Origin of the sequence: Cutibacterium nasicola (assembly GCF_051303185.1) — a bacterium.
GTDB lineage: Bacteria > Actinomycetota > Actinomycetes > Propionibacteriales > Propionibacteriaceae > Cutibacterium.
In genome coordinates this window covers 115,344-172,675 of record NZ_JBPPGE010000005.1, presented here as the reverse complement: position 1 = coordinate 172,675, position 57,332 = coordinate 115,344, and the positions used below count along the sequence as shown (strand labels likewise).

At 63.9% G+C, this 57,332-nt stretch carries 52 protein-coding genes (2 of these 52 cut by a window edge); 32 read left to right on the top strand and 20 right to left on the bottom strand.

Annotated elements, in window-relative coordinates; translation table 11 throughout:
- Together ACSJJT_RS09755 and ACSJJT_RS09750 are read left to right on the top strand one after the other, a co-directional pair.
- Positions 1 to 1,435: the 3' portion of an ABC-F family ATP-binding cassette domain-containing protein gene (locus ACSJJT_RS09755; protein WP_435918109.1), read on the top strand. The gene continues 164 nt to the left of window position 1, outside the view; 1,435 of the gene's 1,599 nt are visible here — the last part of the coding sequence; its start codon lies beyond the left edge, outside the window; it ends in the stop codon at positions 1,433 to 1,435.
- 68 nt (positions 1,436 to 1,503) lie between these two features.
- On the top strand, positions 1,504 to 2,094 hold the full coding sequence (locus ACSJJT_RS09750) for a helix-turn-helix domain-containing protein (protein ID WP_435918108.1): 591 nt from the start codon (positions 1,504 to 1,506) through the stop codon (positions 2,092 to 2,094).
- A gap of 23 nt (positions 2,095 to 2,117) precedes the next feature.
- Here ACSJJT_RS09750 and ACSJJT_RS09745 read toward each other — a convergent pair whose 3' ends face one another.
- Together ACSJJT_RS09745 and ACSJJT_RS09740 are read right to left on the bottom strand one after the other, a co-directional pair.
- Positions 2,118 to 2,789: a methyltransferase domain-containing protein gene (locus ACSJJT_RS09745; protein WP_435918163.1), complete on the bottom strand. Its 672-nt coding sequence runs from the start codon at positions 2,787 to 2,789 to the stop codon at positions 2,118 to 2,120.
- Between the two features lie 146 nt (positions 2,790 to 2,935).
- Positions 2,936 to 3,127 carry a hypothetical protein gene (locus ACSJJT_RS09740; protein ID WP_435918107.1) on the bottom strand — a complete coding sequence of 64 codons (192 nt, stop codon included), beginning with the start codon at positions 3,125 to 3,127 and terminating at the stop codon, positions 2,936 to 2,938.
- A 79-nt stretch (positions 3,128 to 3,206) separates the two neighbouring features.
- Here ACSJJT_RS09740 and fabG point away from each other — a divergent pair, with 79 nt between their 5' ends.
- On the top strand, positions 3,207 to 3,926 hold the full coding sequence (fabG, locus tag ACSJJT_RS09735; RefSeq protein WP_435918106.1) for a 3-oxoacyl-ACP reductase FabG: 720 nt from the start codon (positions 3,207 to 3,209) through the stop codon (positions 3,924 to 3,926).
- Positions 3,927 to 3,970: 44 nt separating this feature from the next.
- Positions 3,971 to 4,744: an enoyl-ACP reductase FabI gene (gene fabI / locus ACSJJT_RS09730; protein ID WP_435918105.1), complete on the top strand. Its 774-nt coding sequence runs from the start codon at positions 3,971 to 3,973 to the stop codon at positions 4,742 to 4,744.
- Here fabI and ACSJJT_RS09725 read toward each other — a convergent pair whose 3' ends face one another.
- Positions 4,745 to 5,485, bottom strand: a complete 741-nt coding sequence (locus ACSJJT_RS09725; protein ID WP_435918104.1) for an Rv1486c family protein — start codon at positions 5,483 to 5,485, stop codon at positions 4,745 to 4,747.
- A 115-nt stretch (positions 5,486 to 5,600) separates the two neighbouring features.
- Here ACSJJT_RS09725 and ACSJJT_RS09720 point away from each other — a divergent pair, with 115 nt between their 5' ends.
- The 3 genes from ACSJJT_RS09720 (at position 5,601) to ACSJJT_RS09710 (ending at position 8,161) form a co-directional block, all read left to right on the top strand.
- Positions 5,601 to 6,386, top strand: coding sequence for an ABC transporter ATP-binding protein (locus ACSJJT_RS09720; RefSeq protein ID WP_435918103.1), 786 nt, complete (start codon positions 5,601 to 5,603; stop codon positions 6,384 to 6,386).
- A 34-nt stretch (positions 6,387 to 6,420) separates the two neighbouring features.
- On the top strand, positions 6,421 to 6,885 hold the full coding sequence (locus ACSJJT_RS09715; RefSeq protein ID WP_435918102.1) for an NfeD family protein: 465 nt from the start codon (positions 6,421 to 6,423) through the stop codon (positions 6,883 to 6,885).
- Between the two features lie 85 nt (positions 6,886 to 6,970).
- Positions 6,971 to 8,161 carry an SPFH domain-containing protein gene (locus tag ACSJJT_RS09710; RefSeq protein WP_435918101.1) on the top strand — a complete coding sequence of 397 codons (1,191 nt, stop codon included), beginning with the start codon at positions 6,971 to 6,973 and terminating at the stop codon, positions 8,159 to 8,161.
- 175 nt (positions 8,162 to 8,336) lie between these two features.
- Here ACSJJT_RS09710 and ACSJJT_RS09705 read toward each other — a convergent pair whose 3' ends face one another.
- Positions 8,337 to 9,329 (bottom strand): bile acid:sodium symporter family protein, encoded by a 993-nt coding sequence (locus tag ACSJJT_RS09705; RefSeq protein ID WP_435918100.1) that lies wholly within the window; start codon positions 9,327 to 9,329, stop codon positions 8,337 to 8,339.
- Positions 9,330 to 9,361: 32 nt separating this feature from the next.
- On the opposite strand from ACSJJT_RS09705, the gene ACSJJT_RS09700 reads away from it, so the two are divergent.
- Entirely contained in the window at positions 9,362 to 10,216 is an 855-nt protein-coding gene (locus ACSJJT_RS09700) for a TrmH family RNA methyltransferase (protein WP_435918099.1), read from the top strand.
- On the opposite strand, the gene def is transcribed toward ACSJJT_RS09700, so the two are convergent.
- A complete protein-coding gene (def, locus tag ACSJJT_RS09695) occupies positions 10,200 to 10,802 on the bottom strand; it encodes a peptide deformylase (RefSeq protein ID WP_435918098.1) in 603 nt (200 codons plus the stop codon). The two genes, ACSJJT_RS09700 and def, sit on opposite strands and share 17 nt — an antisense overlap.
- A gap of 65 nt (positions 10,803 to 10,867) precedes the next feature.
- Complete coding sequence (locus tag ACSJJT_RS09690; RefSeq protein ID WP_435918097.1) at positions 10,868 to 11,950, bottom strand: lactonase family protein; 1,083 nt, start codon at positions 11,948 to 11,950, stop codon at positions 10,868 to 10,870.
- Between the two features lie 411 nt (positions 11,951 to 12,361).
- Between ACSJJT_RS09690 and ACSJJT_RS09685 the strand changes: the two genes are divergently transcribed.
- On the top strand, positions 12,362 to 12,829 hold the full coding sequence (locus tag ACSJJT_RS09685) for a M23 family metallopeptidase (RefSeq protein WP_435918096.1): 468 nt from the start codon (positions 12,362 to 12,364) through the stop codon (positions 12,827 to 12,829).
- Here the strand turns inward: ACSJJT_RS09685 and ACSJJT_RS09680 are convergent.
- Positions 12,814 to 13,749, bottom strand: coding sequence for a tyrosine recombinase XerC (locus tag ACSJJT_RS09680; RefSeq protein WP_435918095.1), 936 nt, complete (start codon positions 13,747 to 13,749; stop codon positions 12,814 to 12,816). The two genes, ACSJJT_RS09685 and ACSJJT_RS09680, sit on opposite strands and share 16 nt — an antisense overlap.
- Positions 13,750 to 14,065: 316 nt before the next feature.
- On the opposite strand from ACSJJT_RS09680, the gene rpsB reads away from it, so the two are divergent.
- The 7 genes from rpsB to gdhA all read left to right on the top strand — a co-directional run bounded on the left by rpsB (position 14,066) and on the right by gdhA (position 20,910).
- On the top strand, positions 14,066 to 14,908 hold the full coding sequence (gene rpsB, locus ACSJJT_RS09675; RefSeq protein ID WP_435918162.1) for a 30S ribosomal protein S2: 843 nt from the start codon (positions 14,066 to 14,068) through the stop codon (positions 14,906 to 14,908).
- 35 nt (positions 14,909 to 14,943) lie between these two features.
- The gene (tsf, locus tag ACSJJT_RS09670) at positions 14,944 to 15,756 is read left to right on the top strand and encodes a translation elongation factor Ts (RefSeq protein WP_435918094.1); all 813 of its coding nucleotides are present in this window, start codon (positions 14,944 to 14,946) and stop codon (positions 15,754 to 15,756) included.
- Positions 15,757 to 15,992: 236 nt separating this feature from the next.
- A complete protein-coding gene (pyrH, locus tag ACSJJT_RS09665; RefSeq protein ID WP_435918093.1) occupies positions 15,993 to 16,709 on the top strand; it encodes a UMP kinase in 717 nt (238 codons plus the stop codon).
- Between the two features lie 33 nt (positions 16,710 to 16,742).
- Positions 16,743 to 17,297, top strand: coding sequence for a ribosome recycling factor (gene frr / locus ACSJJT_RS09660; protein ID WP_435918092.1), 555 nt, complete (start codon positions 16,743 to 16,745; stop codon positions 17,295 to 17,297).
- Between the two features lie 11 nt (positions 17,298 to 17,308).
- Positions 17,309 to 18,172 carry a phosphatidate cytidylyltransferase gene (locus tag ACSJJT_RS09655; protein ID WP_435918091.1) on the top strand — a complete coding sequence of 288 codons (864 nt, stop codon included), beginning with the start codon at positions 17,309 to 17,311 and terminating at the stop codon, positions 18,170 to 18,172.
- Positions 18,173 to 18,264: 92 nt separating this feature from the next.
- Complete coding sequence (rlmN, locus tag ACSJJT_RS09650; RefSeq protein ID WP_435918090.1) at positions 18,265 to 19,485, top strand: dual-specificity RNA methyltransferase RlmN; 1,221 nt, start codon at positions 18,265 to 18,267, stop codon at positions 19,483 to 19,485.
- A gap of 87 nt (positions 19,486 to 19,572) precedes the next feature.
- Positions 19,573 to 20,910, top strand: coding sequence for an NADP-specific glutamate dehydrogenase (gene gdhA / locus ACSJJT_RS09645; RefSeq protein ID WP_435918089.1), 1,338 nt, complete (start codon positions 19,573 to 19,575; stop codon positions 20,908 to 20,910).
- On the opposite strand, the gene ACSJJT_RS09640 is transcribed toward gdhA, so the two are convergent.
- Together ACSJJT_RS09640 and ACSJJT_RS09635 are read right to left on the bottom strand one after the other, a co-directional pair.
- Entirely contained in the window at positions 20,888 to 21,985 is a 1,098-nt protein-coding gene (locus ACSJJT_RS09640; RefSeq protein WP_435918088.1) for an LOG family protein, read from the bottom strand. The two genes, gdhA and ACSJJT_RS09640, sit on opposite strands and share 23 nt — an antisense overlap.
- A complete protein-coding gene (locus ACSJJT_RS09635) occupies positions 21,982 to 23,352 on the bottom strand; it encodes a serine hydrolase domain-containing protein (RefSeq protein ID WP_435918087.1) in 1,371 nt (456 codons plus the stop codon). The genes ACSJJT_RS09640 and ACSJJT_RS09635 overlap by 4 nt, the downstream gene beginning before the upstream one ends.
- 98 nt (positions 23,353 to 23,450) lie before the next feature.
- On the opposite strand from ACSJJT_RS09635, the gene dxr reads away from it, so the two are divergent.
- The 5 genes from dxr (at position 23,451) to ACSJJT_RS09610 (ending at position 30,760) form a co-directional block, all read left to right on the top strand.
- Positions 23,451 to 24,674: a 1-deoxy-D-xylulose-5-phosphate reductoisomerase gene (dxr, locus tag ACSJJT_RS09630; RefSeq protein ID WP_435918086.1), complete on the top strand. Its 1,224-nt coding sequence runs from the start codon at positions 23,451 to 23,453 to the stop codon at positions 24,672 to 24,674.
- On the top strand, positions 24,671 to 25,951 hold the full coding sequence (locus tag ACSJJT_RS09625) for a M50 family metallopeptidase (protein WP_435918085.1): 1,281 nt from the start codon (positions 24,671 to 24,673) through the stop codon (positions 25,949 to 25,951). Before dxr ends, ACSJJT_RS09625 begins: the two co-directional genes overlap by 4 nt.
- Before the next feature lie 165 nt (positions 25,952 to 26,116).
- Complete coding sequence (locus tag ACSJJT_RS09620) at positions 26,117 to 28,651, top strand: ExeM/NucH family extracellular endonuclease (protein WP_435918084.1); 2,535 nt, start codon at positions 26,117 to 26,119, stop codon at positions 28,649 to 28,651.
- 86 nt (positions 28,652 to 28,737) lie between these two features.
- The gene (gene ispG, locus ACSJJT_RS09615; RefSeq protein WP_435918083.1) at positions 28,738 to 29,919 is read left to right on the top strand and encodes a flavodoxin-dependent (E)-4-hydroxy-3-methylbut-2-enyl-diphosphate synthase; all 1,182 of its coding nucleotides are present in this window, start codon (positions 28,738 to 28,740) and stop codon (positions 29,917 to 29,919) included.
- Position 29,920: 1 nt separating this feature from the next.
- Entirely contained in the window at positions 29,921 to 30,760 is an 840-nt protein-coding gene (locus tag ACSJJT_RS09610) for a GNAT family N-acetyltransferase (protein ID WP_435918082.1), read from the top strand.
- A gap of 301 nt (positions 30,761 to 31,061) precedes the next feature.
- Here the strand turns inward: ACSJJT_RS09610 and ACSJJT_RS09605 are convergent, their stop codons facing one another.
- The 5 genes from ACSJJT_RS09605 to ACSJJT_RS09585 are packed head-to-tail and all read right to left on the bottom strand — an operon-like array spanning position 31,062 to position 39,280.
- Positions 31,062 to 31,919: an anchored repeat-type ABC transporter permease subunit gene (locus ACSJJT_RS09605; RefSeq protein ID WP_015582435.1), complete on the bottom strand. Its 858-nt coding sequence runs from the start codon at positions 31,917 to 31,919 to the stop codon at positions 31,062 to 31,064.
- 13 nt (positions 31,920 to 31,932) lie between these two features.
- On the bottom strand, positions 31,933 to 32,706 hold the full coding sequence (locus ACSJJT_RS09600; RefSeq protein WP_435918081.1) for an anchored repeat-type ABC transporter ATP-binding subunit: 774 nt from the start codon (positions 32,704 to 32,706) through the stop codon (positions 31,933 to 31,935).
- Entirely contained in the window at positions 32,699 to 33,778 is a 1,080-nt protein-coding gene (locus ACSJJT_RS09595) for a choice-of-anchor M domain-containing protein (RefSeq protein ID WP_435918080.1), read from the bottom strand. The genes ACSJJT_RS09600 and ACSJJT_RS09595 overlap by 8 nt, the downstream gene beginning before the upstream one ends.
- 19 nt (positions 33,779 to 33,797) lie before the next feature.
- Positions 33,798 to 35,324, bottom strand: a complete 1,527-nt coding sequence (locus ACSJJT_RS09590; protein ID WP_435918079.1) for an anchored repeat ABC transporter, substrate-binding protein — start codon at positions 35,322 to 35,324, stop codon at positions 33,798 to 33,800.
- Positions 35,321 to 39,280, bottom strand: a complete 3,960-nt coding sequence (locus tag ACSJJT_RS09585) for a TIGR03773 family transporter-associated surface protein (RefSeq protein WP_435918078.1) — start codon at positions 39,278 to 39,280, stop codon at positions 35,321 to 35,323. Before ACSJJT_RS09585 ends, ACSJJT_RS09590 begins: the two co-directional genes overlap by 4 nt.
- A gap of 386 nt (positions 39,281 to 39,666) precedes the next feature.
- On the opposite strand from ACSJJT_RS09585, the gene ACSJJT_RS09580 reads away from it, so the two are divergent.
- From ACSJJT_RS09580 to ACSJJT_RS09570, 3 genes are all read left to right on the top strand, one after another.
- Complete coding sequence (locus tag ACSJJT_RS09580) at positions 39,667 to 41,412, top strand: proline--tRNA ligase (protein WP_435918077.1); 1,746 nt, start codon at positions 39,667 to 39,669, stop codon at positions 41,410 to 41,412.
- A 161-nt stretch (positions 41,413 to 41,573) separates the two neighbouring features.
- On the top strand, positions 41,574 to 43,325 hold the full coding sequence (locus ACSJJT_RS09575) for a TIGR03767 family metallophosphoesterase (protein ID WP_435918076.1): 1,752 nt from the start codon (positions 41,574 to 41,576) through the stop codon (positions 43,323 to 43,325).
- A gap of 87 nt (positions 43,326 to 43,412) precedes the next feature.
- Positions 43,413 to 44,180, top strand: coding sequence for a sulfite exporter TauE/SafE family protein (locus ACSJJT_RS09570; protein WP_435918075.1), 768 nt, complete (start codon positions 43,413 to 43,415; stop codon positions 44,178 to 44,180).
- A gap of 31 nt (positions 44,181 to 44,211) precedes the next feature.
- Here ACSJJT_RS09570 and ACSJJT_RS09565 read toward each other — a convergent pair whose 3' ends face one another.
- A complete protein-coding gene (locus ACSJJT_RS09565) occupies positions 44,212 to 45,156 on the bottom strand; it encodes a DUF4439 domain-containing protein (RefSeq protein WP_435918074.1) in 945 nt (314 codons plus the stop codon).
- Between the two features lie 144 nt (positions 45,157 to 45,300).
- Between ACSJJT_RS09565 and rimP the strand changes: the two genes are divergently transcribed.
- The 8 genes from rimP (at position 45,301) to rbfA (ending at position 54,024) form a co-directional block, all read left to right on the top strand.
- Positions 45,301 to 45,837, top strand: coding sequence for a ribosome maturation factor RimP (rimP, locus tag ACSJJT_RS09560; RefSeq protein WP_435918073.1), 537 nt, complete (start codon positions 45,301 to 45,303; stop codon positions 45,835 to 45,837).
- 1 nt (position 45,838) lies between these two features.
- Complete coding sequence (gene nusA / locus ACSJJT_RS09555; RefSeq protein WP_435918072.1) at positions 45,839 to 46,810, top strand: transcription termination factor NusA; 972 nt, start codon at positions 45,839 to 45,841, stop codon at positions 46,808 to 46,810.
- Positions 46,811 to 46,899: 89 nt separating this feature from the next.
- Positions 46,900 to 47,148, top strand: coding sequence for a YlxR family protein (locus tag ACSJJT_RS09550; RefSeq protein ID WP_435918071.1), 249 nt, complete (start codon positions 46,900 to 46,902; stop codon positions 47,146 to 47,148).
- Between the two features lie 219 nt (positions 47,149 to 47,367).
- Positions 47,368 to 50,265, top strand: a complete 2,898-nt coding sequence (gene infB / locus ACSJJT_RS09545) for a translation initiation factor IF-2 (protein ID WP_435918070.1) — start codon at positions 47,368 to 47,370, stop codon at positions 50,263 to 50,265.
- 666 nt (positions 50,266 to 50,931) lie between these two features.
- Positions 50,932 to 51,735: an ABC transporter ATP-binding protein gene (locus tag ACSJJT_RS09540; RefSeq protein WP_435918069.1), complete on the top strand. Its 804-nt coding sequence runs from the start codon at positions 50,932 to 50,934 to the stop codon at positions 51,733 to 51,735.
- Positions 51,732 to 52,904 (top strand): conjugal transfer protein TraL, encoded by a 1,173-nt coding sequence (locus ACSJJT_RS09535; protein WP_435918068.1) that lies wholly within the window; start codon positions 51,732 to 51,734, stop codon positions 52,902 to 52,904. The genes ACSJJT_RS09540 and ACSJJT_RS09535 overlap by 4 nt, the downstream gene beginning before the upstream one ends.
- Entirely contained in the window at positions 52,901 to 53,512 is a 612-nt protein-coding gene (locus ACSJJT_RS09530) for a hypothetical protein (protein WP_435918067.1), read from the top strand. Before ACSJJT_RS09535 ends, ACSJJT_RS09530 begins: the two co-directional genes overlap by 4 nt.
- Positions 53,513 to 53,592: 80 nt before the next feature.
- Entirely contained in the window at positions 53,593 to 54,024 is a 432-nt protein-coding gene (rbfA, locus tag ACSJJT_RS09525; protein WP_435918066.1) for a 30S ribosome-binding factor RbfA, read from the top strand.
- A 63-nt stretch (positions 54,025 to 54,087) separates the two neighbouring features.
- On the opposite strand, the gene ACSJJT_RS09520 is transcribed toward rbfA, so the two are convergent.
- The 5 genes in view from ACSJJT_RS09520 to srlA are tightly spaced (at most 27 nt apart) and all read right to left on the bottom strand, a layout consistent with a single transcriptional unit that may run on beyond the window.
- Complete coding sequence (locus ACSJJT_RS09520; protein WP_435918065.1) at positions 54,088 to 55,461, bottom strand: sn-glycerol-1-phosphate dehydrogenase; 1,374 nt, start codon at positions 55,459 to 55,461, stop codon at positions 54,088 to 54,090.
- 2 nt (positions 55,462 to 55,463) lie between these two features.
- The gene (locus tag ACSJJT_RS09515) at positions 55,464 to 55,763 is read right to left on the bottom strand and encodes an HPr family phosphocarrier protein (RefSeq protein ID WP_202725537.1); all 300 of its coding nucleotides are present in this window, start codon (positions 55,761 to 55,763) and stop codon (positions 55,464 to 55,466) included.
- Positions 55,760 to 56,128, bottom strand: a complete 369-nt coding sequence (locus ACSJJT_RS09510; RefSeq protein ID WP_069102733.1) for a PTS glucitol/sorbitol transporter subunit IIA — start codon at positions 56,126 to 56,128, stop codon at positions 55,760 to 55,762. The genes ACSJJT_RS09515 and ACSJJT_RS09510 overlap by 4 nt, the downstream gene beginning before the upstream one ends.
- A 27-nt stretch (positions 56,129 to 56,155) precedes the next feature.
- Entirely contained in the window at positions 56,156 to 57,205 is a 1,050-nt protein-coding gene (gene srlE / locus ACSJJT_RS09505) for a PTS glucitol/sorbitol transporter subunit IIB (protein WP_202725536.1), read from the bottom strand.
- A 1-nt stretch (position 57,206) separates the two neighbouring features.
- Positions 57,207 to 57,332, bottom strand: partial view of a PTS glucitol/sorbitol transporter subunit IIC gene (gene srlA, locus ACSJJT_RS09500; RefSeq protein ID WP_069102735.1) — the 3' end only. The gene runs 453 nt beyond the window's last position; only the last 126 of its 579 coding nucleotides appear in the window; the start codon falls outside the window, past its right edge — the gene reads right to left on this strand; it ends in the stop codon at positions 57,207 to 57,209.

The following is a 57,332-nucleotide window of genomic DNA, read 5'->3' as shown; positions in this document are numbered from 1 at the left end:
AGGTTTGGTGAGGCGTGCTGGGGAACTCGGCTATCTTCCTCAGGATCCCCGCGATCCTGACATGGAGACCATCGCCCGAGCACGAATCCTCTCGGCTCGTGGTCTGGACCACATGATCGAGCGGATGCGCACCCTTGAGGACCAGATGGCCAACGGCTCCGACGAGGAGCGGGCCGTCGCGATGGACAAGTACTCCAAGGCCGAGGACCGTCTTGTCGCTGCCGGCGGTTACGGAGCCTCTGCCGAGGCCGCCCGAATCGCGTCGAACCTGGGCCTAGACGATCGCGTGCTGTCCCAGCCGCTCAAGAATCTCTCCGGCGGTCAGCGCCGCCGGGTCGAACTGGCGCGCATCCTCTTCTCCGGGGCGGACACCCTTCTCCTCGACGAGCCGACCAACCACCTGGACGCCGACTCCATCGTCTGGCTGCGCAGCTTCCTGCAGTCCTACTCAGGTGGGGTTCTCATGATCTCCCACGACACCGGGCTGGTGGAGGCAACCGTCAACAAGGTCTTCCACCTGGACGCCAACCGCGCCACCCTCGACATCTACTCCATGGGCTGGAAGCTCTACCTCGAGCAGCGGGCTGCTGACGAGAAGCGTCGTCACAAGGAGAGGATCAACGCCGAACGCAAGGCTGCTGCCCTGCAGGCCCAGGCTGACAAGCTTCATGCCAAGGCGACGAAGGCCGTTGCCGCCCAACAGATGGCCCGACGCGCCGAGAAACTGCTCGCCGAGGTCGAGGGGGAGAGGGCCGTCGACAAGGTGGCTGCCATCCGCTTCCCAAATCCGGCCCCCTGTGGCAAGACGCCGCTCATGGCCCGCAACCTCACGAAGACCTACGGGTCCCTGGAGGTCTTCACCGGAGTGGACCTGGCCATCGACCGGGGATCCCAGGTCGTCGTCCTGGGGCTCAATGGCGCTGGCAAGACGACACTGCTGCGGATCCTGGCAGGCAACGAGACCCCCGACACCGGTGAGGTCATTGCCGGGCATGGCCTCAAACTGGGGTACTTCGCCCAGGAGCACGACCTGCTGGACATGGATCGCACCGTGTTGGAGAACATGGCCAGCGCAGCAGCTGATCTCAACGAGACCGAGATACGCAAGGTCTTGGGGTCGTTCCTCTTCACCGGTGACGACGTGTACAAGCTGGCCGGGGTGCTCTCCGGTGGTGAGAAGACCCGTCTTGCTCTGGCCACCCTCGTCGTGTCCTCGGCCAATGTGTTGTTGCTCGATGAGCCGACCAACAACCTCGACCCAGCCAGTCGGGAGCAGGTTCTCGATGCCATCGGTCACTTCGGCGGAGCGATCGTTCTGGTCACCCACGATGAGGGAGCCGTTCATGCCCTCGACCCAGATCGGGTACTCGTGCTGCCCGACGGCACCGAGGACATGTGGAGCGCTGACTACGCCGAGCTCATCAGTCTGGCCTGATGTTGCACTTCTGGCGGCTGTGACATGCCGTAACATGAAGGCGCACAGGACGTCGTCAAGGAGAGCTGATGGTCACACGTGCGCCCAGACTGGTCGGTGAGGCCAGGCAGGCGATGGCCGAGGAATTGGCGGGTCGCTACAACGCAGGTGCGTCCATCCGGTCCTTGGCACGCGAGTCCGGACGATCGTACGGGCTGGTGCAGAAGCTTCTGCGGGAAGCCGGGGTGAAGTTCCGTCCACGCGGTGGTGCTGACCCGGCGTCTCCTGAGACCAAGGCCGCGCGCCAGACCGTGCAGCAGGAATCACCCGCTGACTCGGCACAGGAGCTGCCAGCCTCCGAACAGAAGCAGACGACGTCGCAGGACGAACCCGCCGCGTCGACGAAGGATCAGGTTGACGAGCAGCCCGACCTCAAGGCCCTCCGACTGGCCGTAGAGGCGGCCGTGGCCCGGGCCGAGAAGGCCGACCGCAAGGCACGCAAGGCCGAGAAGGCGCTGAAGAAGCTGCGTCGCAAGGGAGCCGGGAAGTCCCGCCGCAAGAAGGCCAGGGCGACCCTCAACAAGCACCGTGCCAAGGCTGAGAAGGCCGACCGCAAGTTGCGCAAGGCCCGTCGTCGACTTGACGAGGCCGAGCACGCCGCTGAGCCTCGCCAGTTCTGAGAGGTTGTTCGTGTCGACCGCGATCAGCGCGGGGCCAGGGTGGTGATCTCCACCGCTGAGGTGACCTCCACCGCATCCACATGAACGTCCTGGACGTGGTGGGCGCTGGGTCCCATTGCGATGACGTCCGAGGCTGTCGGCCCATCGAGGCCTACGGTGGTGCGGACCTCCTCGTGTCCGGCAACCGCGAACCGTGATTCCAGACCTGCCACGAGTTCGTCATGCTTGTGGGGTTGGATACCGATCATCCCGGTCGCCTCGCGTAGCTGATGCAGATGCTCGGGTAGCGGAGTGACGACGACGAGGAGGCCGTCGGGACGCAGGATGCGTGCGAATTCATCGCGGTTGCGCGGCGCGAACGCGCACAGCACAGCGTCCATGCACCCGGTGCGGATCGGTAGACCGACCCAGGTGTCGGCGACGACGGCTGCCATCCGAGGATGGGCCCTGGCCGCCTTGCGAATGGCGGCTGGCGAGACATCAGTGGCCAGACCGAGGGTACGTGTGTGAGCTTCGAGAACCTGTGCCAGGTGATGTCCCGTTCCGGCCCCGACCTCGACGATGTTCCCGCCATCGGCAAGGATCTCGGTGAGACGACCGTCGAGGTCGCGGAAGAGACCGGCATCGAGTACCCGCTGACGTGACGCGACCATCGCGGGGGTGTCAGCATTCGCCCCGGAAGGGGAGGTCGTCATCGTCACATGGCCTTGCCTGGCGATGTCGAGACAATGGCCTTCGCCGCAGCGCAGGGAATGCCCATCGAGGTTCAGGGATCTTTCATGGCCGCGGCGTTGGCAGGTCGGACACACCAACCACGGCAGGGCCAGGGACAAGGTCGGCATCACGTGGTGACCGTCCTCGTCTCGGTTGTCCCGGACTCTTCGGGGGTCGCGCCGTTGTCCTCTCCGTCGATGGTAGCGGAGGACCGGTTGACCTTGCCGATGGTGTCGGAGTAGATGAGCCGGACCATGGCCAGGCTCAGCACCGTGACCAGGAAGGTCAGAGCCACCCACCGAGCCCGCAGCGTCCTCACGCTCTCCAGCCTAGGTCCACGACGCCACTCAGGTCGAACCTTTCCAGTTCTCGGTGGTGACGTGCGATAGGTTCATTCCATGAGTCCAGACACCCCGGGCCGCGTGGCCCTCGTCACAGGTGGATCGCGCGGTATCGGGGCCGCGATCGCCGCAGATCTGCACGCACAGGGATACCGAGTGGCTGCCACAAGTCGCTCGGCCACCGCACCTGAGGGGGTGCTGCCGGTTGCCTGCGATGTCACCGACGCAGACTCCGTGGACGCAGCATTCAGCCAGGTGGAACAGGAGCTCGGCCCGGTCGAGGTGCTCGTCGCCAACGCTGGCATCACTCGGGACGGGCTCCTCGCCCGTATGAAGGAGGAGGACTTCACCGACGTCGTCGACACCAACCTCATTGGTGCCTACCGTGTCATTCGTCGCGCTGCCAGAGCGATGACCCGCGCCCGGTTCGGACGCATCGTCCTGACCTCCTCGGTGGTCGGCCTGCTCGGCTCGCCTGGCCAGGTCAACTACGCTGCGTCGAAGGCCGGCATGGTCGGTATCGCCCGGTCCCTCACCCGCGAGCTCGGTGCCCGTGGCATCACCTGCAACCTCGTCGCTCCCGGTTTCATCTCCACCGACATGACTGACGAACTGCCTGAGAAAGTCGTCGAGAGCTATCTGGAGCGCATCCCGGCCAAGCGACTGGGAACGGTTGACGACGTCGTCGCCGCCGTCCGCTTCCTCGTCAGCGACTCCGCCGGCTACATCTCCGGTGCCGTGATCCCCGTTGACGGCGGACTCGGCATGGGCCACTGAAACCACGTACATCCATCCTCCCCATCGACCGTAAGGACATCACCATGGGACTTCTCGAAGGACGCACCATTCTCGTCACCGGCGTGACGATGCACACCTCCATCGCTTTCAAGGTGGCTCAGATCGCCCAGGAGCAGGGGGCACGGGTCATCGTCGCCAACCTGCCGCGGGCCGTCGGGGTCACCCGTCGTGCGGTGCGCAAGCTCGACCCGGTGCCGGAGGTGCTGGAGCTCGACGTCACCGACGCCGACCAACTCGCTGCTCTGCCACAGCAGCTGCGTGACCTCGCGGTGGAGAAGCTGGACGGCGTCGTCCACGCCATCGCCTTCGCCAACCCGAAGACTGCCCTGGGCGGCAAGTTCCTCGAGACCGAGTGGGACGACGTCTCAGTGGCGGTCCACACCTCCACCTACTCCTACGTCTCCCTCATCACCGCGCTCGACGGGATGCTCGCCGAGCATGCTTCGGTCGTCGGTCTGACTTTCGATGCCACCGTCTCGTGGCCCTTCTATGACTGGATGGGAGTTGCCAAGGCCGGCCTGGAGTCGGCCAACCGTTACCTGGCCCGTTACATGGGTCCCAAGGGAGTGCGCTGCAACCTCGTCTCGGCTGGCCCGCTGGACACCATGGCCAAGACGGCCATTCCCGGCGCTGACGCCTTCAACGACTTGTGGGGTGAGCGTGCCCCGCTCGGCTGGGACACCAAGGACACCACTGCGGCCGCCAAGGGAATTGTTGCCCTGTTGTCTGATTGGTTCCCCGCCACCACCGGCGAGATGATCCACGTCGACGGAGGCATGGGTTCAACCGGAGCCTGATCATGTCTGCGGCCACGAGGTGGCTGCTGTGATCGCTTGGGAGGCGGCATTGCGCAACCGGCGCAGCGCCGCTTCTCTCGTGTGCGCGCCGTGGGCCGTGATCATCTGGGGGGTGGACGCCATCCCGGCGTCACAGGCGGTCAATACGGTCCAGGCCGAGTCGAACAGCCGTTGGTCAGCAGGACGGTGACCAGTCAGATGCGGGGCAATGGTGTCGGGGCGTTCCCCGGCGGCCATGCCCAGATCGTTGAGCTGGGATGCCGTGGCCGTCATCGCCGAGCGGAGCAGGGCCGTCGCCTCAGCCGGGGTTGGTGGGGACAGCGGAGACGCTCCTCGGACAATCGTCCACTGCATGGCGGGGCCGACAGGCTGAGGAATCCACGAGGTACCGGCGGGAATGGACGAGCAGCCCTGGTGGCAGATGATGACGGCCCCGGCATCGATGGCGGCGTGGTTGAACGGTGCCGGACCTCGCAGTCCGGTGAGATGGCCGGGGGCGGGCAGCAGGAGGCCCCAGAACACCGGGGAGTCGTGGGGGACGTGGGAGATCCGGGACAGAGCCATCCGAATCGGGACCGACACCAGGGGATCGTGCTCGGACAGGCCGAGGACCTCCTCGGGGTCATGAACATGGTGGGCTGCCGCCATTTCCAGGAGTTCGGCCTCAGCGTGCGCAGCTGTGGTGCGACCGGCACACAGGTCGTTGAGGAGGCAGGTGAGACGGCAGCAGATCTCGAGCACTTGCCCAGACTAGAACGCACTCACACGGCACCGACGGTCACAGCTGACAACGCCACCATGTCGATCTCGTCGCGCCAGACCGTCAATGTCGCCGGTACACGGTAGGTTCATTCCCATGAATGCAGTGGCGCAGTTGGCAGGCGTGGGAGTCCGACGCGGGGATCGATGGATCCTCGACAACGTCGACCTCGACGTCGAAGACGGCCAGCGCTGGGTGTTGATCGGTCCCAATGGAGCGGGAAAGACGACCCTTCTGCAGGTGCTGGGAGTTCAGCTTCACCCCACCGTGGGACTGGTCGAGATCCTTGACGAGATCCTCGGCGCCGTTGACGTCTTCGAGCTGCGTCCTCGCATCGGCATGGCCTCCTCGGCCCTGGCGCATCGTATCCCGGCCCAGGAGAAGGTCGGCAACATCGTGGTCTCGGCTGCCTGGGGTGTCGTCGGACGCTGGCGTGAGGCCTACGGCGAGCAGGACGTCGACCGCGCGGAAGAACTGCTGGAGCGCATGGGCCTGGTCGGAATGGCCGATCGCACCTGGGGCTCCCTCAGCGAGGGGGAGCGCAAACGGGTCGAGATTGCCCGTGCGCTCATGACCGATCCTGAGCTGCTGCTCATGGACGAGCCCGCCGCGGGCCTCGACCTCGCAGGTCGTGAGCAGTTGGTTGACGTGCTCTCGTCCATCTTCACCGATCCTGATGCCCCTGCCTCGATGCTCGTCACCCATCACCTGGAGGAGATCCCGGCTGGCGTCACCCATGCCTTGGTGATGGCCGACGGGCACATCGTGGCTGCCGGGCCGGTCGAGACGACCCTGACCTCCGAGGTTCTCTCGGGTGCTTTCGGGACACCGCTGACCGTCAGTCACGTTGATGGCCGATGGAATGCCCGCGCTGCCCACTGAATGTAGGACCACCTGACGACGGGAGAGTACCGTGATGGATCACGTGAAGGACTGGCCGTGGCTGGTCTGGCTGGTTGGCTCGGCAGTGCTGGCCTGTACCGAGATGCTCACCGGCGATTTCACCTTGCTGATGTTGGCCGGTGGGGCGGCTGCTGGTGCCATCACGGCTTTCTTCCTGCCGGGGATGGTCTTGGTCCAGGCGATCGTGGCCGTGACTGTCGCCGTCCTCATGCTGGCTGTGCTGCGTCCCACCCTGTTACGACGAGTCCGGGAAGCTCCCGGATACCGGTCCTCCCTCGACAAGCTGGTCGGCTCGAGCGGGGTCGCCACCACGCAGATCACGGATGGCCACGGGCAGGTCAAGGTCGAGGGCGAGGAGTGGTCGGCACGAGCCTTCGAGCCGGGCATGGCGATTGCTTCCGGTGAGAAGGTCGAGGTCTTCGAGGTGGACGGGACAACTCTCGTTGTATATCCAGTTTGCAGGAGCCTCGGTCCGTGATCTGAAAATTTTTCCCTGATCTGGGATGATGAACACGGTGCCATGGCGTGACCGGCACCGTCCACGACCCTTTGCAGGAGTTTCCATGCCCCAGTTCATCACGGTTCTGGTGATCCTTGCGCTGCTCGTCGCCGTCTTGGCCTCGAGCATCAAGATCGTCCACCAGCAGAAGATCGGCTTGGTCGAGCGACTCGGTAAGTTCAACCGACGTCTCACCCCTGGCCCCCACCTGGTCATCCCCATCATCGATCGCGTGCAGTACAACCTCGACATGCGTGAACAGGTCGTCCCCTTCCCGCCGCAGGGAGTCATCACCGAGGACAACCTGATGGTCAACATCGACTCGGTCATCTACTTCCAGATCGTTGACCCCGAGCGTGCCGCCTACGAGGCCCAGTCCTACAAGACGGCGATCGAGCAGCTCACCATGACGACGCTGCGAAACATCATCGGTGGCATGGACATGGAGGCCGCTCTCACCAGCCGTGAGGAGATCAACCAGAAGCTGCGCGCGGTTCTCGACGAGGCCACTGGCAAGTGGGGTATCAAGGTCAACCGAGTTGAGCTGCGTGCCATTGAACCGCCGCCCACCATCCGTGACGCGATGGAGAAGGGTGCCCGTGCCGAGCGCGACAAGCGAGCTGCGATTCTGCTGGCAGAGGGCCAGCGGCAGTCCCAGATCTTGTCGGCCGGTGGCGACCGGGAGTCGGCAATTCTGCGTGCCCAGGGCGATCGTGAGGCCGCAGTGCTGCATGCCCAGGCTGACCGTCAGGCTCAGATGCTGCGAGCCGAGGGCGAGGCCCAAGCCATCACGACGGTGTTCAACGCCATCCACGCCGGACAGCCTGACCAAGGCCTGCTGGCCTACCAGTACATGCAGATGCTGCCGACCCTGGCCCACGGCGACTCCAACAAGGTGTGGGTCGTGCCTTCCGAGCTCAACGACGCCCTCAAGGGCCTAGGGTCGATGGCCGGCGGTGCACCTCAAGGATCCGACAAGGACGGATTCTCGGTCGCCGATCCGAGCCGGTTCACCGCGCCTGAGAAGGTTGACGTCTTCGCCGAGATCGAGGCTCAGAAGGTTGAGGAGAAAGAAGCGTCCGAGGCCACCGTCCAGCAGGCCATTCAGGAAGCTGCCAAGCTCGAGAACCCGGGGCTGTCCGGCAAGCGTCACAAGGACCGCGGCCAGGTGACCGGCACCCAGATTCCGGCTCCAGCCCCGGTCGAGGCCCAGGCCGAGGATGAGTCGGCCGGAACAACCACCAGCCAGGAATAGTGGGAGGCCCCAGGCCGACGACCTCGTCGACCGACCCACCTGAATCAGCGGTATGGGGCCAGCAATTCGGTGGGTAGTGGCCTTCCCAGACCCAATGATCTGATGGGGGGCGGGATCACTGTGATCCCGCCCCGTGTTCGTGCGCGCAGAGGTTCCCGTCGTCAGAGGGTCTGCGTCATGACGGCTGGGCTTCCTCCCACTGGCGGGCATAGCGACCGGCCAGAACGCCGCAGGCGATGAGCTGGGTGAGGTGGAAGATCATGAGGGGCAGGACGATGAGGGCAACCGGCTGAGCAGCGAAGAGCACTGTCGCCATCGGCAGACCGGTGGCCAGGGACTTCTTGGTGCCGCAGAACTGAGTTGCAATGCGGTCTTCACGGTTGAATCCGAGCCATCCCGAGCCCACCCAGGTGAGCCAGAGCATGAAGATCAACAAGGCCAGGCAGATGATCGTCAGGACGGCCATGGAGGCTGGGGACACCAGGGACCACATGTGTTCACGCATGCCCTCGGAGAAGGCCGAGTAGACGACGAGGATGATCGAGCCCTGGTCGACGTACTTCAGCGGCTTGCGGTGCTTCTGCACGAAGTCGGCTGTCCAGCGTCGTGAAAGCTGGCCGAGCACGAAGGGGAGCAGCAACTGTAGGATGACGTCCAGGAAGCTGGACGGTTGGATCTTGAGACCACCGGTGGTCGACATCAACAGCAGTGCGAGTACCGGGGTGAGGAAGGTACCCAGCAGATTCGATATCGTGGCCGCCACGATCGCCCCCGCGACATTGCCATGGGCGATCGAGGTGAAGTTGATCGATGACTGCACCGTCGAGGGCACCAGGCAGATCCACAACATGCCGACGTACAGGGTCGCCGGCAGGGCCCACGGTACGAGGGCCTTCATTGCCAGCCCGATGAGCGGGAAGATGATGAAGGTGGAGGCCAGGATCGCGCCCTGCAATCTCCAGTTCTTCAGGCCGTCCAGCGTCTCTCGCGGCTCCAGACGGGCACCGTAGAGGAAGAACAAGATGAAGATGAGGACGGTCACCCCGTGTGTGACGATGGGGACAGCCGATCCTGAGGCGGGAAGGATCGACCCAATGATGGCTGTCACGACGATGGCGATGACGAATCCGTCAACGGGCAGCGTGCGGCGTGGCTTGGCAGAACTCACCTGTCCACGATAGCCACCGGTAGATTGGAGCGATGGCAACGTTCACAGACATCGATGATCCGGCTGATACCCGCCTGGCCGACTACGTCAGCTTGCGCGACGTCAACCTTCGCAAGTCCTTGGAGGCTGAGCAGGGGCTCTTCATCGCGGAGGGGGCGAAGGTCATCCGGCGCGCCTGTGAAGCGGGGTACCCGCCCAGGTCATTCCTGTTGGCTCCGCGCTGGATCGACGGTCTGCGCGATCTCTTCGACGACCTCGACGTCGAGGTCTACGTCGTCTCCGAGGCCCTGGCCGAGCAGGTGACCGGGTTCCACGTCCACCGTGGTGCTCTGGCGTCGATGTGTCGGCAGACGCGCTGGAGCACTGCCGATCTCATGAATGCTCGACGGCTGGTGGTGTGCGAGGACATCGTGGACCACACCAATGTCGGAGCGATCATCCGGTGCGCCGCAGGCATTGGGTGGGATGGTGTCCTGTTGGCCCCCCGCGCGGCTGACCCGCTCTACCGGCGAGCCATCAAGACGTCGATGGGAACCGTCTTCCAGTTGCCCTGGGCCAGGCTCGAGGACTGGTCGGGTGGTCTCGACGAGCTGCGTAACCACGGCTTCACGGTGGCGGCCATGGCCCTGAATGACGACTCAGTCACCCTGGACGAGTTCTCCGCGGACCTGCGAGCCAGTCCACGCAGGGTTGCCCTGCTCATGGGCACCGAGGGGGCGGGCCTGTCGGCCCACTGGATCAGTCAGGCTGACGTCGTGGTACGCATCCCGATGGTCGCAGGAGTTGATTCCCTCAACGTCGCCGCAGCCGCAGCAGTGGCCTGTTACGAATTGAGGGACGTCATGGCCTCGCCGATCAACTCTTCGCAGATCAGCCCTTCGGGGTGAGCGGCCAGTCGTCGGGGTACAGATGGGCCACCCTGTCGTGCCGCTCGTCGAGCTTGCGACGCGAACGTTTGGAGAGCCGGTCTCCGAAGACGACTCCGTTGCAGTGGTCGGTCTCGTGCTGCAGGCAGCGGGCGAAGAAACCGGTTCCGGTGACGGTGGTGTCGTTGCCCCACGGGTCTTGGCCGGTGCAAGTGGCCAGGTCGGGGCGGGCCAGGGACTGGAATCCGCCGGGCCACGAGAGGCAGCCCTCGTCAGCAGCCTCGAGGCGACGCTCGCGTCCCTCCGGCAAGGTGACGACCGGGTTGCAGAAGGCACCGTGGTGGATGATGTTGTCGGCGTCCGGGCAGATGTAGACGAACAACGACAGGTCAACACCGACCTGGGTGGCGGCAAGACCCACACCGTCGGCGGCGTCCATGGTGGTGAACATGTCACGAATGAGGGTCGTCAGATCCTCGTCGAACTCGGTGACCGGGCGGGTCTGAGCGTGGAGAACAGGCTCCCCCCACCGGGTGACCCGGCGCAGGGACCCACCTTTGAACAGATCCTCCCAACGGGGGTCGTCATTGGGGGTGTGCTTGCGCATGACTGATCTCCTGAGGTTGATGAGTGTCCAAGGTGATTGTCTCACGAGTGGGCAGGTGCCGGTGATCACCCGATGGTGGGGCCGACGAGCACCCGCATGACCCCGGGTTGGTCGATGGTCGTCTCGACCTGCCACGTGCCGGTGTGGTCGTCGCGCCGATGAACTGCGATGTGGCCCTCGTCCGGCAGCGCAGCCCAGACTCGGGTGCCGTTCTGGGTGGTGACGGTGATGTCGCGCGGATTGGCCCCGGTGGTGTCGAACTCGTCGACCAGCTCGAGTCGTCCGAACCGGCCTTCCAGCACCCCGATACTTCCCACCAGACGGTTGGCGACGAAGTGTTGGCCATTCGGGGAGGACACGATTGCAGATGGCTGGGCAGCGGCTTGGCAGGGATGACCTCTCCGGGAAGGGACCTTTGACCAGCGCGACGACGGTGTCTCGGTGACAAATCGCCACCCCCGGGCCCACATGTCGTGTCCGGTGGGCCGGGACCACGTGCTGACCGTCGCGGACAATTCTCCCGCGACGGTGAGGATCTGTTTTCGGCCGTCCTCGGTGAGGGTGAGGTGACGAGGGCCCACACCGGCAGGGGTCGTGAGAGAATCAATGACCTCAGGGGCAGCCTCGCTCCAACGCAGGACATGGATGCGGTCTGCTCCCAGGTCGGTGACGGCGAGGTGGGCACGATCCAACCAGGTCACCTGGTGGGGGTGAGGCCCTTCCTGACGGTCTGGCAGCGAGCCGGGGAAAGTGCAGTCCTTGCCCAGATCCAGTACGTGGCGCACCTTTGGCCGGGCCAGGTCCGACAGATCCACGAACTCAACCTGGCCAGAGGCGTAATCGGTGATCGCCATGAGCCGACCGGTGGGATCGACGGCTCCGTGGCAGGGCCATTGACCTTCCAACTCAATGGTTCCGACGACCTGGAAGTGGCGGCCGGGATGGACGATCCACAGGGTATTGTCACGTTCGCAGAGCACCGCGACCACGTTGTTCAGTGGTGTCACCCAGGACGCGTCTCCGAGGTGGCAGGTGCCGCCGACCTCGGTGTGGAGCCCATCGGACTCATCCGCCAACTGCCATGCGGTAATGCCTCCGGCTGAGGTATCGGTGGTGCGATGACAGGCAAGAACTGGGGTGACAGCCATGGCTGGAAGCCTACTCACGATGAGCGATCCACAAGGTCAGACAATGCAGGACGCGGGACTGTCCACAACCGGTGACGTCCAATGTCACGAGGTTGTCCACAGCGCGGAAAAAGATGGCGGATTTCGCGGCGTCGGACGACAACTGAAGATGTGAGGAGATCTGTTTGTGTCAGTGTGTTGATCATCGTCATCGGGACATGTCTGTTGGTTCTTCCTGCCCCTACCCACAGTGTTGCGGCCCCGCCCGCAGAAGCTCTGGCGTGGCGAGCACGGCCCACGAGCGATCTTGGTGTGCCGGTGCGGAGACGTCCGCCCGTGCCCGGTTCCGTGACCAAGGGGTTCGATCCTCCGGCCAAGCCGTGGTTGCCTGGTAGCCGTGGGGTCGAGTTCGCGGCATCACCTGGAGAACCCGTGAGGACAGTCACCGCCGGGGTCGTCGTCTTCGCCGGGCAGGTCGCCGGCGCCGGGGTGGTCAGCATCATGTTGCCCGACGGGCGGCGGACCACTCACATGCCGGTGGTTCCCGTCGTGGAGGTGGGGGAGGTCGTCATTCCTGGTCAGGTCATTGGGCTGGTGGGTGTGGGGCCGCCATGTGCCCGCACTTGTCTGCACTGGGGACTCAAGAAAGGAACCGAATATCAGAACCCGATGACCCTGTTGGACATTGAGGTACGTCTCCTGCCGACGCAGGGGCGAGCGCGGATGGCATCAGGTAGACAAGGCCTGCGACATCCCAGGGAGCTACCCGGTGTGAAGACTCCGACGGTGTCCACCGGCACGTTGATGCCGCCATGGCTGGGAGCCGGTCGTGACGGGGAGTCACTCATCGACGAGCATGTGACTCGGGCGGTGGCCCGAGGGGGTCACGCCCGGGGATGAGCTTGATGGAATGCCGTCCGCAGTCTCTCGGCGGACACGTGGGTGTAGATCTGAGTGGTGGACAGCGATTCATGCCCCAGCATCTCCTGGACGGTGCGTAGATCAGCTCCGCCTTCCAGAAGGTGCGTCGCCATGGCGTGACGCAGTCCGTGGGGTCCCAGGTCGGGGGAGTCCGGTTCGGCTCGCAGATGGGTGTGGACGATGCGTCTCACCACTCGTTGATCGATCCGTCCTCCGCGGGTGCCCAGGAAGAGCGCTGCCCCCGACGTGGGACAGACCCACTCCTGGCGACGCGTCAGCCATTCGTCGACTGCGCGTAGCGCGGGCTCTCCCATCGGCACGGTGCGTTGCTTGTTCCCCTTGCCGGTCACGCGCACCGTTCGACGAGACCGGTCGACGTCACCCAGGTCCAGGCCGCACAGCTCACCGACGCGAAGGCCGCCGCCATAGAGTACTTCCAGGATGGCGGCATCACGGGCTCCCTGGGGGGACTCATCGTTGCGAGCCTCGGCAATCGCATCGTCGAGGATGTGACGGGCCTGCTCGACGCCGAGGGTGGCCGGCAGACGTTTCGGAACCTTGGCCGAGGACAGGTCGGCTGTCGGGTTCCCGTCGATGAGTCCCTCGTTGGATGCCCACCGGAAGAAGACCCGGGCCGCTGACCAACGGCGTTGCATGGTGGCCGCTGTTGCGCCGGCCAGCCGGGTGTCGGCCAGCCAGGTGCGCACGCCAGTGGTGTCGATGCCTCCGATGGAGTCGACGCCGTGGTCGTGTACGTGCTCCATGAGGTCAGTGAGATCAGCCCGGTAACCACGAATGGTGTGGGGGGAGCGATGCAGAGTTGTCAGGTGATCGCAGAAGTCCTCGATGGGCACCGAGAGCGCACTCGGAAGGCGCGGGGAGTCAGGGCGAGAATTCACCACACCTACTGTGGTCTGTCAGCGTCGGGATGACGGGGTGGACACGCGGAGAGGATCGGTGATCCGGGAGACGAGCAGTGATCCGAGCAGGCCCATCACGATTGGCTTGATCGCCACTTCATGTCGTACGCTGGCCGGGCAGTCCGGAATGTTTCGGACTGACTTCGCATGCATCGACGTCATCAACGACCGGACGCCCACGGTCTTGCCACGGCAGGCGGGCGGACGGTGATGCATCAGGAGGTGACGCAATCCCGCGCCGCCGCACAACCGTTTGGCACACCCGTGGTGTGCCCTGATGAGGAAGGACACGGTCATGGCCGTCGTCACCACTCGCCAGCTCCTCGAGAGCGGCGTCCACTTCGGACACCAGACCCGTCGCTGGAACCCGAAGATGAAGCGTTTCATCTTCACCGAGCGCAACGGTATCTACATCATCGACCTGCACCAGTCGCTGACCTACATCGACAAGGCTTACGCCTTCGTCAAGGAGACCGTGGCCAAGGGGGGCCAGGTTCTCTTCGTCGGTACCAAGAAGCAGGCTCAGGAGTCCATCGCCGAGCAGGCGAGCCGTGTTGGCATGCCCTACGTCAACCAGCGTTGGCTCGGCGGAATGCTCACCAACTTCCAGACCATCTCGAAGCGCATCGCCCGACTCAAGGAGCTCGAGGCCATGGACTTCGACAAGGCCTCCGGCTCCGGTCTCACGAAGAAGGAGCTGCTCATGCTCTCCCGTGAGAAGGACAAGCTGGCCAAGGACCTCGGCGGTATCCGCGACATGCCGAAGGTTCCCCAGGCCGTCTGGGTTGTCGACACCAAGAAGGAGCACCTCGCCATCGACGAGGCTCGCAAGCTCAAGATTCCGGTTGTCGCCATCCTCGACACCAACTGTGACCCCGACGAGGTCGACTACCCGATCCCGGGCAATGACGACGCCATCCGTTCGGTGTCCCTGCTGACCCGTATCATCGCCGACGCCGTCGCCGAGGGCCTCATGGCTCGCTCCGCTGGTAAGTCCGGTGATCAGGCTGCTGAGGCTGAGCCCATGCCTGACTGGGAGCGCGAGCTCCTCCAGGGGGGCGACGCCAAGGCTGAGAACAAGGCTGAGGAGCCCAAGGCCGACGCCCCCGAGGCCGCCAAGGCTGAGAAGTCCAACTGAAGTTCGCCCACGTATAGACAGGACTGAGATTATCCATGGCTATCACTGCTGCTGAGGTCAAGAAGCTGCGCGACGCCACCGGCGCCGGCATGATGGACGCCAAGAAGGCCCTCACCGAGGCCGACGGCGACTTCGACAAAGCCGTTGACATCCTGCGCGTCTCCGGCGCTGCCAAGGCCGCCACGCGTTCCGACCGTGAGGCCAGCAACGGCCTGGTCGCCGCTGCTGGCACCTCCCTGGTACACATCGGCTCCGAGACCGACTTCGTCGCCAAGAATGAGGAGTTCATCGCCGCTGCCGAGGAAATCGCCAAGGCCGTCGAGAAGGCCGGGGCCGACTCCAAGGATGCCGCCAACGCCGCCGCCCTGGCCGACGGCACCACCGTTGGAGGCAAGCTCGGCGAGCTTGCCGCCAAGATCGGCGAGAAGATCGAGCTCGCCAGCGTCGCCCACTTCGACGGCAACGCCCATGTTTACCTGCACCGTCGTTCCCAGGACCTGCCCCCGCAGGTCGGCGTGATGGTTGAGTACGAGGGTGATGACAAGGAGGCCGTGCACGGGGCTTGCTTGCAGATCGCCGCCATGAGCCCGCGCTGGCTGTCCCGCGACGAGGTTCCCGCTGACGTCGTCGAGCACGAGCGCGGCGTCGCCGCTGACATCGCTCGCGAGGAGGGCAAGCCCGAGAAGATCATCGACCGCATCGTCGAGGGTCGCCTCAACGGCTTCTACAAGGAGAGCTGTCTGCTCGACCAGCCTGCCATCTCCGACGACAAGAAGTCCGTCGCCCAGACCCTTGAGGCCGCTGGCGTCACCATCAAGCGCTTCGTGCGTTTCTCCGCTGGAGAGTGACTCCTTCCCGGTGCGAACCGGGGGGATGACTGACCACGAACGGCCCCACCGCTTGGTGGGGCCGTTCGTCGTTCTCGGATACGGATGTTCGCTGGAAGCCAGAACTCCCGGGCCAACTCGTGGCGGGAGTTCCTGGTGGTGAATGCTGGTCGAGACGACGGTGAACTGCGGTGGTGGCCGTCCTCGGGCTAAGCTGGGGTGACGCATCCCGCGTCAATGTTCGCCGACCAGGAGAGATGATGCCAGAGCGCTACAACCGAGTTCTTCTCAAGTTGTCCGGAGAGGTTTTCGGAGGGGGAGGGATCGGTGTTGACGCCGATGTCGTTGCCGCCAAAGCCCGCGAGATCGCTGATATCGCCAACACCGGTGTTCAGGTGGCCGTCGTCGTCGGTGGAGGGAACTTCTTCCGTGGGGCTGAGCTTCAGCAACGCGGCATGCAGCGTGATCGCGCTGATTACATGGGCATGCTCGGAACCGTCATGAACTGCCTCGCCCTGCAGGACTTCTGCGAGAAGGCCGGAGTCGACACCCGCGTCCAGACCGCCATCACCATGGGCCAGGTTGCCGAGCCGTACATTCCCCGCAAGGCCGAGCGTCACATGGAGAAGGGACGAGTCGTCATCTTCGGCGCTGGGTCCGGCATGCCGTACTTCTCCACCGACACCGTCGCCGCGCAGCGTGCCCTCGAGATCGGCGCGGATGCCCTGCTCATGGGTAAGCAGGGGGTGGACGGCGTCTATGACAGCGACCCCAAGACCAACCCGAACGCCCACAAGTTCGACGAACTGACCTACGATGAGTTCCTGTCACGTGACCTCAAGGTCGCTGACGCCACTGCCGTCGCCATGGCCAGGGACAACGCCCTGACGATGATCTTCTTCAACCTTGAGACCCCTGGCAACATCGCTCGCGTCATCAATGGTGAGGGCATCGGCACCACCGTCCATCGCTGAACCATCGAAGACACACCAAGGAAGGACAACACAGTGAGCGACATCATCAAAGACGCCGGGAAGAAGATGGGGTCAGCGGTCGACCATGCCCGCGAGGAGTTCGCGGCCATTCGTACCGGGCGCGCCAACCCCGCCATGTTCAACAAGATCATGGTCGAGTACTACGGCACCCCCACCCCGCTGCAGCAGCTCGCCAGCTTCCAGGTTCCGGAGGCTCGCACCGTCCTCATCGCCCCGTTCGACAAGAGCTGTGTCAACGAGGTCGAGAAGGCTGTCCGTGACTCCGATCTGGGCGTCAACCCCTCCAACGACGGCAACGTCGTGCGCTGCGTCCTGCCGGCCCTCACCGAGGAGCGCCGTAAGGAGTACATCAAGATGGCCAAGGCCAAGGCGGAGGAAGGTCGCATCGCCGTGCGCAACGTCCGTCGTGCCAGCAACGACATGATCAAGAAGCAGGAGAAGGACAAGGAGATCTCCGAGGACGAGCTGACTCGCCTGGAGAAGGAACTCGACCAGGTCACCCGCACGTACGTCGAGCAGATCGACGAGCTCCTGAAGTCCAAGGAGAGCGAGCTCCTCGAGATCTGATCGGAATCGGGATGGACAACTCTCAGCAGAAGGCCACAGTCACACGTACCTCACGTGCTGGCCGTGACCTTCCTGCTGCCATCACCACAGGTGTGGTGTTGTGCGGGGCCGTCATCGGCACCGTCGGGTGGTGGCACTGGGGGTTCGTCCTGCTGATGGCCCTGGCCCTGGTGGCTGGAGCCATCGAACTCCATCGAGCGATGGTTCGACTGGGCATGGACTCTGCGATCGTGCCGATCTGCGTCGGTACCGTCGTGATGGTCATCGGGGCATACGCGGCCTCGACGATGGACCTCCGCATCCTGCCGAACACGTTCCTCGTTGCCGCTCTCGGCGCGACGACGGTCGCGGCGATGGCGTGGCGCCTGCCGCGTGGTTCTGACGGATTCGTCAAGGACGTCGCGGCAAGCCTGTTGACCATCGCCTACCTGCCGTTGCTGGGCTGCTTCGTCCCACTCATGATGGGAGACGACGGCGGCAGTCGGCGCATCGCCACCTGGATTCTCAGCGTCGTCGCCTCCGACACCGGCGGGTATGCCGTCGGTGTGCTTTTCGGCAAGCACAAGATGGCCCCGAGGATCAGCCCCAGGAAGAGCTGGGAGGGTTTCGCCGGATCCGTCAGCATGGCGGCCCTCGTCGGATGGGCCTGCCTGAGCGGACTGCTCGATGCCCCGGTGTGGGCCGGTTTGCTCCTGGGCGTGATTCTCGCGTTCACGGGAACTGCGGGAGATCTCGTCGAGTCAATGATCAAACGCGATGCCGGCATCAAGGACATGTCGAACTTCCTGCCCGGCCACGGCGGAGTGATGGATCGGCTGGACTCGGTGCTGTTCTCGGCACCCTTCGCCTGGCTCGTCATGTCCCTGGTGCTGTGACCGAGCTCGTGCCCGTCATCCATCGCACCTGAGAACCGTGCAGCCACCGTCGACGGATCCATGGTGGCTGACCTCAAGTTGAGAGGAGTCTCGTGACCGATACTGAATCCGACCGCCCGAGCCTGTCGCCGTCGGGACTCGTACTGCCCATCACACCGCTGACCGACAAGGAGATCCCGGTTGTGGTGCGCACCCCGAGGCGCACCAAGCCTCCTCGGCACTGGATTGACCTGAGCGTTGAGGAGAGAGTACAGGCCGTCAAGGACCTCAGCCTGCCGGCCTTCCGCGCTCGTCAGATCTCCGCCCACGTCTTCGACCGCTGGGAGGTTGACCCCATGGGGTGGACCGACCTACCCAAGTCAGCTCGTCAAGAGATCGCCGATGCCTGGTTCCCGACACTGTTGACAGAGGTTTCCCGGCAGTCCTGCGACCATGGCATGACCGTGAAGACCTTGTGGCGGCTGCACGGCGGGGCACTGGTGGAGTCGGTTCTCATGCACTACCCGGCCACCCGTCATTCCGCGGCTCGCACCACCTTGTGCATCTCCTCCCAGGCCGGCTGTGGCATGGCGTGTCCGTTCTGTGCGACTGGTCAGGGCGGTATCCAGCGCAACATGTCCACCGCTGAGATCGTCAGCCAGGTGTTGGCGGCCAACCGCCTCATCGAGGCTGATGAGGTTCCCGGAGCCAACGGCCGTGTTCACAACATCGTCTTCATGGGAATGGGTGAGCCGATGGCCAATTACCGCTCGGTGCTCACCGCCATGCGCACTCTGACCGCTGAAGGCCCCGACGGAGTGGGCATGAGTGCCCGTGCCCTGACGGTTTCCACCGTTGGTCTCGTCCCGCGTGTCAAGGCGCTGACCGAGGAGGGGATCCCCGTCACCCTGGCCATCTCCCTGCACGCCCCCGACGACGAGCTGCGTGACGAGCTCATCCCGGTCAACCGGCGGTGGAAGGTCGACGAACTCCTTGACGCCGCCTGGCAGTACGCCGAGAGGACCAAGCGTCGGGTCTCGATCGAGTACGCCCTCATGAAGGACATCAACGACCAGGCCGACCGCGCCGCCATGCTGGCTCGCCAGATTCGTCGTCGGGGAGACTGGACCTGGGCCCACGTCAACCTCATTCCTCTCAACCCGACGCCAGGTTCGCGCTGGACAGCGTCTCGTCGGGAGGATCAGGACGCCTTCGTCGAGACCCTGGAGCGCTGGAAGATCCCGGTCACGGTGCGCGAGACCAGAGGCTCTGAGATTGATGGCGCATGTGGTCAGTTGGCTGCCGCGGGACGCTCGGAGGGATTGGGCAACTGAGTCCACAGGGCGACCCAGTGGGGTGAGTTGGGCTGATGTGGTGCAAAAATCATCCGAGTAACGCCAACACATGAAGGAGGTCGCCTGATGGACAGTCAGCTCGAGGACGCCTACGAGGCGGTGCTGAAGCGCAATGCGGGGGAGGCCGAGTTTCATCAGGCCGTGCGGGAGATCTTTGAGTCCCTCGGCCCGGTGCTCGAGAAGAATCCGCAGTACGTTGAGGCAGCAGTTCTGTCGCGTATCTGCGAACCGGAGCGTCAGATCATCTTCCGAGTCCCGTGGATCGACGACAAGGGCAAGGTGCGCATCAACCGTGGCTTCCGTGTCGAGTACTCGTCGGTACTTGGGCCGTACAAGGGCGGACTGCGATTCCACCCCTCGGTGTACCTCGGAACCATCAAGTTCCTCGGTTTCGAGCAGATCTTCAAGAATGCGTTGACCGGTATGCCGATCGGCGGCGCCAAGGGCGGCTCGGACTTCGACCCGCACGAGGCCTCCGAAGGCGAGGTCATGAGGTTCTGTCAGTCGTTCATGACCGAGCTCTACCGTCATCTCGGTGAGCACACCGACGTCCCCGCCGGTGACATCGGCGTCGGCGGACGTGAGATCGGATTCCTCTTCGGCCAGTACAAGCGGATCACCAACCGTCACGAGTCCGGGGTCCTCACCGGGAAGGGGCTCACCTGGGGTGGTTCCCTGGTGCGCACCGAGGCCACCGGTTACGGTACGGTCTTCTTCGTCCAGCGCATGTTGGCGACCAACGGAAAGTCGCTGGACGGCCTGCGAGTCACCGTCTCCGGGTCGGGCAATGTCGCCGTTTACGCCATCGAGAAGGCCCAGGACCTCGGTGCGACCGTTGTCGCGTGCTCGGACTCCAGCGGATACGTCGTGGACGAGAAGGGGATCGACGTCGCCCTGCTCAAGCAGGTCAAGGAGGTCGAGCGAGCCCGCATCAGCGAGTACGCCGCCCGCCGCGACTCGGCCACCTTCCACACCGACGAGTCCATCTGGGACACTCCGGTTGACGTTGCCCTGCCCTGCGCGACCCAGAACGAGCTCAACGGTGACGAGGCGAAGACCCTCATCCGCAATGGTGTCGTCGCAGTGGCCGAAGGTGCCAACATGCCGTGTACCCCCGAGGCTGTGCACTCCTTCCACGACGCTGGTGTTCTCTTCGCTCCCGGCAAGGCCTCCAACGCCGGCGGCGTGGCGACCTCGGCCCTGGAGATGCAGCAGAACGCCGCCCGCGACTCCTGGGACTTCGACGCCACCGAGGCCCGACTGCAGCAGATCATGGCCGACATCCACGACCGCTGCATCGAGACTGCTGACGCCTACGGTCACCCAGGCGACTACGTCATGGGCGCCAACATCGCCGGCTTCACCAAGGTGGCCGACGCCGTCATCGCGATGGGTGTCGTCTGAGCGCTTCCACCGCCTCCTCGATGGTGTCGACGAGGCGAATGTGACCAGCGACGAGGTGATCCCGCGACATCGTGTGGAGCAGCGGCCAGGCTGGCAAGGTCTGGCTCCAGTAATGGCTGCCGAGCATGATGAGCGGGGTCACCTCGTTCTCATTGGTGGCGTAGTAGTTGCCCGTCATCGCCTGGAAGAGTTCCTGGACGGTTCCCGCCTGACCGGGTAGGTAGATGATCCCGCCACGACATCGATTGAGCAGGATGTCCTCGCGCAGCGCGTTCGAGAAGTATTTGATGATGCTGGTGGCAAAGACGTTTGGCGGTTCGTGTCCGTAGAACCAGGTCGGGATGCCGATGGTGCGGTGAGCCGGACCATCGGGCCATGAGGCGACGACGTCCAGACCCGCCTGCACCCAGGCGGTGACGTCGGCGGTCCCGACGATCTCGCGCAGCCGGTCGATTGAGTGGTCAAGCAGATCGGGTGGGCAGGCTGCTCCCAGGTTGGTGGCCTCCATCGCGCCCGGTCCGCCACCGGTGACGACGAGGTGGCCGGCATCAGCAAGGGTGGCTCCCAGGTCGGCTGCCATGCGGTACCCATCAGAATCCCTGGTGACGGTGTGGCCACCCATGACGCCGACCGTCATGGTCGGATCGGTGCCAGTGAGCAGATCATCCATGGCGTCCGTCATGGAGTCGTCATGGAGGGCGGTGGCGAGGGTGTCGTGCAATCCCGGAGGTGTGGACAGCCCGCGACGCCAGCGATCCACCGCCGCGTCAAGGGTGGCGGGGTATCCTTGGTCGATGTCGTCGTACAACTCCTGGGCGGTGTAGGCCCCCGGGTGATAGGGGTCGAACGGAACTCCCGGGATGCTCGGGAAGATGAGGGCACCCCGGGCCCTCAGCCACTCCGTCACAAGGACGGGGCCGGTGCATCCCAGGAAGATGGTCGTGGAGACATCGCAGGTGCGCAGCACAGTGGCGCAGTCGGCCAGATTGACCCCTTGCACCACGCGTCCGGACAGATCCGGTGCCGCTTCCGCCAGCTGCTCGACCGTCTCGATCTCGATGGGGGAAGGACTCATCGATGCGACTCCGGGTGGGCCAGGCCGAACAGACCCCGGGGATCGAGGGGATCACAATCCCACTGGATTGTCGTGGAGCCCGGGGACATCCGCACGGTGAGGCCGTGGGGGCTGGAAATGACGTCAAGTTTCGCGACGAAATCCTCTGCCTGCCAGCCACCGCTCGCCGCGATGTCGATGGTGCCCTCGCCGACACAGCAGTGAGAGATCAGCCATTCGTCATGACCGACGGTGACGTCAAGGGCTGCGTTGACGATGCCGACCTGGGGTCGGGTGCAGTGCCAGGACATCGCCCAGCTGTCTCCGTCACCGCGAGGGGAGACGACGATGTGAGAACCATCGACGACGCCCTGCACCGATCGCGTCGGGTCGAACTCGCCGAGGGCCGTCGGCTGGCTGCGCACGCCCTCGTCGGGTTCGGGATCCATGCCCTTCCTCAGTGCGGGTAGGAGGTGGTCCCAGACGATCTGCAGAATCGCCTGCGTGTTTCCGGGGCCCTCGCCTGCCTCATTGGTCATGACGATGACGGCGTCGACCTCGGGGAGGACGAGTGCGAACTGGCCGAAGGCACCGTCGAGACGGTAACCATGGCTGGAGATCCAGGTCTGCCAGCCGTAACCCAGCCCCCACTCAGGGCCGGTGAGGCCATCGGACTCGACATGTTTGACGCGGTGCTGCTCGATCCATTCCTGGGGGAGTAGACGTGTGCCGTCATGGATGCCGTCGTCGAGGAGGAGCTGGGCGAACCGACCCATGTCCTCGGCGTCGATGTGCAGGCCACTGAACCCCAACGGGATGCCGTCCATGTCGACGGCCCAGCTGTGCGGCCCGCATCCCAGCGGTTCCAGGACCTCTCGGGTGATGATGGCGTCGACGTCCACCCCGGTATGTCGACGCACGATTCGAGAGAGCATCCAGGTGCCAAGGTTGTTGTAGGCGAAGTCGATCCCGGGACGTCCGGCTGGTTCGGTCGCCAACCACGCCTTGGCGGTCTCGACGCTGGGAATTTGCGGCACGCCTAAGGCAGGCTCGATGAGTTGTTCGGGGTAATGACCACTCGCCATCGCCAGCACGTCACGGACCCTGATGGATCTGGCCACCGGTCCGGTCTCATCGGTGCAGAAAGCGGGCAACAGGTCTGCCAGGGTGTCGTCGTACCCGAAAGCGCCACGGTCCACCGCAATGCCGACCGCAGCAGAGGTGAAGGTCTTCGAGCAGGAATAGACGAGGCTGGGAACGTCGGGGCTCCAGGGTGCCCAGCGGCGTCGCCCGACGACCTGTCCGTGCTGACGGACGATGAGTCGATGCGGGTGGACTCCGGCCTCTTCGAGGGCATCGGCGGTGATGTCGAGGACACTGTCGGTCATGAATCCACTGTAGGGCCGCTGGCCAGGACCTCGGGGAGATGAATGAACGGGTTGTCCCTCGAATCGGTCCCCTGAAACGGTCGTGACACACTGGCAGGGTGAAGAAGGTCATCATTCTCGGCTCCACTGGATCGATCGGAACACAGACCTTGGAGGTCATCGCGTCGCGCCGTGACCAATTTGAGGTCGCCGGCATATCGGCAGGTGGCTCAGATGTTGGCCTGCTGGCCCAGCAGGTGCTCGACTTCTCCGTCCCCGTCGTTGCGATCGCACGGGAGAACGCTGCAGAGGAACTCATGAGGGCACTCGCTGCCCAGGCAGGGTCCCGCGATGTTCCGGTGCCCAGTCCTCAGATCTTGGCCGGGCCGGAGGCCTCGACCCAACTGGCCGGGATGCCCGCTGACGTCGTGTGCAATGCCATTACCGGAGCTGCCGGTCTGCGTCCGACCTTGGCAACCCTTGCCGCCGGGACGACACTGGCCCTGGCCAACAAGGAATCCCTGGTCATCGGGGGCAGGCTCGTCACCCAGGCGGCTGCCCCCGGACAGATCGTTGCTGTGGATTCTGAGCATTCCGCCTTCGCCCAGTGTCTGCGAGGAGGCGGGCGTCATGAGGTGCGACGCCTCGTCCTGACGGCATCTGGGGGGCCGTTCCGTGGCCGCGACCGCGCCTCACTGGTGGACGTCAGTGCTGCCGACGCCATGAAGCATCCCACGTGGGACATGGGTCGGGTCATTACCATCAATTCGTCAACGATGGTCAACAAGGGACTGGAATTACTCGAGGCAGCCCTGCTCTATGACGTTGACCTCAACGACATCACCGTTGTCGTGCATCCGCAATCTGTCGTGCACTCGATGGTGGAGTTCTGGGATGGTGCCACGATTGCGCAGGCGTCGCCTCCTGACATGAAATTGCCGATCGCCCTGGGATTGTCCTGGCCCGACCGCATCCCTGATGCGGCTGCTGGTTGCGACTGGTCGACGGCCACCCAGTGGACCTTCGAACCTCTGGACAACGAGACCTTTGGTGCGGTCGAACTGGCACGACGAGCTGGACTCGCCGCAGGTACTGCACCAGCCATATTCAATGCCGCCAACGAGTCCTGTGTCGACGCCTTTTGTGATGGACGTATTGGTTTCCTCGAGATAACTGAAACCATTGCCGCGGTCCTTGACGAACACTTGTCTGATGATGCCAACGATGACCCCGGCTCTCGACATGTTGGTGACGACGCTCTCACCCTTGACGCCGTGTTGGCCGCCGACGCCTGGGGCCGTCGACGCGCTGCAGAGATGTGTGCCCAGGGGATTCGCCGGTGACAACCGTCATCGAGGTGCTGGCCGGGATCGTCTTCTTCGGCCTCATCATCCTTTCGGTGCTGCTCCACGAGTGCGGTCACTTCATCCCGGCCAAGATTTTTGGGGTCAAGGTCACCGAGTTCTTCGCCGGATTCGGGCCCAAGATCTGGTCCTTCACCCGTGGTGAGACCGAGTACGGGTTCAAGTGGCTCCCACTGGGCGGATACGTGCGCCTGGTCGGCATGTATCCCACCGAGGTGCATCACCGTCATGCCAACAAGCTGACGAAGCTGGCCGACCAGGCGAGGGCGGCCGAGGCGGAGGAGATCACCGATGCGGACCGCGGACGTCTCTTCAGCGACAAACCGGTGTGGCAGCGGCTCATCATCATGAGCGGCGGGATCCTTACCAACCTGGTATTGGCTTTCCTGCTGTTTTGGGCAGTATTCGGCATTCATGGGCGCCCCGCCGAGACGACGACGGTGGCCGCGGTCACTCCGTGCGTCCAATCCACCCAGACCACTGGTCCGTGCCCCAAGGGAGACCGTCCAGCACCGGCTGCTGGGGCCGGCTTGCATGCGGGGGATCGCATCGTCTCTTTCAACGGTCGACGGGTGGGATCCTGGTCGCAATTGCAGGAGTTCATCCGTGCCAACGGTGATGGGGAGGTTCGCCTTGTCGTGGAGCGCGATGGCGACTCCGTGAATCTTTCGCCAACGCACACTCTCGTCACTCAGGTCCCAGACCTCAACAATCCAGGTCGCACCATCGAAGCAGGGTATCTGGGCGTCAGCCCGACGATGGTCGTCGTTCACTCGGGGCCGGGCGACACCATGTCTCAGATGTGGACGATGTCAAAGCAGTCACTGAGCGCATTGGCCAGACTCCCACAACTGACCTGGAGTGTCGCCTCCGACATGATCACCGGGAGGACCAGGGACGTCAACAGTCCGATGAGTGTTGTGGGGGCATCCCGAATTGCCGGCGACGTCGCGGGCAACAGCCAACTGACTTTCGGGGACAAGGTCGCCACCGGTGCAAGTCTGCTCGGCGGACTCAACCTCTTCCTCTTCTGGTTCAACGTGGTGCCCCTGCCACCCATGGATGGCGGGCACATCGCCGGAGCAGTCTACGAGGCGTGCAAGAGGGGGATTTTCCGGGTGCTGGGCAAGCCTGATCCGGGCTCGGCCGACACCGCGATGATGCTGCCGGTGGCGTGGGTCATCGGCGTCCTCATGCTTGTCATGGGGCTGATCCTCGTCGTCGCTGACGTCGTCTCCCCAGTCAAGATCTTCTGAGCTCCCTGGCACTCCTGTGAATCAGCCGTGAGACGTCGTGTTGTTACGCAATGATGGAAAAAGCTCGGTGAATTGTCGGTGACAACCGTTTCTGTCGTCGTATCTACCGTGGCAAGGTGACGCGCGAACGTTGCCTACCACGAGATGGGAATTCTCATGACCACAATGTCCAGACGTGTCCTGGCAGGCCTCTGTGCTCTGTCGTGCGGCGTCGCCATGATCGTCGCGGTCCAGCCAGCCCATGCTGATCCGGTGGCAGCCGGCCACGTCGTCGTCAATGAGGTTTATGGAGGTGGCGGTAACTCCGGTGCCACCTGGACCCATGACTTCGTCGAATTGCTCAACCCCACCTCTGCGGACGTCTCCGTCGAGGGGTGGAAGCTGGAATACCTCACTGCCAAGGGCAAGGTGGCCAACACCTGTAGCCTGGTCGGTACCGTCAAGGCCGGTGGTCACTTCCTGGTCCAGGAGGCCAGGGGAGACGGCGGTAGCAAGCCCCTCCCGACTCCCGACGCCGAGTGCTCGGCATTCATGAGTGCCATCACGGGGTCGGTACGTATCACTGACGCATCTGGTGCTGTCGTTGACCTGGTTGGCTACGGTGCTGCATCGGTGGCCGAGACGAAGGCGGCCCCCGCCCCGTCGAACACCACCTCGATCGAGCGTCGCAACGGCGTCGACACCGACGACAACTCGGCGGACTTCGAGGTCGTAGATCCCACCCCGACGAATTCCGGTTCGGTCCCAGCAGCCACCCCGACTCCGATCCCCACCCCGGACCCGACTGAGACCCCGATTTCCAAGATCCAGGGCAATGGTCCGGTCAGCCCACTGGTCGACAAGGCCGTCACCACGGTGGGCGTCGTCACCGCTGCCTATCCGACCGGCGGATTCAATGGCATCTACATCCAGACCCCAGGATCTGGTGGCACTCCGAAGAGGGCGACGGATGCCTCTGACGGCGTCTTCGTGTACTCGAAGTGGGCTGCCGTCAACATCAAGGTCGGCGACTGCGTGACCGTCAGGGGCACCGTCACGGAGGCCCATGACCTCACCGAGATCGGCGGTAGCACCCGAGTCGATCGCAGGTTCGGTTGCGCCCCGGTCAAGGCCACCGAGCTGACCTCGCTGCCGGCCACCGACGCCGAGCGGGAGGCCTACGAGGGCATGCTCGTCAAGCCCACCAGCGGCTACACCATCACCAACAATTACGGCCTCAACCAGTACGGTCAGATCGGCCTGGCCGACGGCGACAAGCCCCTTTACCAGGGCACCGAGGTTGCCCTTCCGGGAAAGGACGCCGAGGCTGTCGAGGTGGCGAACAAGGCCAGGTACATCACCCTTGATGACGGGGCTTCGTGGAACTTCATGACCAACGCCGACGCCAAGAACTCGCCGCTGCCGTACCTGTCCCAGGACACCCCGATGCGCACCGGCACTCACGTCGACTTCACCTCGCCGGTCATCATGGACCAGCGGTTCGGCTGGAACTTCCAGCCCACCGGTCAGGTCGTCGGTGCGGCCTCCACACTGTCGCCGATCAAGGTCGGTAACAACCGCCCGGCCAGCCCACCGGCCGTGGCTGGCAGCGTCAAGCTGGCCAGCTTCAACGTGCTGAGCTACTTCACCGATCTGGGCCAGGACGAGCCGAACTGCAAGGCCTATCTCGACCGTGACGGCAACCCGGTCTCGGCCAACTACTGCCTGGTCCGTGGCGCCTACACGCCGAAGGCCCTTGCCGACCAGCAGGCCAAGATCGTCACAGCGATCAACGGTCTGGGTGCCGACGTCGTCTCTCTCGAGGAGGTCGAGAACTCCGCCCAGATCACCTGGCATTCGAGCCAGCCCCGTGACGCTTCCTTGGCCACTCTTGTTGACGCCCTCAACAAGGCCACCGGCAAGAAGGTGTGGGCCTACGTTCCCAGCCCGAGTGTCGTTCCCCCGAACGAGGACGTCATTCGCTCGGCCTTCATCTACAAGGTCGGCAAGGTCGCCCCGGTGGGTGCCTCGCAGATCTTGGCCGACCCGGCCTTCGCCAATGCCCGCCAGCCGCTTGCCCAGCGCTTCCAGCCGGAGGGTTCCAAGCGCACCTTCGTGGCGGTCGTCAATCACTTCAAGTCCAAGGGTTCTGGTGAGGATGACCGCACCGGGCAGGGCAAGTCGAACCCCAGCCGCGTCTCCCAGGCCAAGGCCCTGACGGGTTGGGTGAACACGACTTTCAGGGACGACCCGGTCTTCATGCTCGGTGATTTCAATGCCTACGCCATGGAGGACCCGATCCGCGCCATCAAGGACGCCGGATTCAGTGAGGTTGTCGAGGAGCGCGACCCCGGTGCCGCCAGTTATCAGTACTCGGGTCGCGTGGGCTCCCTGGACCACATCTTCGCCAATGCCAAGGCCCACGAGTTGGTCTCTGGAGCCGGAATCTGGGACATCAATGGATCTGAGTCGGTGGCCATGCAGTACTCGCGTCGCAACTACAACGTGACCGACTTCTACACCACCAGCCAGTTCGGTGCCTCGGACCACTCCCCGGCACTCGTCGGCTTCTCGATGCAGGTTCCGGCCCCGGCGCCGACCGTGGCGCCGACTCCGTCGGCCAGCACCCCGACCCCGGCCACTGCTTCTAGCACGACGGTCGCTCCTGCCCCCGGACACGTGCCGGGAACCCGTCCCGGTCTGCCTCGCACCGGAGTCTGACGAATCCTCGCGGCACCCGCCCCGTCACCACGACAGGGCGGGTGCTCGCTGTCAGCGTCACCACACTGAGGAAAGTAGGTGACACAATGGGAATGACAATCCGCGATTTCAGGAGTGACACGTCAATGACCGTGAACCTGGGCATGCCCACCCCTCCCGTCCCGACCCTGGCGCCGCGCCGTAAGACGCGCCAGATCACGGTGGGAGATGTGCTTGTCGGTGGTGACGCACCCATTTCGGTGCAGTCCATGACCACGACAAAGACTCATGACGTCGGTGCCACCTTGCAGCAGATCGCGGCGCTGACCGCTGCTGGCTGTGACATCGTGCGGGTCGCATGTCCCACTGACAAGGACGCGGACGCTCTGCCGATCATCGCTCAACAGTCACACGTCCCGGTGATCGCTGATATTCACTTCCAGCCGAAGTACGTCTTTCAGGCAATCGAGGCCGGCTGTGGTGCAGTGCGAGTCAATCCCGGCAATATCCGCAAGTTTGACGACCAGATTGAGTCGATCTGCAAGGCTGCCACCGAGCACGGTACGAGTATCCGCATCGGTGTCAACGCCGGCTCTCTCGACAAGCGTCTGCTCGAGAAGTACGGTGCACCGACTGCTGAGGCTATGGTGGAATCAGCGCTGTGGGAGGCGAGTCTCTTTGAGCAGTACGGATTCCGGGATTTCAAGATTTCGGTGAAGCACCACGACCCGGTTGTCATGATCCAGGCCTATGAACAGCTCGCGGCGCAGTGCGACTACCCGCTCCATCTCGGTGTGACTGAGGCCGGCCCGGCTTTCCAAGGCACCATCAAGTCGTCGGTGGCCTTCGGACACCTCCTCGCTGAGGGCATCGGCGACACCATTCGCGTCTCCCTGTCGGCTGATCCGGTCGAGGAGGTCAAGGTCGGCATCAAGATCTTGGAGTCGCTGAATCTGCGTCCCCGCGGTCTGGAAATCGTCTCCTGCCCCTCATGTGGGCGGTGCCAGGTGGATGTTCTCTCACTGGCCAACGATGTGACCGATGCTCTGGAGGGGATTGACGCCCCGCTACGTGTGGCAGTCATGGGCTGCGTGGTCAACGGCCTTGGGGAAGGCCGTGAAGCTGACCTGGGTGTGGCTGCCGGTAATGGCAAGGGAAAGATCTTCAAGCACGGCGAGGTCGTTCGTACTGTTGCCGAGAATGAGGTCGTTGCCACCCTCGTTGACGAGGCGAATCGGATGGCTGACAACATGAATGAGACCGGGGAACCGGAAGTCGCGGTTTCCTGACGTGTTCACCAGGGTCAGGGTCCTTGACGACACCGACGTGGCCCAGGTCACCGAATTTCTCCAACAGGACCCAGTGGGAAATCTGTTTCTGCTGTCACGAATCCAGGCCAATGGCCTGGACCGCGGCAGGCTCGGATGCCCCGTCGTCGGTGTCGTCCGGTCCCGTGAATTGCACGGGGTGCTTCATCTTGGTGCCAACGTCGTACCGGTGGCATCAGACGACGTAACGATCGAGGCATTGGCCTCCAAGGTCGGGCCGTGGCGCGCGTCGTCGTCAATGATGGGACGGGCAGAACCAGTCCTGGCGTTGCACCACATTCTGTCTGAGCGGTATCCGCGGGCATGGGGAAGTCCTCGTGAGTTACGAGCGCACCAGCCGTTGTTGGAGTTGCAGGAACCGTCACGTGTCGCTCCGGATCCCCGTGTCACGGCTGCGACGATGGAGCATTTCCAGGCCTATTTTCAAGCCGCGGTGGCGATGTACACCGAGGAAGTTGGTGTCAGTCCCATCGAGCCGTCTGGTGGTTATATGCGCCACATGCGCATCCTCGTGCAGCGGAGCCATTGCTTCGCCATCATTGACGAGGACGGAACAGTGCGATGGAAATCCGACATTGGCGTCGTGTGGGATCGCTACTGCCAAGTTCAGGGGGTCTGGATGGATCCAGCATGGCGCGGTCAAGGATTGGCCGATGCTGCGATGACGGCCGTGGCAGATCTGTGCCAGCGACGCTACGAGTCGGTGTCCCTCTACGTCAATGACTTCAACACCCGAGCTCTGGCGATGTACGACACCGTTGGGTTCCGTCAGGTGGGAGAAATGGCCACCGTGCTCTACTGACGGCCCGCTGCGACCAGGGCGTAAAGGCGGATGAACAGGGTCAGCGCTCATGTCGGTGACCTTGCCCCGCGTCGCAGACACCAAGTGAACGCTCTCAACAGCGGGGCCTTCGACCCAGTGATGCCCCAGATCTTGAATTGTCGACAGTGATGTGTTTTCCGAAGACCGTCGGCTCTGATTCCGTGGAACTCCACGGTGCTCCAACAGACCAATCGGAGGTGCCCCTGCCCGCGGAGTGATCGGCATCCACATGGTGAGCGGTGTACGGCAGGGAATGGGATGGGGTGGGAGCAGGGGCGCCTCAGGCGACCCGGCGCCGCATCCCCCCAAGCAGCCCGCGCGGCGCGAGGACCCAGCACAGGAGGAACACCGCCGTCGCAACAAGGACGATCGTCCCGCCGGCCGGAAGGTCAATCGACCACGACAGGTACAGGCCTACCAGAGCGCTGAGGCCGCCGATCACCGGCGCCAGGACCATCATTCGCCCCAGCCGATCGGTGAACAGGCGGGCGGTGGCGGCCGGGGTCACCAGCAGGGCCAGGACGAGGACGTTACCGATGACCTGCACCGAAATGACGACGGTCATCGTCACCAGCACGTAGAGCAGCAGGTCGAGGGCGAAGACCGGAAGGTTGGAGGCCCGCGCAGTCTCCCGATCCAGACCGACGGTCACCAGCTCCTTGTGGACGGCGCGTTCCAGGAGCAGCACAATGGCCCCGGCCACGCACACGACGACGATGTCGTCGTTGGTGATACCCGTGATGGATCCGAAGAGGAACTGTTGCAGGGAACCCGAGTACCCAGGAGCTCTGGAGATGATGACGATTCCCAACGCGAAGGCCCCCGCAAAGAGGATTCCGATGACGGAGTCCTCCTTGAGGCGTCGGTTCTGGGAGACGATGGCCACCAGGACGGCAGTGACGAGACCGGCCACAGCACCACCGACGAGCAGCGACCCCTGGAGCAGGAAGGCCACCGCCAAACCGGGGAAGACCGAGTGGGCCACTGCGTCGCCGATGAATGCCATGCCTCTCAGCACGACATGGGAACCGATGACGCCGGCAACCATCGAGCAGACCACGGCAACGAGCAAGGCCTTCGGCAGGAAGACCAGCAGGGGATTGGTGAGATCAGTGAAGAACTCCCATGGAGTGAGCATTGATGGTTCCTTGTCAGACGGGGGTGTGGACGGGTTCAGCAGCCCCGACCATGGTCAGCAGCGGGGAGTTCGCGGTGACCCCGAAGGCCTTCATCCACATCGCCGGATCACGCAGTTCCTCCGGGGTGGAGTCGGCGATGACGGTGCGGTTGATGAGGCACACCCGGTCAGCGGTGGCCATGGCCTGGGCGAGGTCGTGGGTCGTCATGACCAGTGTGGTGCCGTCGGCCGCCAAGCGGCAGAACAGCTCGGTGAGCATCTCCTGAGTCGGCATGTCGACCCCGGTGAACGGCTCGTCCAGAAGCAGCACGGAGGGACGCGTGGCCAGGGCTCGGGCAATGAGAACACGCTGACGCTGACCGCCGGAGAGTTCTCCCACGGTGCGATCTGCCAAGTCCGCCATGTCGGCGATCCGCAGGGCGTCGCGCACCGCGATGTGGTCATCCTTGCCAGGACGACGTAGCCACCCGATGTGGCGGGTTCGTCCGCTCATGACGACGTCGGCGACGCTGATGGGGAAGTCCCAGGCGAATTCGTGACGCTGGGGGACGTAACCGATGTGACGCCATCCCTTGCCGGGAGCGGACCCAGCGACCTCAACACTGCCCTTGGCTGGTTTCACCAAGCCGAGCATGCTGCGCAGAATGGTCGTCTTGCCGGCGCCGTTGGGGCCCAGGAGTGCCAGCAGGTCACCCCTGCTGGCTGACAGGTTGACGTCGTGGAGCACGCGGAGGCCGCCCAGGTTGACGGCCATGTCAGTGATCTTGATGGATCCGAGGTCACTCATGCGAACTCGTTCCACTGTCGGAGGTCTTGGCCGATGTTGCGTCGGTGCCCTCGTCCTTCCACACCTCGTCATGCATCTTCCTGGACTTCGAGCGTCCCACCAGAGCAGCGATGATGGGGGCGATGATGACGACTCCGGCGATGATCGCGATGATCATTCCCCACGGGGTGTCATGGTCGGAATCATCAGTGGAGTTGGTGGCAGCTGTTGGCGGGGAGGCCTTCGCAGGGGCCGAGGCAGCGGCGGAGCTGCTCGTCGAGGCCATGCCGGACGCCGAGGAATCCGATGCCGCGGAAGCCGGGGAGGACGCCGAGGCAGAGGCACCCATGGTTCGAGCCTCGTCGGCCGAACCCTTGTCACCGACGACGAACCTCAGCTTGGTCGAGTAGGAGTGCTTGGCGCCCTTGGCGTCGGTGCCGCGGACATCGACGGAGATGGTCTGCGCTCCCGGATCGGAGAACACCCAGTTGGCGTGCACATGGGTGTTGGTCTCCATGTGCACCAACTGCTCTCCGGACTTGGTGGAGTCATACAGCGGTGTCGGGGCGTCGAAACCGTTCTCGATGAACATGTGGGCCTGACCTGGGCCCTCGTGCCCGGTGAAGACGAGTTCGGCGCCACGAGGGAAGTTCTTGACGATCTCCGGGGCCTGGGTGTTCCAACCGAGCCACACGATCTTCTGGTCCTGGGTCTGCGGAATGACATATGCCTTCTTGCCACGCATGTCGCCGAGGAAGGAGTAGGCCTCGTCGTTCGGCACGTCGATACGGGACGCATCGACCACGCGTAGCACGGCGTCATCGGTGTTGCGCCACACCGGCGGGTTGGCGGTGTCGTCGCGGGCCATGAGGGTGAACTTGCCGTCAACGATGCGAGGGCCGACATCGACGTGTCCTCGCCTGATCTCGGCGGGTTCCTTGGCCACCTTCTCGTTGTCTGTCACCGTCTGCTTGAGGGCAGGATCTGGTGGCGGGGTAGGGGAGGCATGGGCTGGCTGCGAGAGTGCGAAACCAGTACTGAGCGCGATGAACATGGCAGACAGGGATGCCAACCGACGGTGTTTCGTAATCATGGATTCCTCCGCAGGAGCCTCATCCCAGGCACTTGGCCAGGGAGTCGGCGTCGAATTTCATGAGGTCGATGTAGTTCGTGACTCGGTCGTCGAAGGTGTCGCCGTAAATGGGGCACACCTGGACACCGTTCTCGGCGGCAATGGCCGCGAGCACTGAGGAGCCACGCAGCACATTGGGTTCCAGGAACACGGCCGGCACCTTGAGGTCGGCGATGGTCTGGTTGAGTTTGCGGCGTTGTGCCATGGACGGCTCGACACCGGGATTGGCGGTCACGAATCCGGCCACGTGCATGCCGTGGGCTTGGGCGAGGTAGCCGTAGGCATCGTGGCTCGTGATGAGCTGACGCCGTCCCTTGGGAATGTTGGCGATCTTGCGATCGACGTAGTGCGAGGTCTCTTCCAGCCTCGCCAGGTATGTCTTGGCGTTCTCTCGGTAGGGCTGGGCGCCGTCGGGGTCGGCCTTGATGAGAGCGTCACGGATGACCTGCACGTAGGCCTTGGTGTTCTTGATGCTCATCCACAGATGGGGGTCGATCTCACCATGAACGTGCGCGCCGAGAACGGCCTGGGGCAGCTGGTGGATCGAGTCGCCAGGGTGGCCCAGGAATCGGAACGCCGGAGTCGGTGGGATTTCGGTGAGTGCCTTCGGGGGCACCCACACCACAGACTTGTCGGGGCTGAGACGCTTCTGGGTGCGGACGCCACCGCCAGTTGGATCGGACAGGATGATCATCTTGCCCTCGTCGATGTCAGCGGAGAGGTCCGCGTGGCCCTTGTCGACGACCGTCCGATTGGCGAGTTCGGGGATCGTGCGTGGATCAGCTCCGACGGCAATCGTCAGGGTCTGGGTGCCGATGGGGGTGTCTCCCTTGGCCGTGGACAGGGTGGCCGCGAAGGTCGCCTTGTAGATGCCAGGCTTGCTGAACGCCCACGACATGTGGGTGTGGGCGTCAGCGGGAAGCTCGACGTCATCACGCTCGTCGACGCCGTCAGTCGTCGAGTAGTAGATCTGCGGACGACCAAAGGTGCCGGTGATGTAGGCGGTGAGATCGCCAGGACCGTCGACGGATTTCAATTGGAGATGGACCGAGGACGAACGGTCGGCCCCTCGAGCAGTGCCCTTGCCGATGACCCGCAGGCCCAGCCAGACGGTGTCCAGGTTGGCATTCTCGACGAGCGGGATGACCTCAGCGCCATACTTCTGTGCCTCCTCAGCCAGAGAGACATTGATCGATCCGGCAGGCAGGGAGGCGTCGATGGTCTTGATGACCGAATGGGGCTCGAGCATGAGGTAGTTCGACAGCGCGACCTTCGAGTACACGACGGTCCGGACATCACGCAGCGACGGCTCGTAGGTGTGGGGGTCGGCGCCGGAGGGCACCATCGAGGTGACGGTGGCACGATCGCCGGCGACGTTGCGCGTCAGGTCAGCGAGGATGGGCGTGGTCGTCACCACGGAAAGCTTGTCGTTCTGGGAAGCGGGCGCGTGGCCGCACCCAGCCAGAAGGCTGAGTGCAGCCACGACGCACACCAGGCGTTTTCTCACCCGCGTCGTCTCCTCGCCACGAGGAGAGCGCCGGTCAGACCGATAACCGCGAGGGCTCCGGCCACCAGACCCTGGTTGGTCTGGGAGGCGATACCGGAATCGCCGAAGGTGCCGTTCTCACCGGAGCGTGGCAGCCCGTTGAGATCGCAGGGCTTGCCATCGGGGGTGCGGCCCACGATGGTGTAAGCCGGCTCGGTGTTCTGGTCGGCGCCGGTGGAGGCCGACACCTTGCCGATGGAGGCGGCGACCGACTTGGCATCGATACCCACTGCGAAGTGGAGGGTGCCGGTGGCGCTGACCTTCTTGCCGGCCTTGGTGGTGGCCGTCTGAGTGACGGTCACGGCGTAGTGGCCGGGGGCGGTGAACACCCAGTTCGGGTGAGCATGGGTGTTGGCCGGGACGGTGTAGCTGGTGGGTCCGCCGACGTTGTCGAAGACCCGCTGGCCCACTCCACCACCGAAGGTGCCGGACATGAACACGGCCATCTTGCCGGGGCCGCTGACCTTGTCCAGGTGCATCTGGACCGGGCCGGTGGTGCCGCTGACGATTGACTCGTGCATGGTGTTGACGCCGAGCCACGGCACGCCGGGAACCTGGGTCGCACCGATGAGCCACACCTTGCTGCCGCCCTTGGCGATGAACTCCATGCCGGCCGGAGCCGTGGTGTTGGCCTTGTCACCGACAGCCATCACGATGCTCGACGGCACAACCCACTTCGCCGGGGCGGAGCGGTCGTCCTTGAGAGCGGAGATGAACTTGCCGGACTGCAGCTGGACGCCCCAGTCGAAGTGACCCTCGGTGGCGATGGACGCAGGATGGGTGGCAGACTGAGCCGTCTTCTTCACGGCAGCGGCAGCCTTGGTGGGGATCTTCACCGGACGGCAGATCTCCTTCCGGGCGGAGGGGCCGCTGGTGGTAGTTCCCTCGGTCGATCCGTTCGGGTCGGAGTTTCCGCCAACCTCGTTGGTCGGCGTGTTGCCGACAACACCGAGATCATCGAAGGGCTTGTCGGAACCGCCCTTGGTGCTGTTCTTGCCGGGAACCGGGGTGCCGCCCTTGCCGCCGTCACTGGTGGGGCAGGTGCTGGCGGCGGCGATGGCCTTGGAACCGACCACCCAGGTGTAGGTGTGGGTTCCGGTGCTGACGGTCTTGCCATTGCGAACAGCGGTGGCGTCGACCGTCATCTCGTAGCGGCCTGGCTTGGTGAACACCCAGTTGGCGTGCACATGCGAGGGCTCCTTGACGGTGATGGTGCCCGGCAGGGTGGTGGAGCCGCCGTCGAGCAGGGTCTTGGTGCCCGCGAACGAGTTTTGCGTGAACAGATGCACCTTGCCCGGGCCCTTGACGTCACGGACGTTGATCTTCACCTCGCTGAAGCCATTGCGCTTGACGTCGAAGGTCTCCCATCCCGGCCACAGCAGATCCTGGTTCTGTGTGATGGGCAACAGGTAGCCCTTGGGGGCGCCTGGGTATCCGCTCGGGATGGTGGTCAGGGCAGAGTCCTTGACGGCCAACAGGACATTCTTCGGGGTGTGAAGCACACCTTCGCCGGTCACGTCCTCCTTGACCTGCAGGTCGAGACCGTTCTTGGCAGCCGAGCCGACGCGGAAGACGTCGGAGTGACCGTGGTCAAGAACGAGCTTCTGGTGGCAGGGCTTCTTGCCATTGCTCGGCTTGGAAGCTGGCTTGCGGGCCGGCTTCCGAGTCGGGGTGGCCGGGGAGTTCGGAGTCACCGACGGCTTCGGGGCGACCGAGGGCTTGGAGGCCGGGGGTGGCGTCACTGACGGCGTGGGAGTCGGTTTGCCCCACGGGGCGGGCAGCTCGGTCTTGTCGCCGACGACCCAGGTGTAGGTGTGCGGCTTGCTCCGGAACGCCTTGCCATCCTTCTCGGCGCTGGCCTGGACGGTCATGGTGTACACGCCCGGCCTGCTGAACACCCAGTTGGCGTGCTCGTGGGTCGGCTGCTTGACGGTGATGGTGCCCGGCAGGGTGGTGGAGTCACCGTCGAGCAGGGAACGCACGTCACCGAGGGTGCCCTGGGAGAACAGATTGACAGTTCCGGGGCCCTTGACGTCGTTGACGTTGATCTTCACAGTGGTGAAGCCGTTGCGTTTGACGTCGAAGGTTTCCCAGCCCGGCCACAGCAGCCCGGACTTCTGGGTCAGCGGCAGCACGTAGCCCTTGGGGGCACCGGGCAGCCCGGAGGGGATGTCGGTCAGCGCGGAGTCCCGCACCTTGAGCAGCACGTTCTCCGGTTCGCGGAGCACACCCTCACCGGTGACGTCCTCCTTGAGCTTGAGGTCGATACCGCCGTCAGCTGAGGATCCGACTCGGAAGGCATCCAGGTGTCCGCGATCGAGCACGACGTTGTTGCTATCGGTGTGGGAGTTGTCGGGAACTGGATCAGGTTTCGGGGCGGGGTCGGCCGGCCTTCCCCGGTCGGGGGCCGACGTGCCGTTCAGCACCTCTCCCTTGCCCTGGCAGGCGTTGGCCACCGCGGCGTCACCGACGGCGTACTGCATCGTGAACGGGACGTAGCGATGCTGTTTCCGGCCGTTGGCGTCGGCCTTGCCGTGCACGGTGTAGTAGCCGCTGATCCGGTAGAACCCCGGCTTGGAGAACCACATCTCCATGGGGGTCTTCTCGGCCTTGTTGACGCGCATCACGGTGCGCAGGCTCGACTCGCTGGACGACAGGACGGTCCGGGTCTGGCCATCGGTGGTGTCGACGACGGACACCTGGCCACCCTGCGGCCCTTCGATCGGGTCCCACGTGATGTCGGCCTCGTAGAGGTTCACAAAATCGGTGCCGGTGGTGTCGAGCACCTGGTTCGGCTGGCCGTTCTGCGCGGAGGTGGGGATGCGATGGAACTGCGATCCAGCGGCGAAGGAGCTGTTGAACTCGTCGGTCCCGGCCTGCGGGGCAGCTGCCTTCAGGGAGTCGGGCACGTTGATGACGCCAGCCTCCCCTCCGATCTGCTTGCCGGAGTCGCCCGAGATGACGCTCATCTTCGGGCGAGCGGGCTTCTGCGGGTCATCGGACTTCCAACTGGCCTGCCAGTCTGCCTTCAGGGTGACGGGGCCACTGGCATGGTGCAGGCACCCTGCCGTGTTCGCGGTGGGGTTGAAGGCCAGCGGATCGTCGGATCGGGTGTCCTGGCCCTTGGCGATGGGGAACTGCTCGGCCGGGGTGGTGATCTCGTGGGCAGGCTGCGTGGAGCCCTTGTCGAGGCCCACCTGCTCGTCGGAACCGACCAACCACGAGACGACGGTGGGGTCGGACTCGATGGTCTTCCCGTCGCGAGTCTCCACGGCTGCCTGCCACGTGAGGTTGTAGCGGCCAGGTTGGGAGAAGGTCCAACTGGTGTGGGTGTGGCTGCCGGGGTGCACGACCTGCCGACGGTGATCGGTGCCAGTCGAGGAGAACAGGTGTGAGACGCCGAGGGGATTGACGGTGAAGGCGTTGAACTCGCCGGGGCCGTCGACGTCGACCAGGTTCAGGTGTAGCGTCTCAGGTTTGATGCGATCCATGAGTTCGTCGGGGAAGCTGTGACCGGCGCCAAATGCGGCTGCCACCGGGGCCCACTTGTCGCTCTCCCTCTGCGGGGCGGTCCACACGATGTCGCCGGGCTCACCGAGGAAACTGAATCGGGGGTCGTCGGGAATCTTGAGGCGAGACGTCTCCTGGCCGTTCGCGTCGGCGTCCGGCCCGAGGCGGATGTAGACGTCCTTGGCCTCCTTGAGCTCACTCTCGTTCCACAGGATCTTGATGGTTGGTCTGCCGCTCGCCTGGTCCCACTCCACGTGGGCGACGTCGGCGTGGCCATTGTGCAGGAGCTCGCGATCCGGTGCTGACGCGTTCGCCAGTGACGGGTTGACCGTCAGGAACGTCAGCAGGATGGCGAGGAGCGATGCTAACCGTTTCACGGTGGCCTCCATTGTCTTCTTGTGATTCACGGCTGACTATATAATGGGAACAGTTCTCAGTTCAATGGGGGGGTAGGTGCCCCGCTGTGGTGATGGGTCATGGTTCGGCGGTGCGCGGCGTGAGGAGTGCGGGCCACCCCCGTGAATGGCCACGCCCCGCTGTTGTGGTGGGTCGGGGTCTGACGATGCGAATCGGCCCCACGGGGTGCGCCGGATGGCGCTTGCAGCGGATTGGTCAGAGTCGATCCACACGTCGGGTGCGACCTCCTGAGAGTCCGGCTACAGGTAGACAGTGCGTTGGCGAAATCGGCCACCGTCCTTCTTGCCACTAGGATTCAACGTGGTCGTGGCCGGTCACGTCGAAGGGCGGCGGAGGGTCGAGCGCGGCCGGGAAGGTACACGTCGTGTTGACGCGCATGTCACAGCTCTTCGTCCGAACCCTGCGAGAGGATCCGGCCGACGCCGAGGTCCCCAGCCATCGTTGGCTGGTGCGGGCCGGGTACATCCGTCGGGTTGCTCCCGGCATCTACTCATGGCTGCCACTGGGTCTCCGGGTGATGCGCAAGATCGAGGCCATCTGCCACGAGGAGATGGCTGGAATTGGAGCTCAGGAGGTGTGCTTCCCCGCACTCCTCGCCTCCGATCCTTACAAGGAGACTGGTCGCTGGGTTGAGTACGGCGACAACCTCTTCCGTCTCAAGGATCGCAAGGGGGTGGAGATGTTGCTGGGCCCGACCCACGAGGAGATGTTCACCCTCATGGTCAAGGACCTGTACTCCTCGTACAAGGATCTGCCACTGTGTCTCTACCAGATCCAGAACAAGTACCGAGACGAGGCTCGTCCGCGCGCTGGCATCCTGCGTGGCCGCGAGTTCGTCATGATGGACGCTTACTCCTTCGACGTCGCCCCGGCGGGTCTCGACGAGGCCTACCAGGCCCAGCGCGACGCCTACATCCGCATCTTCAACCGTCTCGGCCTCGACTATGCCATCGTCAAAGCGATGTCCGGTCCGATGGGTGGTTCTCGCTCCGAGGAGTTCCTGGCCATAGCTGACAATGGTGAGGACACCTTCGTGCGTTCTCCCGGTGGCTATGCAGCCAATGTCGAGGCGGTTCGGATGACTGCCCCGGACCCGCTGCCGATCGAGGGGCTGCCGGATGCGGAGGTCGTCGACACCCCCGAGGTTCCCACCATCGAGTCCCTGGTTCGGATGGCCAACGAGGTGCGTCCTCGCGAGGATCGTCCTTGGACCGGGGCTGACACCCTCAAGAACGTCGTCTTCATGGTGACCCATCCTGACGGCAAGCGTGAGCCGCTGGCCATCGGTCTGCCAGGAAATCGCGAGGTCGACGAGAAGCGGCTCGAGGCCGCACTCGAGCCGGCCGTGGCTGAGCCCTTCACGGAAGAGGACTTCGCTGCCAACCCACAGTTGGTCAAGGGGTACATCGGCCCGGGATCCCTGGGCGAGGAGAACTCCTCGAAGGTGCGCTATCTCGTCGATCCCCGTGTCGTCACCGGCACGTCCTGGATCACCGGCGCCGACCAGACGGATCGTCACGTCTTCAACATGGTGGCAGGACGAGACTTCACCCCCGATGGAGTCATCGACGTCGCCGAGATCCGCGAGGGCGATCCCGCTCCCGACGGCAGTGGTGAGCTGCACCTGTCCCGCGGTATCGAGATTGGCCATATTTTCCAGCTCGGCAAGAAGTACGCCGACGCCCTGGGTCTCAAGGTGCTCGACCAGAATGGCAAGCTCGTGACCGTCACCATGGGTTCCTATGGTCTGGGTGTTTCGCGCGCGGTGGCCGCCATCGCCGAGAGCACCTGTGACGACAAGGGGCTGGCCTGGCCTCGCGAGGTCGCTCCCTTTGACGTCCAGGTGCTCGCCACCGGCAAGGGCTCGGAGATCCTCGAGGAGGCGACCAGGATTGCCAGTGAGTTGGCCGAGGCCGGACTCGAGGTGCTCCTGGACGACCGCAAGGCGTCCCCAGGCGTGAAGTTTGCCGACAGTGAGATCCTCGGTATGCCGACCTCGGTCGTCGTTGGCCGGGGGCTTAAAGATGGCCTGGTCGAAGTGCGCGACCGTGCCACGGGTGAGAACCGTCAGGTTGGAGTAGCCGAGGCTGTGCGCGCCGTCCTCAAGAAGGTGCACGGGTGAAAGCCGAAGTGGTGGCTCACGTTTGATCGACCAACATCTGTACGTTACTGAATGGTCGCCAACTGTTCTCGAAATCTGGCGCGGAAATGACCCAACAAAAGCCTGACAATGGTGTTCGTAAGTCAGGCTGAAAGACCCCTCGACCTTGCGAAAGGTGAACGATGCCGGAGAACGAAGACGAGTTGACCAGAAATGACGACAAGGCGGCCAGAAATACGCTGGGACGGCGGACGTTTCTTGGTGGTATGACCCTGGTCGCCGCTGCGGCGGTGACTGGCACCACCCCAGCGTTGGCCCATGCCTCGAAGCGTCTCCATTCCACGTCCGGCACCACCCTTGAACAGGTGGGTCTGCGGGATCCGGGCAGCGGCTACCGCAGGATCAAGGCACAGCGCGGTTACCCGCTCGTCGTCCGTGAGGAACTCGCTAGGGGCAAGAGCGGACGCGACGACCGCCGCGATGGCTTGGCGTCCTTCGTTCAGGTGACCGACCTGCACGTGACCGACGTACAGTCACCGATGAGGGTCGAATTCCTGCATCCGCTGGCTGGCCCGGCCTTCCGCCCGCAGGAGGCCTTGGGTCCACTTGCCACGGCCTCCCTGGTGCGTCGCGTCAATTCCCTCCGGGGCGGTCCGGCCACCGGACGGGCTTTCGACGCCCTCGTCAGTACTGGTGACAACACCGATAATCACGAACACGTGGAACTCGACTGGTATCTCACGTTGTTGGCCGGTGGCACGATCGTCCCGAATACTGGTGCTCGTGATCGCTGGGAGAGTGTGCAAACCTTCGGGGATCCGCTGTTTTACAATCCTGAAGCGCATCACGGCGACATGTACAAACGTGCCGGCTTTCCCCAGGTCGACGGCTACTTCCGTCGCGTCATGGCCCCGGTGTCGTCCGCGGGTGTGAAGATCCCGTGGTACGCGGTGTTCGGAAACCACGACGACTCAGTCCAAGGCACGCTGCCTGCTGATTGGGAGTTTCTGAAGGCGATGTACACCAGCGATCGAAAGATCACTGGTTTCGCCAGTGACAGGGACGCCAAGGCGTACGTTCAGGCTGCCCAAGGCGGCGGACCGGTCGCGCTGTCCAATGATGCCGTCTCGCTGACTCGGCGGGTCACTGCGGATGAGCGGCGCGTGCCCTTCACTCCTTTTGAGTTCATCAAGGCTCACTTGCGTGAGGATGTTGATGGTGCAGGTCCGCATGGTCACGGTTTCAGCGAAAATGACCTCAACGCGGTACGCGGTTATTACACCTTCCCGATCGCAGAAGGCGTGACCGGTATCAGCCTGGACTCCACCAACCGGGCCGGATACACCAATGGTTCCATCGACGACCGTCAGTGGACGTGGCTTGAATCCGTGCTGCGTGCCGGTAGCAGCGTGTACTACGACGATCTGGGTGTGCGGCAGCATCACGAGGCCAGCGACACCATGTTCGTCCTTTTCAGCCATCATGACTCGAAGACGATGAACAACCCCGTCCTCCCCGGTGACGGCACTGGTATTCGTCATCTCGGCCCTGAACTGGTCTCCCTGCTGTCGCACTACCCGAATGTGGTCGCGTGGGTCAACGGTCATGTGCATGCCAACAACATCACCGCTCACCGGCACGCTCTCGACGCCCGCCGTAGCTGGTGGGAGATCAACACGGCGTCGCATGTCGACTTTCCCCAGATGGCCCGTGTCATCGAGCTTGCTGACAATCACGATGGCACCGTGAGCATCTTCACGACCTTGATCGAGTCCAATGCCCCTTATCAGGCCGACTATGACACCACGGACCCGGATGGTCTGGCCAGTCTGTACCGAGAGTTTGGCGCGAACGACATCCATACGATGGCACGTAGGCTTGGTACATCGGTCGATCACAACACGGAGTTGCTACTGGCACATCCGTGGGCCTGAGGCATTTCCGGACCGAGAACATGTCGGGCCCCGCCCTTTTCAGGAGGCGGGGCCCCTAAGTGTTGGTGTCATACGGAAGGTTGACACGTGACGTCGTGGGTCTTTGCTGGTCTTGTCCTCGCCGCCTTCATGGCAGGGTGGGTCAACGCCGTCGTGGGTGGGGGCGGACTCATCATGCTGCCGTCCTTGTTGGTTGGTTTGCCGACCGAGACGCCGGTGGCGACGATCGTCGGGACGAATAAGACGGCCCAAGTCGTCGGGAACCTCACCGCTGGAGTGGGGTACTTGCGCAAGCAGCGCCCGGACTGGCGGATGTTCCTCTCAGCGGCCGGCATGGCCGTCATCGGCGCGGTGATCGGTGCTCGGATCGTCACTTACATGTCCCGAGCGGTCTACACTCCCATCCTGCTCATCGTCCTCGTGGTCATAGGGATCTACACCTGGAGACGACCAGCCCTGGGCGTGAGCTCGCACGGAGAGGGCGGGAAACACCCCGTTCTGGTTCCGATCATCGGCCTCTTCCTGGGGTGTTACGACGGAGCCATCGGACCGGGGGTCGGGACTTTCTGGGTACTCACCTATGTCGCTGTGGGTGGCTATTCCTTCCTCAAGGCGTCCGGGATGGCGAAGATCTGCAACGCGGTGACGAACCTCGTCACGATCACGACGTTGGCCATTCACGGTCATGTCTGGTGGCATGTCGCCTGGCCGCTCGTCATCGCCAACGTCATGGGTGGGTTGATCGGCACCCGGACGGCCATGAGGTATGGCAATGGTTTCGTCCGGACGATGTTCCTCATCATCACCAGCGTGCTGGCAGTACGGATGCTGGTTCAGCTGATCTGGGGAATCTGAGTCGTGTTGCCGCCGGGGCGCGGCTTCCTGCTCACACCCAGCCGGGCCAGGTCGTCACCCCAGTGCCCAGATGGGCGAGGACCTCAGTCTGGCTGGCCATCGCAGCGACGGCGTGCGGACGTGCCGGAGCCGGGCTCGCGGCTGTCACTCGACCCCAGCCAGACAGCACATTGTCTTCCAGGTCGGACCACAGCGAACGGGTCGCTGCCGCATTGACAGGGGTCGTCGGCATGGGGTAGCCAGGCAGATCAGGGGTCGGGGTAGCAGAGGCCTCGCGGATACCCCGGCGGACCTCGGCGCGCTGGGCGATGACCCGGTCGCGTCGCCGCCATCCCCAGGCGCGAAGCGGGTCGCCCTCGGCAAGGCGACCAATGCCCCATTCCAGGCCTGCCACGAGGGCATTGAGATGGGTCAGGAGTGCCTGCTGGGCATTGACGAGAGGTTCCTGCCCGACGGTGACCGGGACAACCTTGGGCGTGGGACGTGGAGCGGGGGCGTCGGGGTCGAAAGCTGAGCAGAACACCGAGAGACTGGCCCACACCAGGGATTCCGAGGGGTCACCCGCGGCTCGGCAATTCGACAGATATTGGGTAGCGGCAGCCTTTTCGTGACGCTGCAACAAGGCAACTGGCGATCCCTGTCCGGCGGTCAACGGTGAAGGTGAGACCGAGGAGGATGGAGAGCCCGTGTTTCCGGAGAAGGGGTCAGTCTGGCTCAGCACCTGACAATGCCGATGATGGGCAGCAGCGACGCGCTGGTACATCACCTTCCGGCCGCCACCGACGGTACTCGCGGCTTTCGTCGCCAACTGCGCCAGAAGGGCTTCCTGGGACACGGCATCGCGACGTTGTGGGGCTGCGCTGGCGATGGTTGAGCGCACCGGAGTCGTCTTCTTGGCGGGCTCATGATCGCACCCCGTCAGCCCGATGGCGACGAGACTGGCTCCACTGGCAAGAAGGGTTCTCCGAGCGATCATGTGTTCACCCTATCCATACTGAAGCTGTCCCTTCGACGTGACATCGGGGATCACCCAGGTGGGAAGGTGACGATATCCGGGCGACGGGACTGAGCGGCTAGACTCGGTGCGGACAATGTGCAACGACAACAGGATGAGACACAGATGAATGCAGAGAGGCTCACCAGTCTGCTGGAACCAGTCGTGTCCCAGCTCGGGCTCGAAGTCGATCGCGTCGAGATCGTGCCCGCCGGGCGACGCCGCCTGGTGCGAGTGACGGTCGACGGGGATGGCCCTGACGGCCACGGACCCAGCCTTGACGAGATTTCCGAGGCCACCGCCGAGATCTCCCGCTGCCTTGATGAGTCCGACGCCATGGGGGAGTCGCCGTACACCCTCGAGGTGTCGTCGCGTGGTGTCTCCACTCCGTTGACCCAACCGCGTCACTACCGACGCAACCTCGGACGCATGGTGCGATTCACCCTCAATCCAGCCGGGAGCCAGAAGCCGGGGGAGACCCTCGATGGTCGCATCGTCGAGACGGCGGAGGGGAAGGTCACTGTCGAGGTCGAGGCAGAGAACTCGAAGCCTCACAAGCCCGTGTACACCACCCGTGAGGTCCAGCTGGCCGACGTGGCGAAGGCCGTCGTGCAGGTGGAGCTCAATCGTCGCGACGCGCAGGCGTCGGAGGAGGAGAACTGAGATGGACATCGATCTGTCGACCCTGCGCATGATCGAACGGGACAAGGACATCCCGCTCGAGTACCTGCTGACGACCCTCGAGGACGCCCTCCTCAACGCCTACGACAAGACGGAGGCTCCCGAGAAGGGGGCCAAGATCCAGCTCGATCGCAAGACCGGGAACGTCGCCGTCATGATCCCGGAGAAGGACGAGGAGGGGGAGATCGTCGGCTGGTATGACGGCACCCCCGACGATTTCGGGCGCGTGGCTGCCTCAACGGCCCGTCAGGTGATCCTCCAGCGTCTGCGTGAGGCCGAGGACGAGCAGAAGTACGGCCATTTCGCGGCAGTCGAGGGTGACGTCATCACTGGGGTGGTCCAGCAGTCCTACCGCGACACCCGCACGGTTCGCGTCGACCTGGGCGCTCTGGAGGGCATCATGCCCCCGGCCGAGCAGGTCCCCGGTGAGGACTACTCGCATGGCCGTCGTGTCCGCGTCTACGTCGTCGCGGTGCGCAAGGAGCTTCGTGGCCCGCAGGTGATTGTCTCGCGCACCCACCCGAACCTGGTGCGCAAGCTCTTCGCCATGGAGGTCCCCGAGATCGAGCAGGGCGTCGTCGAGATCAAGGCCTTGGCTCGCGAGGCCGGTCATCGCTCCAAGATCGCCGTCGTCTCCCACAATCCCGACGTCTCGGCCAAGGGCGCCTGCATCGGACCGATGGGTCAGCGTGTGCGCGCCGTCATGCATGAGTTGGGCGAGGAGAAGATCGACATCATCGACTGGTCGGAGGATCCCGCCGAGTTCGTGGGTTCGGCTCTCTCACCGGCGAAGGTGGCGTCGGTGACGGTCATCGATCCCAAGGCCAAGGCTGCCAGGGCGATCGTCCCGGACTACCAGCTCTCCCTGGCCATTGGACGTGAGGGGCAGAACGCCCGTCTGGCAGCCCGACTCACGGGGTGGCGTATTGACATCCGTCCTGACAACCAGGTGTGAGACTCCTTGAGGTGGCCGACGCCCCGATCCTCTACGTGGACGATCGGGGCGTCGTGCTTTTCTCCCGCCCTCTCGCCTAGGGTTGTCGGGTGACCAGACGACCCCAACGCACCTGCGTCGGATGCCGACGCGTCGACGATCTAGCCCACATGAGGCGTTATGTGCTGATTGACGGGGTCGTCGTGGCAGACCCGACTGGCAGTGCAGCCGGAAGGGGAGCCCACGTCCATCCTGACGGCGAGTGCTGGAAGTGTGCCGTGGCCGGGGGATTCGCTCGGTCCTTCCGACAGCGGGTGACCGTCGATCAGAGTGACGAGGACACGTGGCCAGTGCGGTGAGTTGGGCTCGATGGGCCATTTTCGGTAAAGTTAACACTGCATGTCCGCCGGGAGGTCCGGCGGCCTCACCGAATCGTGTCCTTGGCAGGTCGGTCATTCTGGCTCGAGGGGACTGAATAGGAAGTGGGCACAAGCTCATGAACACTCGATGAGTTCGCACCAATGAGGATTCACAACAACTAGGCCCAGGTCCACCGCGGCCGGGCCCGAAGGAGAGTAGTGGCCAAGGTCCGCGTCTATGAGCTCGCGAAGGAGCTCGGACTGTCAAGCAAGCAGCTTCTGGGGAAGCTCAACGACATGGGCGAGTTCGTCCGATCGGCTTCCTCAACCATTGAGGCACCAGTTGCGCGGCGACTGCGTGACCAGATCGGTTCGGCTGAACCGGCTGGCGACGCCAAGCCCGCGAAGCCTGCGGCTCGCACGTCGCAGGCGTCTTCCAGGGGAAAGTCCAAGGAGGCCCCGTCGGCCAGGCCGACTCCCGGTCCGAAGCCGGGACCCGCACCGAAGCCGACGCCTGCCCCCCCTCCCGGTACCAGTGGAGGCCCGAAGCCGGGGCGCAGTTCTGCAGCTCGCACCAGCGCGACTCCGCGCCCGGGTCTCATGAAGTCTTCCGGTGGCTCCAAGCAGGAGACCCCGGCACCGAAGAGCGACGCCAAGCCGGCTCCCAAGCCTGGTCAGAATGCCGCCAAGCCCCGTACCCCGGCCCCCGGCCCGAAGCCGGGTGTGTCGGCCAAGTCCGCCATCCCGAAGCCGGGTGCCCGTCCGGGCCCGCGTCCGGGTGGGTCTGGCGGGCTGCCGTCGAGTGCTCGACCCGGTCCGCGTCCGGGTGCTGGTCGTCGGACCGGCGTACCGCGTCCCGGGAACAACCCGTTCGCCTCCAGCCAGGGAATGGGCCAGTCCCGGCATCGTCCTGAGGGCGGACAGCGCTCCGGTGGAGCTCCTCGTCCAGGTCAGGGCGAGCGTATGCCGCGTCCGGGCGGCAGCCAGGGATCGCGTGGCGGTTCCGGTATACCTCGTCCGAACCCGGCGATGATGCCGAAGCACCAGTCGTCCCAGATTGGTCAGGCAAACACTGGCCGTGGTGGCCGCGGCGGCGGTCGTGGTCGCGGCGGATCCCGTGGGGGCGGTTTCGGTGGAGGCTTCGGCGGAGGACCTCGTGGTCCCGTCGCCGGTGGCCGCGGAGGTCGTGGCGGTCGCGGTACCCAGGGTGCCTTCGGTCGTGGTGGTTCCCGGCGTGGTCGAAAGTCCCGCAAGCAGCGCAGGCAAGAGTTCGACGAGATGCAGGCACCGCTGGTTGGCGGTGTGCGTGTTCGCAAGGGTAATGGTGAGACCGTTCGACTGCGTCGTGGTGCCTCGCTGACCGATCTCGCTGAGAAGATCAATGCCGAGTCAGCACAGCTGGTGCAGGTGCTGTTCAACCTTGGCGAAATGGTGACTGCCACCCAGTCTGTGTCTGACGACACCTTGGAGATCCTGGGCGGCGAGCTCAACTACGACATTCAGGTCGTGTCCCCGGAGGACGAGGATCGTGAGCTGCTTGAGTCCTTCGATCTTGAGTTCGGCGAGAACGAGGGCGATGAGGAGGACCTCGTCGCACGTCCGCCGGTCGTCACCGTCATGGGTCACGTTGACCACGGCAAGACCAAGCTGCTGGACGCCCTGCGTCACACCCATGTGGTGGAGGGCGAGGCCGGTGGCATCACCCAGGCCATCGGTGCCTACCAGGTCGAGACCGAGGTCGACGACGTCGAGCGCGCCATCACCTTCATCGACACCCCGGGTCACGAGGCCTTCACGGCCATGCGTGCTCGTGGCGCCAAGTCGACCGACATCGCGGTGTTGGTCGTTGCTGCTGATGACGGCGTCATGCCGCAGACCGTTGAGGCAGTGAACCACGCCAAGGCTGCCGACGTGCCGATCGTGGTGGCCGTCAACAAGATCGACAAGCCGGAGTCCGATCCGGACAAGGTGCGCGGACAGCTCACCGAGTACGGATTGGTTCCTGAGGAGTACGGCGGCGACACCATGTTCGTCAATGTCTCCGCTCGTACCCACGAGGGTCTTGACGATCTGCTCGAGGCCATCATCTTGACCGCCGACGCAGCTCTGGACCTTCGCGCCAACCCGGACATGGCTGCTCAGGGTGTTGCCATCGAGGCCCACCTCGACAGGGGGCGTGGCCCGGTGGCCACCGCCCTCATTCAGCGCGGAACCCTGCACATTGGTGATTCCATCGTTGCCGGGTCCTCCTACGGGCGTGTTCGCGCCATGGTCAATGATCAGGGTGCGAGCGTTGACGAGGCTGCCCCGGCCACCCCGGTACAGGTTCTCGGCCTCACCTCGGTTCCCGGTGCTGGTGACAACTTCCTGGTCGTCGACGATGACCGGATGGCTCGCCAGATCGCCGAGAAGCGCGAGGCGCGCATGCGTGCTGCCCAGCAGGCCAAGTCGTCGCGTCGCAAGACTCTCGACCAGCTGTTCGAGCAGCTCGAGAAGGGCGAGACCGAGGAGCTGCTGCTCATCCTCAAGGGTGACGGCGCCGGCTCGGTCGAGGCTCTGGAGGACGCCTTGGCCAAGATTGACGTGGGCGACGAGGTCGATCTGCGCGTCATTGACCGCGGCGTCGGTGCCATCACCGAGACCAACGTCTCGCTGGCTGCCGCCTCGAATGCCGTCATCGTGGGCTTCAACGTTCGTCCGACCGCCCATGCCCAGCGCATGGCCGACGAGGAGAACGTCGACATCCGCTACTACTCGGTCATCTATGACGCCATTGACGAGATCGAGGCCGCCCTGCGAGGCATGCTCAAGCCGATCTACGAGGAAAAGGCGATGGGAACTGCGGAGATCCGCCAGATCTTCCGTTCTTCCAAGGTTGGTACGATCGCGGGCTGCATGATCACCGACGGCACCATCCGTCGTCATGCCAAGGCTCGTCTCGTCCGCGACGGTGTGGTGATCCAGGAGACCGAGGTCAACACGCTGCAGCGCGAGAAGGACGCCGTCACCGAGGTGCGCGAGGGTTACGAGTGTGGTCTGACCCTGACCAACTACTCCGACATCCACGTGGGCGACGAGATCCAGTGCTACGAGATGGTGGAGAAGCCTCGCGACTGAGGTTCTTGGTCACTGTCCTGAACGGGGCGTCCGTGCGAAAGCATGGTCGCCCCGTTCATGTGTTCCCAGCCACTTGACCCGTGGTCATCCAAATGATAGAATCTCCTGACCGGTCGGCAATGGGGCTGGCCTTGTTCTCCTGCGTATTCTTTTGGATGGGTGGTTGATGAATGTACAAAAGAGCCGCATTGTAGTTTTGTTGATATCTGCGGTGTCTGTCCTTGGCTTGTCCTCTGCTGTACCAGGACTTGCAGACACCGTCAGAGCGACTCCTGTGACAGCGTGGAAGAACTTGTCTGTCAAGGGAGGATCGGCGACAGCATCAGGAAAAACCCAAGGACATAAGAAAGCCTACATGTCATCAGATGGTGTCTGGCATTCTCGGGCTAATTACATTTTCACTGTCGCGGGTCACAAGAAAACTGACAGGGGCGGTTACGGCAAGATCGACGCTTCCGTTCTTTATTATACCTGTCAGCCCATGCCGGGTGGAAACTGTATACCGAAAGTCTTAAGAACCGGGGCATCAGGCAACACTGGGCGTTTGGTTGGTGGAAAGGCGTACAGATGGGATGCTGACGCCAAGATCCGCGTTGGTCGTAATCAAAGAGGCGGTTGGCAACGTTCTTCTAAGATTTGTATCGACCTAGTGGCTCGACGTGATAAGTGCAGCGATGGGTTGAATTGGTGAGTTCTGACACGATTGAACTTGACCAGGTGGTCGTCCGATACCGGTCCGGGTGGCAACTGGGGCCGGTATCGGCGACCTTTCCGGTGGGGGTGAGTGCCCTTGTCGGCCCCAATGGTTCGGGCAAGACGACGATGCTCGGTGTGCTCACCGGAATCAAACGACCGAGGGCCGGGACGCTACGTCGTGACGGGCAACCCGTGAGGAGACGACGGGAGGGCTCTGGGTACCGGGCCCACATCGGGTACGTTCCGCAGGAATGCACCTGGTCACCGTCGTGGCCGGTCGAAGACTTTCTCACCTTCTGTGCGCGCATGTATCGAGTACCGTCCACGCAGGTCAGGCACAGGTGCCAAGGCGTCATGTCCGATCTGAACGTCGATCAATTCGCCCACCAGCCCATCGGTACTCTGTCGGGCGGTCAAAAGCGTCGGGTCTTCCTCGCGGCGGCACTGGTTCACGACCCCGAGGTGCTCATTCTTGATGAGCCGACCGTGGGCCTGGATCCGGGGGAGCGGATCTCATTTCGCCGTCACGTCGTCGAGCAGGCGGCCTCACGGGTCGTCGTGCTGTCCACCCATCTCATGGATGACGTCGCCCTGTCCGCAGACCAGGTGCATCTGGTCGATGGGGGACACATTACCTGGAGCGGCACGCTGCCCGAATTGATGGCTGCAGCAGGAGAATCTGATTCACAGGACCACGTGTCAGTGGCTGAGCAAGGCTACCTGCACCTGATGCAAGGTCGCGCAGAATCCGAGCTCCTTGAGGGAGACCGATGAAAGCCTGTCTTCGGCAGGCCGTCTGGTCTGGGCTGGGGCTTGCCGTGTTGTGGGTCGCCACGAGCGTTGGCCTGATGCACATGTATCCCCGCGTGTGGAAGTCCTTCGCCTTGACGACGGGGAGTGTCTCGGTGGACACGGTCATCCTGTCTCCAGTGTGCTGCGGAGTCGGGGTGGCGTACGGCGCCCGTCTTCGCCGCGCCGGGGTCACGCGTACATCCCGAGCCTGGCCGCGCAGCGCCACCGCCGCCATCGTCACCACCTGGCTGGTGGGTGTCGGAGCCGTTCTGCTCCTGGCTGTGGGGGTAACGACCGCAATCCTCGCATTGGTGGCTTCCGGTGACGCCGATCCGCGACTCGTGATGGGTTCGGTCCTCACCGCCATGGCCGCCACGGCATTCCTGGCCCTGGGGGCCGTCCTTGGAGTGGCGGCTGGTTCCTATCTGCTCGCCGCTGTCGCTGCCATCGCGGTTTACTTGGTGGCGGGGGCCGTTCCTGAGGCCTATGACCTGCTCATTGGATGGTCTGGTCCTGCGGCCATCGACGGCGCCCCTTCGCATCTCACCTGGCACGCCATCGCGTTGTGGGCTGGACTCGATTGTGCCGTCATCGTCGTCTCCTTGGTGCTCGTGGCCGTGATCACGACACCCGGTGGTGGGCCTTGGCGGCGGTGGCTCACGGCGACGATTCTGGTGGCAGTGGTCATCGTTGACGCCGCAGCGACGATTCGGTTGGAGGAGGTGTGGGAATCCACGGATGATTGGCGGTGTCGTGAGGTCGGCAAGCACGGATCCATGGCATGCGTCTCCGGTGACCTGTCCTGGCGGCTGGAGGAATACGCAACGGCTATGGGCCGCGTCGATGACCTGTTGATGGCCAGCGGGGTCCAAAGACGCATTGTCTACGCCCCCGAGGGAGGGCCAGGGAAGGCCGGTTACCTGCCGGTGCGGACGCACGTGTCGACCTCCTCCACAGCGAGAGAATGGGCCGGGGATCTCAACGCACCCCTGCTGGGTGACAACCTGTTGGGAGTCGAGGATTCCACCTCCTCACAGTGTGACGGGACGGTCGAAATCCTTGACGACGCACTGGTGTCGGTCATGGACGGTCAACCCCTCGCCCCGGACTCGCTGCGATCCATGGTGGCACAGGTGAGGGCTTGTCCATGACGGGTCGGCTCTCCTGCTTCGGATGGTTCCTGCGCAGCCGCGGTCTGGTGGCCGTAGTGGCCTATCTGACGGTGGGAATGGTCTGTGCCCATCACCTTGGCGGCGACCTCGTCACCGTCCCGTTTGCCGGCAGCAGGTCGGTTGATGTGGGGCTGGGGCCTTCGAGCCTGAGTGGCATCCTCGCCTCCGTATTGTTCTCCTCCCCGGACCCACAACGGGAACAGGCCTTCCCCGACCGTCCCATTCGCACCATGAGGGTGGTGTGGGCCGTCATCGTGCTCGTCTGGCCAGTGGCATGGGCTGTCCTGTTCAACGGTGACCAACCTATTTCTCAGTGGTGGGTGCTGTGGTTTGCGCGCAACCATGTCCTGCTGGTGGGACTGGCGATGGTCGCCAGCGTCGTGCTGTCGGTGGCCTGGGCGTGGCTGCCGGGAACGATCTTCGTCCTATCGTGCTGGATCCTGGGTACCAAGGATTCCGCGGCGACTCCCTATTGGTGGGCGCTGCTCGACCGCAGTCCCCTTGACCCGTTGAGTCTGGTAGTGGCGGTCGGACTCGTCGTCGCCGGGTTGGCGCTGCAATGGCACACCCCCGGACCCCCTCGTTGACACTGGCTGCCGCGTGCGTCGGTGGGGAGGGTGTGCAAAAATGGTTGATCCGCTCAGGACACCGATGGCGAGGAGAGATCATGAAGCCACCCAATCCCCGGGTTGCCAAACTGGCCGACCAGATCAGGGTTGTCGTCGCCGAGACCCTCGAGCGTCGCGTCAAAGATCCTCGACTGGGGTTCGTGACGATCACCGATGTGCGTCTGACTGGTGATTCGCGTGATGCCACCTTGTTCTGGACCGCCATGGGCACTGACCAGCAGATTGCATCCACAGCAGCTGCGCTCGAATCTGCCAAGGGGCTGCTGCGATCCACGGTAGGCAAGCGGCTTGGTTTGCGCTACGCCCCGACCCTGACCTTCGTGCGCGATGCCACTCCTGAGACCGCCAAGTCGATCGAGGACGCCTTGGTACGAGCTGCCGCCTCTGATGCCGAGATCGCTCGACGCTCCCAAGGTGCCATGCCTGCCGGTGAGGCTGATCCCTACCGTCATAGCGACGAGGAGGAGTGATAACTCCTGACGACATGGCGTGGCCCCGGATATGAGTCCGAGGTCAGCGTTGTGCCGGAGCAATTAGGTCCACAGTCCGTCCGGGGCGAACACCTCCTCGACGAGTTCCTCGTACCACCCCGCCTCACGTGCCAGGTCCAGGACGGTGTAGCGGGAGCGGTAGTACATAGCCTTGGGGAAGGTTGCCCGCACGTCGGCGGCGGTCAGTCCAATGTCCTCGGGACGGGACGGGGCCCCGGCCCGACGGAGCTGGTCGGCGAACACGCGGGCCCTTACTAGCTGTTTCTCAAGGGCTGCTCGGGTCTCGTGCCATCGGTCAACGACCCGATTGAGACGGGCTCGCAGCCCGTCAGCGTCAACGTATTTGACCTTTGTCTCCTTGACGGCGTGGTCGGCCAGCGCACCCTTAAAGGTTGAGCGGATGTCGGACTCCACCGTCCGCCAGTCGGGCCATGCTGCGACTGCCGCGTCGATGTCGAGCCTGGAGAGGTCTCGGTCGAGGAACTTCTCGTAGAAGGCGAGCATGGCGAGGGTCCCGATGGCGACCTTGTGCCCGTGGGACAGTGGTGGGTTGCGGTCGGCACCCACGTGGGCCAGCTCCCAGATGTGGCTGAAGTAGTGTTCGGCCCCGGATGCTGGACGAGTGCCGTCATAAACCTGCATTGCCAGGCCTGACAGGATGAGACCTTCCACGAGTCCGGAGAATGCTTCCGGATCGCCGCGACGCAGGTCGTCGGGACATGATAGGGCGTCCCGGACGCCGCTCTGGACGAGGGCCCATACATGCTGGTTGAGTGGTTCTACCCCGGCGGCGTCAGCGATGATCCAGTCTGCACCACCGGGAATCTTGGCAGCTAGGTCGCCATATCCGGATGCTGTCATGACTTGTGGTGCGGCGGCGGTGATGTCCAGGTCGAATATGACAACTTGCGGTGCCACGCACTGCTTCGTCACTTTGACCCCATTGTCGCTGATGGGCGCCCCGGCCCCTGTGTAACCGTCCATGGAGGCTGCAGTTCCGACGACGGCGTAACGCCGTCCCAAGTCCTTGGCGGCCAGTTTCGTCAGGTCGTTGATGGTTCCTGACCCGACAGCGACCGGGACGACTGCCGAACCGGTCTCGGTGTCCAGGGTTTGCAGCCGGTCGGCGATGGTGTGGGCGTTGTCTAAGGAGGCATACAGGCAAGGCTCGGCAGGGAAGATCAGCGGGTCGCAGACCGCCACCCCGGCCGAGCGTAAGCCGGCGTCGACGGTTTTCCCGGCCACTGCCCAGGTGCGTTCGTCGGCGACGACAAGGGCGGGCAGGTTGTGGTCCTTGACATAGCACATATGCTCAGCCAGGACCTTTCCGACACGAACGAGGACTCCCCGTCCCACTTCGACGACGTCGGTGTCCCCGGCGTCCGTGACGGCTGCGGCGATGATCGCATCACTCATGGTCAATCGTTCCCTTCGTCTAATGCAGTGTGTGGTGTGGGGTCGTTTGTGGCGGACCTGAGGAATGTCCCGACTTCATGCAGTGTCTCAACCTCATCGGGGCCGTCGGCCAGGATCTCGACGATGTCGCCCTCGCGTACGTCCAATCTCAACAGGTCCGCAAGTCGGGTGAGACTGGCCGTCCCGCGCGAGGATCGCAGGAAGACACTGGCCGAGTGGCCGGAGGCCAGCAGTACGGCCTGTGCGGCCACCCTGGCATGGATCCCGGCAGGGTGGCCTATTGTCACCTCAGTGCGGATCATGCCGACTCGATGAGGATTCTGCTGCCTGCCTGTGGTCTGGGCAGCTCGCCATCGCACCGTACGTGGAGGGCTCCCTCGAGCCTGGGACCGTTGGCGCCGTCAAAGATGAGGGTGACGTGCCCTAAGGAGTCGAGGTTGCGCTGTGCGAGGGCGCCAACTGCTGTGATGGGGAAGCGGTGCTCGCCGATGGCGAGGACGTCGCCGACGCCGATTGTGCCGCTCGAGGTCGCCTCGGGTAGGGCGTAACAGAAATCGCGGAGTTCGTCGGGTGCCTTGCCTCCGAATGTGACAAGCATTTTTTCGTTGAGAAAGGACTCGGCCTGCGAGCCGACGGCGCAGATCTGATTGCGATAGATGACAGACATTGATGTTCTCCGGATCAGGTTTGAGTGTCAGGATGCGTACAGGCCGATGCTGCACAGCCAGGCGATGGCGACTCGTGGGACACCGTTAAGGAATCGCGAGTACAGAACGCTGGGAACGCCAACCTCGACTGTTTCCGGAGCAGCTTCGGCTAGTCCTAGGCCGACCGGGATGAAGTCGCAGGCGTTCTGGGTGTTGATGGCGAACAGCGCCGGAAGGGCCAGGCTGGGATGGATGTTGTGTTTGCCGATTTCCACACCGATGAGGGTTCCGATGATCTGACCGATGACGGCTCCTGGGCCGAGTAGGGGGGACAGGAAGGGCAGCGAGCAGATGAGGCCGAGGACGATGAGCCCGATGCCGTTGCCGGCCAGTGGGATGAGCAGTTTGGTGAACCAGGTACCGAATCCGGAGGCGTTGATGATGCCGATGAGCATGGCCACGAACCCCATGAAGGGGATGACGGTGGTCAGCATGGCCTGCACTGCGTCTCGAGCGGCTTGGTAGAACACTGAGATGACCTTGCCGGCGCCGAGGCCGATCTTGTCCATGACGGTCTTGTTCTTCTTCTCGGCGACGGCCTCGGAAATCTTCTTGTCAGTGCTCCATTTCCCTTGGACGGTGCCTGCCGTTCCGGCTTTTGACCGTGGCGCGACGGTGGCAGCTACAGCAGGGGAAGCGGTGGTGGTGGAGGAGGTAGGTGAGTCGGCCAACCGGACTTGGTCGGCGTCGACGGCGGAGACGTAGATCGACTCGTTGATGTATTGGGCTAACGGACCGCTCTTTCCGGTTGGCATGACGTTGATGGTCGGGATTCCCTTGCGGGGGTAGATCCCGCACCTTAGTGTTCCCCCACAATCGATAATGACGGCCATCGTCTGCTCATCGGGGACAGAGGTGTTGAACCCGTTGATCGGTTCGGCACCAGACAGCTCGGCGATGCGATCAACGACCGGGGGTCGAACGCCTCCGCCGACGATGTAGACGAGCTTGTGTTTAGCCTCGGTCGGGGTGATGGTAATGGGACCGCCGTAGCCGCCGGAGCCATGGGAAACGGTGACGGAATGGTACTCGGTCATCTCAGGCCTCCACAAGGGCGTCGACATGGATGATCTTCCCGTCCATGGTGTCGGGGAGGATGACCTTCTGCTGCCTGCTCACGTATCTCGTGGTCAGGTCGGTCACCCAGCCACCGACGAAGTTGAG

What these genes read in the sequence shown, in the direction of transcription:
- ACSJJT_RS09745 (WP_435918163.1), bottom strand. Translation starts at nt 2,789, where the DNA reads ATGACGACCTCCCCTTCCGGGGCGAATGCTGACACCCCCGCGATGGTC.
- ACSJJT_RS09530 (WP_435918067.1), top strand. Translation starts at nt 52,901, where the DNA reads ATGACGGGTCGGCTCTCCTGCTTCGGATGGTTCCTGCGCAGCCGCGGT.
- ACSJJT_RS09720 (WP_435918103.1), top strand. Translation starts at nt 5,601, where the DNA reads ATGAATGCAGTGGCGCAGTTGGCAGGCGTGGGAGTCCGACGCGGGGAT.
- ACSJJT_RS09595 (WP_435918080.1), bottom strand. Translation starts at nt 33,778, where the DNA reads ATGATTACGAAACACCGTCGGTTGGCATCCCTGTCTGCCATGTTCATC.
- ACSJJT_RS09520 (WP_435918065.1), bottom strand. Translation starts at nt 55,461, where the DNA reads ATGAGTGATGCGATCATCGCCGCAGCCGTCACGGACGCCGGGGACACC.
- rpsB (WP_435918162.1), top strand. Translation starts at nt 14,066, where the DNA reads ATGGCCGTCGTCACCACTCGCCAGCTCCTCGAGAGCGGCGTCCACTTC.
- ACSJJT_RS09580 (WP_435918077.1), top strand. Translation starts at nt 39,667, where the DNA reads ATGTCACAGCTCTTCGTCCGAACCCTGCGAGAGGATCCGGCCGACGCC.
- gdhA (WP_435918089.1), top strand. Translation starts at nt 19,573, where the DNA reads ATGGACAGTCAGCTCGAGGACGCCTACGAGGCGGTGCTGAAGCGCAAT.
- fabI (WP_435918105.1), top strand. Translation starts at nt 3,971, where the DNA reads ATGGGACTTCTCGAAGGACGCACCATTCTCGTCACCGGCGTGACGATG.
- tsf (WP_435918094.1), top strand. Translation starts at nt 14,944, where the DNA reads ATGGCTATCACTGCTGCTGAGGTCAAGAAGCTGCGCGACGCCACCGGC.
- srlE (WP_202725536.1), bottom strand. Translation starts at nt 57,205, where the DNA reads ATGACCGAGTACCATTCCGTCACCGTTTCCCATGGCTCCGGCGGCTAC.
- ACSJJT_RS09750 (WP_435918108.1), top strand. Translation starts at nt 1,504, where the DNA reads ATGGTCACACGTGCGCCCAGACTGGTCGGTGAGGCCAGGCAGGCGATG.
- fabG (WP_435918106.1), top strand. Translation starts at nt 3,207, where the DNA reads ATGAGTCCAGACACCCCGGGCCGCGTGGCCCTCGTCACAGGTGGATCG.
- ACSJJT_RS09635 (WP_435918087.1), bottom strand. Translation starts at nt 23,352, where the DNA reads ATGACCGACAGTGTCCTCGACATCACCGCCGATGCCCTCGAAGAGGCC.
- nusA (WP_435918072.1), top strand. Translation starts at nt 45,839, where the DNA reads ATGGACATCGATCTGTCGACCCTGCGCATGATCGAACGGGACAAGGAC.
- ispG (WP_435918083.1), top strand. Translation starts at nt 28,738, where the DNA reads ATGGGAATGACAATCCGCGATTTCAGGAGTGACACGTCAATGACCGTG.
- ACSJJT_RS09620 (WP_435918084.1), top strand. Translation starts at nt 26,117, where the DNA reads ATGTCCAGACGTGTCCTGGCAGGCCTCTGTGCTCTGTCGTGCGGCGTC.
- ACSJJT_RS09565 (WP_435918074.1), bottom strand. Translation starts at nt 45,156, where the DNA reads ATGATCGCTCGGAGAACCCTTCTTGCCAGTGGAGCCAGTCTCGTCGCC.
- ACSJJT_RS09575 (WP_435918076.1), top strand. Translation starts at nt 41,574, where the DNA reads ATGCCGGAGAACGAAGACGAGTTGACCAGAAATGACGACAAGGCGGCC.
- ACSJJT_RS09515 (WP_202725537.1), bottom strand. Translation starts at nt 55,763, where the DNA reads ATGATCCGCACTGAGGTGACAATAGGCCACCCTGCCGGGATCCATGCC.
- ACSJJT_RS09600 (WP_435918081.1), bottom strand. Translation starts at nt 32,706, where the DNA reads ATGAGTGACCTCGGATCCATCAAGATCACTGACATGGCCGTCAACCTG.
- rimP (WP_435918073.1), top strand. Translation starts at nt 45,301, where the DNA reads ATGAATGCAGAGAGGCTCACCAGTCTGCTGGAACCAGTCGTGTCCCAG.
- def (WP_435918098.1), bottom strand. Translation starts at nt 10,802, where the DNA reads ATGCGCAAGCACACCCCCAATGACGACCCCCGTTGGGAGGATCTGTTC.
- rbfA (WP_435918066.1), top strand. Translation starts at nt 53,593, where the DNA reads ATGAAGCCACCCAATCCCCGGGTTGCCAAACTGGCCGACCAGATCAGG.
- ACSJJT_RS09710 (WP_435918101.1), top strand. Translation starts at nt 6,971, where the DNA reads ATGCCCCAGTTCATCACGGTTCTGGTGATCCTTGCGCTGCTCGTCGCC.
- pyrH (WP_435918093.1), top strand. Translation starts at nt 15,993, where the DNA reads ATGATGCCAGAGCGCTACAACCGAGTTCTTCTCAAGTTGTCCGGAGAG.
- ACSJJT_RS09605 (WP_015582435.1), bottom strand. Translation starts at nt 31,919, where the DNA reads ATGCTCACTCCATGGGAGTTCTTCACTGATCTCACCAATCCCCTGCTG.
- ACSJJT_RS09715 (WP_435918102.1), top strand. Translation starts at nt 6,421, where the DNA reads ATGGATCACGTGAAGGACTGGCCGTGGCTGGTCTGGCTGGTTGGCTCG.
- ACSJJT_RS09700 (WP_435918099.1), top strand. Translation starts at nt 9,362, where the DNA reads ATGGCAACGTTCACAGACATCGATGATCCGGCTGATACCCGCCTGGCC.
- ACSJJT_RS09535 (WP_435918068.1), top strand. Translation starts at nt 51,732, where the DNA reads ATGAAAGCCTGTCTTCGGCAGGCCGTCTGGTCTGGGCTGGGGCTTGCC.
- ACSJJT_RS09510 (WP_069102733.1), bottom strand. Translation starts at nt 56,128, where the DNA reads ATGTCTGTCATCTATCGCAATCAGATCTGCGCCGTCGGCTCGCAGGCC.
- ACSJJT_RS09640 (WP_435918088.1), bottom strand. Translation starts at nt 21,985, where the DNA reads ATGAGTCCTTCCCCCATCGAGATCGAGACGGTCGAGCAGCTGGCGGAA.
- ACSJJT_RS09655 (WP_435918091.1), top strand. Translation starts at nt 17,309, where the DNA reads ATGGACAACTCTCAGCAGAAGGCCACAGTCACACGTACCTCACGTGCT.
- ACSJJT_RS09690 (WP_435918097.1), bottom strand. Translation starts at nt 11,950, where the DNA reads ATGGCTGTCACCCCAGTTCTTGCCTGTCATCGCACCACCGATACCTCA.